This window comes from Nocardioides lijunqiniae (assembly GCF_015024225.1).
Lineage (GTDB): Bacteria > Actinomycetota > Actinomycetes > Propionibacteriales > Nocardioidaceae > Nocardioides > Nocardioides lijunqiniae.
In genome coordinates this window covers 393,356-449,700 of sequence record NZ_JACJGM010000001.1, presented here as the reverse complement: position 1 = coordinate 449,700, position 56,345 = coordinate 393,356, and the positions used below count along the sequence as shown (strand labels likewise).

Below are 56,345 nucleotides of genomic sequence, written 5' to 3'. Positions count from 1 at the left end.
AGCGCCTTGACCGGGCCGCCGACCTCGTTCATGTAGGAGCGCGGGCGGGCCAGCACGATGCGCGGACCCTCGGTGCCCGGAGGACCGAGCCGCCCCTCGACGACGTCGGAGCGTCCGGTCTTGTGGGCGCGGAACGAGCCGCCGAGGCGGTGGGCCAGCTCGTCGAGGACGAGGTAGCCGATGTTGTGGCGGTGTCCGGCGTACTTCTCACCGGGGTTGCCCAGCCCGACCACGAGCCAGAGATCGGCGGTGGTCACGGCTGGGCCCTCCTCGGCGGGTGTCCCGGCGGTGGCCGAGACGGGTGAGATGAGTCGGCCCAGGTACCACCTGAGCCGACGGATCACTCGCTGTCGGCCGGGGCGTCCTCGGCCGGGGCGTCGCCCTCGGCGGCCTCGGTCGCGGCGGCGTCCTCGTCGGACTCCTCGCGCTCGATGCCGGCCTCGGCCTCGGCCTCCTCCAGCTCGGCCTCGAGGGCCTCGGCGGAGATCTGCTCGGTGACGTTGACGATCAGGGTGTCGGCGTCGATGAGCAGCGTCGAGCCCGACGGCAGCTTCAGGTCGGAGGCGAGGATCTGGGTGCCGGCGGTGGCGCCGTCGATGTCGACGTCGATCTGCTCGGGGATGTGCGTGGCCTCGGCCTCGAGCTGGACGGTGGCGTTCTCGGTGACGACCAGGGTCTCGCGGACGGCCTCGCCGACCAGGTTGACCGGGACGTCGACCGTGACCTTCTCGCCGCGGCGGACGGCCACGAAGTCGATGTGCTCGAGGGTGCGGCGGATCGGGTCGACCTGCACCTCACGCGTCAGCGCCAGCTGGGTGTCGCCGTCGATGTCGAGCTCGAGCAGCGCGTTGGCGCCGCCGTGCTTGAGCGCCATCATCGTGGCGTGGCCCGGCAGGGTGATGTGGATGGGGTCGTTGCCGTGGCCGTAGACGACGGCCGGGACCTTGTTCTCGCGGCGGATGCGGCGGGCCGCGCCCTTGCCGAACTCGGTGCGGGACTCGGCCTGGATCTTCTCTGCGGACATGGTGATCTCCTCTGCGTGGGCGTGTGGGGCCGGGGCGGAGAGCACGAGAGCCGCGCGACAGCGCGGCTCGAGAAGGGCCGGCCCTGTCGATCACGGAGCTGGAGGCTCCCTCGCCGAGGCAACTTGCCGATCTTAGACAACGCGCCGGGCAGGGCGCCAATCGTCAGGCGTGACCGTCGAACATCGAGGTGACGGAGCCGTCCTCGAAGACCTCACGGATGGCGCGGGCGACCAGCGGCGCGATGGACAGGCACGTCAGCTTGTCGAACTCGCGGTCGTCGGTGAGCGGGAGGGTGTTGGTGACGACGACCTCGGTGGCCGGCGAGTTCTTGAGCCGGTCGACCGCGGGGTCGGAGAGGATCGCGTGGGTCGCGGCGATGATGACGCCCTTGGCCCCGTCGGCCATGAGCGCGTCGGCGGCCTTCACGATGGTGCCGCCGGTGTCGATCATGTCGTCGACCAGCACGCACATGCGGCCCTTGACGTCGCCCACGACGCGGTTGGCCACGGTCTCGTTGGGGCGGTCGGTGCGGCGGCTCTTGTGGATGAACGCCAGCGGCGCGCCGCCCAGGCGGGCCGACCAGCGCTCGGCGACCTTGATCCGGCCGGCGTCGGGCGAGACCACGGCCATCTGCTGGTTGCCGTACTTCTCCAGCACGTAGTCGGCCAGGATCGGCAGCGCCATCAGGTGGTCGACGGGGCCGTCGAAGAAGCCCTGGATCTGGTCGGCGTGCAGGTCGACGGTGATCAGCCGGTCGGCGCCGGCAGTCTTGAAGAGGTCGGCCATGAGCCGCGCGGAGATCGGCTCGCGGCCGCGGTGCTTCTTGTCCTGGCGGGCGTAGCCGTAGAACGGCATGACCACGGTGATCCGCTTGGCGCTCGCCCGCTTCAGGGCGTCGACCATGATCAGGTGCTCCATGATCCACTCGTTGATCGGAGCCGTGTGGCTCTGGATCACGAAGGCGTCGCAGCCGCGGACCGACTCCTCGAAGCGCACGTAGATCTCGGAGTTCGCGAACTCGTAGGCCGACTGCGGGACCAGGTCGGTCTCGAGGATGGAGGCCACCTCTTCGGCGAGCACGGGATGCGCCCGGCCACTGAAGATCATGAGGTTCTTCTCGGTGGCCCGCTTCATTCCGGTCACGTCGTCGTGCTCCAAGCTCGCGGAGGGGTGTCGCAGCGATTCTGCCCGCAGCGGGCGCTCAGCCCAACTCGGGGTCGTCCTCGTGAGACGTGACGTCGGACTCGCGCGACGCCGCCTCGGCGGCCGCGGCCTGGGCGGTGCCGGGCCGCCTGGACTGGGCCCAGCCGGGGAGGTTGCGCTGGGGCCCGGCACTGACCGCGAGGGCGCCCGGCGGGACGTCACGGCGTACGACGGTCCCGGCGCCCGTGGCGGCCCCGTCGCCGACCTCGACCGGCGCCACGAACGTGTTGTTGGACGCCGTCCGGGCGTGCTTGCCGATCGTCGTGCGGTGCTTGGCCACGCCGTCGTAGTTGGCGAAGATCGTGCCCGCGCCGATGTTGGTGCCCTCGCCGATCTCGGCGTCGCCGACGTAGGACAGGTGCGGCACCTTGGCGCCGTCGCCGATGTCGGCGTTCTTGGTCTCGACGAAGCCGCCGATCTTGCCGCCCTTGCCGAGCCTGGTGCCGGGGCGCAGGTAGGAGAACGGGCCGACCGTCGCCTCCGGGCCGATCACCGCGAGCTCGCCGTGGGTGCGCACGACCCGGGCTCCCTCACCGATCTCGCAGTCCTTGAGGGTGCAGTCGGGTCCGATCACCGCGTCCTCGGCGACGACCGTGGCGCCCAGGAGCTGGGTTCCGGGCAGGATCGTGACGTCCTGCGCGAGCACCACGTCGGCGTCGATCCAGGTCGTCGCCGGGTCCATGACCGTGACGCCCTCGCGCATCCACCCGCTCACGATCCGGCGGTTGAGCTCGTGCCCCAGCAGGGCCAGCTCCTCGCGGTCGTTGGCCCCCTCGGTCTGCCACGGGTCGTCGATGGCGTGCGCCCCGACGGTGAGGCCGGCGTCGCGGGCCAGCTGGACCATGTCGGTGAGGTAGTACTCGCCCTTGGCGTTGTCGTTGCCGATGCGGGGCAGCGCCTCCACGAGGAAGGCGGCGTCGAAGGCGAGGATGCCGGAGTTGATCTCGGCGATCTCGCGCTGGTCGGCGGAGGCGTCCTTCTCCTCCACGATCGCCTCGACGTCGCCGTCGCGGTCACGCACGACCCGGCCGTAGCCGAACGGGTCGGCCACCACGGCGGTCAGCACGCTGACCGCGCGCTCCGCGGCCTCGTGCTCGGCGGCGAACGCCTGCAGGCTCTCGCCCCGGAGCAGCGGGGTGTCGCCGGTGGCGACGATGACCGTGCCGGAGCCGAGGTCGGAGACCGCCTCCACGGCCATCCGTACGGCGTGGCCGGTGCCCTGCTGCTCCTCCTGCACGGCCAGCACGACGTCGGGCAGCAGCTCCTGGATGTGGGCGCCCACGCGCTCGCGCTGGTGGCCCACCACGGCCACCACACGCCGCGGCTCGACGGCGCTCACGGCGTTGAGGACGTGACCGATCATGCTCCGCCCGCCCACCGGGTGCAGGACCTTCATGGTCTTGGACCTCATCCGGGTGCCGCCGCCTGCGGCGAGCACGATCACGGTCACGTTGCTGGGCAAGGCTGATCCTCCGGGGTTCGACGTCCGGCTCACTCTAGTGCCGCGCCGGGCGGGGCGATCGCGACCGGCGCCACCCGCTCCTGCGCGCGCCCGCGTCCGGCGCGGACCACCCGCGCCGGACGTGGACGCCTGCGTCAGCGGATCTTCGTCAGCGCCCCGGAACCGAAGACCGGGCCGGTGAGGTAGATGCCGCGCCCTACGTCGACCCCTCCGGGCAGCACCAGGCGGCCCTTAGCCAGCTCCTTGGCGCGGACGTGGTGGCCGTGCCTCGTCAGGCGGAACAGCGCGCCGATCTCCGCGCCCGGCACGGGCTCCTCCGCCTCGACCGCGAGCCAGCTCAGCTTGGACAGCGAGACCGCGTAGACCGAGCGCCGGTCGGCGCCGAGGTCGACGATGGAGGTCAGGCCGTCGGCGTAGCGCGTGCACCGGCCCCGCCACGGCTTCTCGGGATCGCAGACCGCACCGACCGAGCCCGGCTTGATCCGCCAGACCTGCGAGGTGCCCGGGGTGGCCGGGAAGCCGCGCAGCTCTCCGACGTACCAGTAGCCGTCGGGTCCGACCGTGACCGAGGTCGACACCGCCTCGCTCGGCACCTGCTCCTCGGGCAGCGGGATCCCGTCCGGGACGTCCACCACACGCGGCTTGAAGCGGGCCACCGTCCGCACCGTGCCGTCGGGCCACCACCGCAGGAGGTCGTTGCCGGCGGCGTCGGCGATCAGCACGCTGCCGTCCCTGAGCGCGGCCAGCCCGAACGGGTTGCTGTCGGTCGGGAGCTGCTCGAGGTCGTCGGGGTCGGGGTCGCCGACCTGGTAGGCGGCGACGTCCAGCACCGGCTTCGGCGCGTCGTACCCGTGACGCCACTCGTAGAGGGTCGAGGAGCCCTCGACCGGCGGGCTGCCCGGCTCCCCGGCCGCACCGGTGAGCAGGAAGACCCGGCCTCGCCGGCCTGCGGCGATCGCCGGGGCGAAGCCGCCGGGGACGCTGCCGAGCTCGACGACCTTCGGCGGCCGGTGCCGGCGCTCGACGACGAGGCTGAAGCTGCCGTCGCTCTCGGTGACCAGCGTGCGTCCGCGCCCGAGCGTGTCCACGCCCCTCGGTCCGTCGAGCCCGTCGACGACCGTGCGCAGCCGGTCGTGCTGGTGGGAGTGGCCCTGACCCGCGAGGGCGGGGGCGAGTGTGGCGATCAGCAGCGCGGTCGTGGCGGCCGCCGTGGTTCTGACGATCCTTCTCATGCGTGTCTCCTGCTCCGGTTGACCCCGTGTGACCCCCTCGGAGCCACGTAATACCGGTGCCGCCGCAGGCGCATCGCCCAATTTGACGAAGGCAGGTGCGCGGAGGCTCAGCGCGGGCGCGCGGTGGCCCAGGCGACGCCGAGCTCGAGCATGGAGCCGACGCCGAAGTGCGACATCGCCTCGGAGAGCCGACGCCGGCCGGTGCGCTCGGAGATGCCGAGCGCGCGCGAGGCCGCCTCGAGGGTGGCTCCGCTGTTCATGAGCGTGAGGAGGGGGTCCCACCCGGCGGACTCGGCGCGCGCGGGCACGGCGCGCTCCCACATCCGCTCGAACATCCAGCTGGCCATGCCGGCGACCGCGCGGTTGCGCACCGACATCACCGATGTGGGCCAGCTCTCGCCCCAGACCAGCGGCAGCGCCACGGTGCTCTCGTCGGTGATCCAGAACCAGCTGGGGGGCTGGGCCATCAGGCGGATCTCCACGCCGGCCTCCAGCTCCTGCGCCAGTCGCTCCTGCGCCGCCGGGTGGATCGCGTCGGCCAGGGAGCCCAGCACGCGTGCCCGGCGCCCCTCCCCCTGGCTGGCCTCGTGCCAGACCCGCTGCATGGCCGGGTCGGCGACGTAGAGCTGGGAGGCGTCGGGCAGCACGACGTCGGTGCGCAGCGACGGCTCCTTGGCCTGCTTGACGTGCCACAGCTCGACCACGGCCTCGGGGCCGTGGAAGACCTCGACGTCGGCGAGCTGCTGGCCGGCGCCGCCGGTGTCCCAGTCACGGGTGAGCGCCGGGAGCTGGCCCACGACCTCGGCCAGGTCGGCCAGACGCCGCAGGACCTCGGCGCTCAGGTCACTCGACCGGCGGCGTACGACGTCGGCCACGACCTGGTCGGGGGCGGTGTAGCGCACCTGGTCGCCCTGGACGGCGAGGTAGCCGTCCGAGGCGAGAACCTCCAGGTCACGGCGTACGGCGGTCTCCTCACGCATCGCGAGCGCCGCAAGCTCGGAGACGGTGTGCGCCCTGGCGCGGAAGCCGATGCCCAACAGCTCGAAGACGCGACTGTCCGGCGAACCGCCGAGTCGGTCGGGAGACATGGGGTGATCGTGGCATGCCGTCAGCCAACCCCGCCTGAGGGGTCCTGGCGCGTCCCTTTGCGGCCATGGCACCGATCGGACAGGCCGGTCCCTGCCATGGCCGGATTCGGCCACCCATTTCAGCCCGGAGGGGCCCAAGATCCGTGACGAGGCCAATCCGGCCCGATCTCTGGAGGACCAGCATGCACGCACCCCGGGCCACCGCGCCCCGCTCGCGACGAGTCGTCGCCGGGCTCGCCGCCACCGCCGTCGTGAGCGCGGGGCTCGCCTGCATGGGCACGGCCAACGCCGCCGAGCCGGACTTCCCGCAGACCCTGGCCTTCACCCCCGTCGACGTCGAGGCGAGCGCCGGCGGCGTCTACGCGACCGGCTACGTCGGCGTGGACACGAACGAGGACTACGTCTGGGACGAGGTCACCGGCTACGTCCAGGCCGTCGGCACCGGCGAGCGGATCAGCCTCGGCGAGGGCACCCAGCCGAGCGCGATGGACGTGTCGAGCGACGGCGACTACCTCGTCATCATCGGCACCCAGAAGCAGCAGGGCGAGGGCGACGAGACCTACGACGCACCCGTCGCGTGGTTCGTCGGCACGGAGAACATGAACGTCACCGGGCCCAGCCTGGTCGAGGGCAAGAACCCCTACGCCGTGGCCTTCGGGAGCGCCGGCTACTACGTCGCCTACACCGGCTGGAACGGCGGCGCGGGCGTCTACAGCCCCGGGCGGGACGTCGCCCTCCCCGAGGGCGTGCAGCCCTCCCACCTCGCCACGTTGCCGGGAGCGGGAGGCACCGACGAGGTCGTCGTGGGCGCCACCGACTTCTCCGACGAGGGAGAGGCCCTCGGCACCCTCCGCACCATCTCCAGCGACGGCACGGTCGGCGACCGCCGCATCCTCGGTCCGGACGACGACCTCCGCGGCGGCATCGTCAGCATGGACGTCGACGAGGTGAACCGCCTCACCTACGCGGTGTCCGTCCGCGACATGGAGGACGGCCCCCAGGAGTACGGCCTCAACGTCATCGGTCCCGACACCGACGAGTACGTGCCGCTGCCCGACCCGGTCTCCGGCGTGTCCGTCTCCCCCGACGGCGAGACCGTCTTCCTCTCGGGCGGCGGCTCCATCGGGGCCTACGACGCCGACGCGCTCGACTCCTACGTCGGCGACAGCTCCCCGCCGTACGCCTACCTCGGCGGCGACGGCATCGGCCAGATGGACGTCGCGCCCACCGGCCGCCTCTACGTCACCGCGGAGCACGAGGTCAGCGAGGACCCCGAGGTCAGCCAGGTGGTCAGCAAGGTGCACGCCATCGAGGCGCCCAGCGCCCCGACCAACCTCCGGGCAGTGGCGTCCGAAGCGACCAGCTCCAGCCTCGTCGCCCGCTGGACCGCCGCCACCGACACCGGCGGCGTCCCCGCCGACAACGTGCACTACCGGGTCACCCTCCAGGACAACGCCGGCGGCCAGCCGGTCGTCAAGGAGGTCTACGACACGGAGTACCAGTTCGACGACCTCACCGAGGGTCACAACTACACGCTCACCGTGGCCACGACCAACGGCCTCTTCACCTCCACGCCCGTCGAGGCCGGCTACACCGTGGCCCCCTCGGTCGCTCACCCCTCGGCGATCAACATCCGCGGCCGGGTGGCCGTGGGCTCCACCCTCTCGCTGGCCAACACCGGCTCGTGGGCGCCCGGCACCGCACTCACCTACGCCTGGTACGCCGACGACCGGGTGGTCTCGACCGCTCCCACGCTGCGCCTGACCAAGGCGCACCTCGGCCGGAGCGTCTTTGCCATGGTCCGCGGCACCAAGGAGGGTCTGGCGCCCGCCGTCGTCTACACCGACCCCACCCCGAGCGTGGCGCTGGGCACGCTCGCCGCCCGCGTCCCGACCGTCACGGGCAAGGCCAAGGTCGGCAAGGTGCTCACCGCCAAGGCCGCCGGCTGGACCGCCGGCACCCGGCTGACCTACCAGTGGCTCGCCAACGGCAAGGCCATCAAGGGAGCCAAGGCGGCCCGCCTCAAGCTCAAGGGCGCCCAGGCCGGCAAGAAGATCACGGTCAAGGTGACCGGCACCCAGGCCGGCTACCGCACCGCCTCGAAGACCAGCAAGGCCACCGCGAAGGTCAAGCGCTGACGCTGACCTCGCCTCTCGACTGCGGCTCCACGTCCTCATGGGGGGGACGTGGAGCCGCTGTCGTTGCGGCACGTGACGCTCCCCGGGTAGGAGTCGAACCTACGTCGCTAGTCCTGATTCAAAGTCAGGCGGGCCCTGCCGGCAGACCAACCGGGGATAGGGGCACCACGATAGAGCGCCCGGACCGTCAGAGACGGACGCGGTAGTCGGCGAGCGCCTGCCGCACCCGCTCCTCGTCCCGGTCGGCGACCGGCAGCAGCAGCTCGCCGACGACGTCGGTGAGCTCGGCGATGCGGCGGTTGAGCTGCCGGTTCTCCTGCACCTCCGCCTCCAGGGCCGCGAGGCGGGCGAACACGCCGAGGCCGGGACGCCGGCGCAGCCGGGCGGCGCGGTCGCGCCCGACCGCCAGCCGGGAGCGGATCGGGTCGAGGGGGCTGGTCATGGGGTGGTCCTCTCAGCAGTGGTGCGATGGGCACGAGCATGGGCATCACGCAGGGGCCAGGCGACGCGCATGCGGCAGACGGCGGGGTCCGGGAGGTCGAAGAGGTCCTCGCCGGGGCCGAGCTCCTCGTGCTCGATGACCCCGCCCGCCGCCTCGACCTCACGCCGTACGACGTCGGGCGCGAGGCGCCGCACGAGTCCGCCCGGCTGCGGCTCCGGCAGGTCTCCCCCTGCGTCGGCGGCGAACTCCAGGAGCAGCAGCCCGCCGTGCCCTCGCAGCGCCATGCGCGAGAGCCGCCAGAGGTTGGCGCGAGCCGCCTCGTCGAGGCAGCCGAGGAGGTGCCGGGCGTAGAGGTGGGACTCGGCGCGCGCCAGCTCGGCGCCGGTCACGAGGACGCTGCGCAGCTCGTTGAGGACGAGCAGCCGCGCCTCGACCGGCAGCTCCCGGCGCCTCGCACGGCGCGCCAGGCGGCTTCGCGCGGCGCGAGAGAAGTCGTAGGCCAGCACCGACCGGCCGCGGGTGGCGAGCCACAGGGCGTCGCGACCGGTGCCGGCGCCGAGGTCGGTCACCGGCTCTCCGGCGGGCAGCTGCCGGTGCGCCCACCGCGCGAACGACGACCGGCGCCGCGGCACGCGCCGCGCCTCCTCGCCCTGGTGGAAGGCGGTCCACCGGCCCATGTCCGTGCGGAAGCCGCGCAGCCAACCGTCCAGGCGCCGCACGCCGGCGACCGGGTCGGCGTACTTGAACGCCGGGTCGGGCACCCGCCAGCCGGGGCCGTAGACGAACGCGAGCATCTCCTCGGGGCGCGCCGGGGCCGGCAGCTCGACGCCGTGCAGCTCGACCGTCGACAGCGGCAGGATCGCCGACTCCGGCAGGCGTCCGCTGCGGTTGCCGAGCTGGTAGAACGTCCCGTCGACGCGGAACGCCACGAAGACGTCGATGTGGCACACCCGCCCGTCGCTCAGCGGCAGCAGCAGCTTGAGGTCGCCTCCCGACATCCGCAGGAGGCTCCAGCCCAGGTCGCGCAGGATGCGCTCGACGCGGTAGGACTCCAGGATCAGGTCGGCCGGCGAGGTGTGGACGCTGAGGTAGCACACGTCGGTGTCGGAGTCGTGCGCGATCATCGCGCCGTCCCGCACGGCACCGAGCAGCGCGCCGTAGTTGAGGTACGCCGTTACGCCGCAGGCCTCGCGGAGGTCGGTCAGCGCGCGCCGGGTGCCGGCCAGGATCTCGTCGCGCACGCCGGAGTCGGTCGCGGAGAACGCACGCCCCAGGTGGCCCACCTTGTCCACGGCCAGCGGCAGTCCCTGGGCGTCGACGACCGCGATGCGCCCGTCACCCTGGCCGTCACCCTGGCCCAGCCGCACCTCCTCGTCGAGGAGCACGTGCTCCCCGCTGACGTCGGCGACCCGCACCCGGGTCCAGCCGGCGAGGTACGGCCGCAGCACCTCCGGCCACGGCACGAGCACACCACCGCGGTGGGACCGGCCGTCTCGGGCCGCGGTGAAGGCCCAGACGTAGCGCCCGTCCAGGCTGACGACCAGCGGCCCCTCGACCGGCGTGCGCACGAGCACGCCGGCGTCGTCGACCCGGGCCCCGGTCGCGCCCCGCACGGGCGCCGTCGTCACGACGCCGGCCTGGACGCCGCGATCACCGCGCGCAGCTGCGTGCTGGACGTGTGCACCGTGTAGGGGAAGTAGACGACCTCGACCCCGAGCGGGGCGAGCAGCCGCTCGAGGGCGTCGCCGCGCTCCGTGCCGCGCCAGTCGTCGCCCTTGAAGACGCGGTGGAAGCCGACCTGGGCCCACGCGTCGCGCTTGTCCGGCGTGGTCTCGGCGTACGTCGCGTCCACGATGCCGATGGCGTCCACGATCGCGAGCCGCTCCTCCAGCGGCACGAAGGGGACCGTGCCCTTGGCCTGGTGGCACATCTCGTCCGACACCACGCCGGCGACCAGCACGTCGCACTGCTCGCGCGCCTGACGCAGCACGTTGAGGTGGCCGACGTGGAAGAGGTCGTAGACGCCCGGCACGTACCCGATCGACGGACCTGTGCTCACTGCCGCTCTCCCTTATTCGTCATACTCAAGTGACTTACTCTACTTCACGGTGCAGTCGATCCGCACCCGACCCGCAGTGGACCCGCGGTGCAATAGCCTCGGGGGCGTGGACCTGCCCGTGATGCCGCCCGTCCAGCCGATGCTCGCCAAGGCCGTCGCCGGCGTGCCCGACCCCGCCAAGCACGGCGGCCTGGTCTTCGAGCCGAAGTGGGACGGCTTCCGCTGCCTGGTCTTCCGCGACGGCGACGAGGTCGAGCTGACGAGCCGCAACACCAAGCCGCTCACGCGCTACTTCCCCGAGGTGGTCGAGGCGATCAAGAAGCAGCTGCCAGAGCGCTGCGTCGTCGACGGCGAGCTCTTCGTCGCGAGCGTCTCCCCCGACGGCGACCGGCTGGAGTTCGAGGTGCTCCAGGAGCGCATCCACCCCGCGCAGTCCCGCGTCACGATGCTGAGCGAGACCACGCCCGCGGGCTTCGTGATCTTCGACCTGTTGGCGCTCGGCGACGAGTCGTACGTCGACCGGCCGCTGCGGGAGCGGCGCGCGGCGCTGGAGGAGTCGTTCTCCGGACTCGAAGGGCCCTGCTACCTCACCCGCACGACCGACGACCCGGCGGTGGCCCAGGAGTGGTTCACCACGTTCGAGGGCGCCGGGCTGGACGGCGTGATCGCCAAGCCGCTGGACGCGCCCTACACCCCCAACGGCCGCACGATGATGAAGGTCAAGCACGAGCGCACCGCCGACGTCGTCGTCTGCGGCTACCGCGAGCACAAGACCAGCACCCCGGAGCAGCCCCTCCTGGGCAGCCTGCTGCTCGGGCTGTACGCCGACGGGCAGCTGCAGCACGTCGGTGTGAGCGCGTCCTTCACCCAGAAGCGCCGCGCCGAGCTCATCGAGGAGCTCCAGCCCCTCGTCTGCGACATCGCCGACCACCCGTGGTCGGCCTGGGCCGGACCCGAGAGCCCCCAGGCGATCGCCAACCCCGACCGCGTGCCCGGCACCCAGAGCCGCTGGAGCGCCGGCAAGGATCTGAGCTTCACGCCGCTGCGCCCCGAGCGCGTGCTGGAGGTCAAGTACGACGCCATGGAGGGCCGCCGCTTCCGCCACACCGCCCACTTCAAGCGCTGGCGGCCCGACCGCGACCCGGAGTCGTGCGGCTACGACCAACTGGAGCAGCCCGTCCGCTACGACCTCGCTAGTGTTCTCAGTGCTCGACCGAGCTCGACCACCGACAACGCCAGGGGAGACACAGATGGCTGACTACGACGTCGTGCTGCTGATCGAGCAGGAGCTCACGCCGGTGGACGCCGCCCAGGTGCGCTCACTCCACGAGGGGCTCGACGACCCCGTGACCTACCACGTGCTCCTGCCGCTCGAGGACGCCGCGGCCCGCATCGAGGCCTCGATGGGCTCGCTCTCGGCCGGCGAGATGCTGGCCTCCCCCGCCATGTCGATGAGCGACGTCGACCTCGACGCCGTACGCAAGGACTGCGAGGAGCGCTCCGACCGCGAGCTGCGCCACACCCTCGAGTCGCTCACCGCCGCCGGCGCGACCATCGGCAGCAGCACCGTCGTCACCGACCCGCCGATCGACGCCCTGGCCGCCAAGGTCTCCGAGGTCGACGGACGCGAGGCGATCATCCTCACCCGCCCGCACGTCGTCGCGGAGTTCTTCCACCTCGACTGGACCAGCCAGGCCCGCCGCAAGATCGGCGTGCCCGTCCTGCACCTGCTGGAGCACGAGAGCTTCGACGAGCAGGCGGGCGGCACCGGCGAGGGCGTCACCGGCGTCTGAGCGGCGTCCGACCGACGTCTGACCGGGCCCGAGCAGCGCCTCGACCCGTCGCCCCCACCCGTCACGGGCGTCACGTCGACCCCACGATCGGGCCGAATGTGGCAATCGTGTGTACTTCCTGTTGATTTCGGTTGTAAGACGGCTACCTAGATTATGTGGATCGAAACAACGAATTCGTGTGGCTGGGGGGAGCACGAAGTCGCGGTCTCGAGGAAGCAAGGATCCCGCTCCGGCCGTGAGGCCGCGGCCGGCGCCGGGTGCGCCACCGGATCAGCCAGGAGCCCCGTCCAACCACTCCGCGAGGAGTGACCGGGCGGGGCTTCCGTGCGTCCGACCGGCTCAGGCCTCGACGCGGTTGCCGTCCTCGTCCCAGTGGGACTCCACCTTCTTGCTGGGCTGCACGCGCGGCGGCTCTCCGGGCATCTTCGGGTGGTCGGGCGGGTAGTTGAGCTCGCCGCCCGGCAGCTCCTCCCACAGCGCCAGCAGCGGCTCCAGCGAGTAGGCCTCGTCGTCGATGCCGGCCCACGGGTCACCGTCGGCGAGCCGCTCGGGGACGGTGAAGAGGTTGAAGACGCGGGGGTCGCTCACCTGCGCCAGCTCGTCCCAGTGCAGCGGCGTGGAGACCGGCGCGCCGGGGATCGGCCGCAGCGAGTAGGCCGAGGCGATCGTGCGGTCGCGGGTGTTCTGGTTGAAGTCGACGAAGATCCGCTCGCCGCGCTCCTCCTTCCACCAGGCCGTGGTCACCTGGTCGTCGCGCCGCTCCAGCGCACGCCCGAAGCCGATCGCCGCGTGGCGGACCTCCGCGAACTCCCACTCCGGGCGGATCCGCACGTAGACGTGGATCCCGCGGTTGCCCGAGGTCTTCACGAAACCCTTCAGCCCGAGCTCCTCCAGCAGCTCCCGGGCCACCCCGGCGACGCGCACGGCGTCGCCGAAGCCGGTGCCGGGCTGGGGGTCGAGGTCGATGCGCAGCTCGTCGGGCCGGTCGACGTCGCTGCGCCGCACCGGCCAGGGGTGGAAGGTCAGCGTGCCCATGTGGGCGCACCAGACGGGCACCGCGATCTCGGTGGGCACGATCTCCTCGGCGGTGCGCCCCGACGGGAAGGTGATCTCGACGCTCTCCAGGTAGTCGGGCGCCCCCTTAGGCACCCGCTTCTGGTAGAACGCGTCGGCCTTCTCCCCCGGTCGCCCCGTCGCCAGCGTGATCTCCGGGCGCACACCGGCGGGCCAGCGCTCCAGCGCGGTCGGCCGGTCGCGCAGCGCGCGCATGAGGCCGTCGTCGACGCTGGCGAAGTACTGCGCCACCATCAGCTTGGTGACCTCGGGCGTGGTGTCGGTGGCCTCGTAGATCACCCGGTCGGGGCTGGACACGCGCACCGCGCGTCCTCCGGCGTCGACCTCGGCGGCTGGCGGCTTGGGCATGGAGCCAAACTAGCCCGACAGCACCCGGGTGAGCTGGAAGGTCGGCCGCCGGTCCTCGTCGTCGCGCCCGGGCCGCACGAACTCGAAGCTGGCGGTGGTCACCACCACCCACGAGGCGAGCGGCTCGTCCTGGCCGAGCACCGCCTCGCCCACCCCGTCGTACGCCGCCAGCAGGGCCGTGGCGCACTCCTCGTGCGTGGGCGGGAAGTGGAAGGCGTTGCGGCCCTCCTCGGCGGGCGATCCGAGGAACGCGATCGGCCGGCCGAGGCCGGTGCCGCAGACACCGCACACGCGGCTCAGCGCGCACTGCGTGACCCGGCGCTTGTCCAGCTGCGTCGGAGAGGAGCAGGCGAACGGCACCGGCACCCCCAGCCGGGGGTCGCGGGGCAGCTCGGCGAAGGTGGTGGGCGCGGCGTCCATCAGTCGTGCTCCCGCTCGCGGCGGCTGCGGGCGTAGGCGCCCAGCTCGCGACGTCGCGGCTGGCGCTCCTCGTCGGAGCGGCGCTTGCGGTCGCGCGGCGGCTCGTTCGCGGTGTCGCGGCGCTCCGGCGGGGCCGGGTCGTCCGAGGACGTCATGTGGTTGGGCAGCGACAGCTTCATGATCGTGCGCAGCGCCTGGCCGTACTGCCGGTGCAGCGGTCCGATCGTGTAGGGGATGTCGTACTTGTCGCACAGCGCCCGCACCTTCACCGCGATCTCCGGATAGCGGTTGCTCGGGAGGTCGGGGAAGAGGTGGTGCTCGATCTGGTAGCCGAGGCTGCCGCTGAGCACGTGGAGCGTGCGCCCGCCCTCGAAGTTGGCGGAGCCCAGCATCTGGCGCAGGTACCACTCCGCGCGGGTCTCGTCCTCGAGCTCCTCCTCGGTGAAGTGCATCGCCCCGTCGGGGAAGTGGCCGCAGAAGATGATCATGTAGGACCACAGGTTGCGCGCCAGGTTGGCGCTGGCGTTGGTGACCAGCGTGGTCCTCCACTGCCGGCCGGAGAGCGCGGGGTAGACGACGTAGTCCTTGAGGATCTGGTTGCGGCCCTTGCGCAGGATCTGGCGCAGCTGCCGCTTCATCTCCTTCGGGTCCTTCTCGCCCTTGCGGATCCGCTCGAGGTCCAGGTCGTGGAGCGCGACGCCCCACTGGAAGAGCGAGGCCAGCAGCGCGTTGTAGACGGGCTGCCCCAGGTAGTAGGGGTGCCACTTCTGCTCGCGCGCCATCCGCAGGATGCCGTAGCCCACGTCGTTGTCGTGGCCGAGCACGTTGGTGAACTGGTGGTGCACGTAGTTGTGCGAGTGCTTCCACTGCTCGGCCGGCTGCGCGGTGTCCCACTCCCAGTTGCTGGAGTGGATCTCCGGGTCGTTCATCCAGTCCCACTGGCCGTGCATGACGTTGTGGCCGATCTCCATGTTCTCGAGGATCTTGGCCAGGCCGAGCAGGCTCCCGCCGAGCACGGCGGCCGGCACGCGGGTGCGGCGCGACTGGGTGCCGGCCATCAGCGTGACCCGGCCGGCGGCGGCGAGGCCGCGCTGGAGCTTGATCATCCGGATGATGTACGCCGCGTCGTCGGAGTTGCGGGACTCCTCGATGTCGGCGCGGATCGCGTCGAGCTCGCGGCCGAGCTGCTCGACCTCCTCCTCGGTGAGGTGGGTGTACTCCTTGACGTCGGCGATGGCCATCGTGATCTCCTTAGATGTCGAGGGTGCAGTCACCGACGGCGGCGGTGACACAGGTCTGGACGGGCTCGTTGGGCTGGCCGAACTCGTCGCCGCTGCGCAGGTCGCGGAGGGTGCCGGAGACGAGGGTGACGGTGCAGGTGTGGCAGATGCCCATGCGGCAGCCGTAGGGCATGCCGACACCGGCCTGCTCCCCCGCCTCCAGGATGGTCGTGGCCCCGTCGGCCTCGACCGTCTTGCTGGAGTTGCGGAACGTGACGGTGCCGCCCTCACCGCCCTCGCCACCGAGCTCGAGGGAGAAGCGCTCGACGTGCAGGCGCTCCTCGAGGTCGACCGACTCCCAGTGCTCGGTCACGGCGTCGAGCATCGGGCCCGGGCCGCAGGCCCAGGTCTCGCGTCCGTGCCAGTCGTCGCAGACCGCGTCGAGCTCCTGGAGGTCCAGCATCCCGTCGAGGTCGGTGTGGAGCTGGTGGAAGGTGAACGACTCGTGCTTCTCGGCCAGCGCGGCCAGCTCGTCGCGGAAGATCATCCGCTCCGGCGTGGTCGAGGAGTAGTGCAGGACGACGTCGGGCATGGTGCCGCGGCGGTCCAGCGTGCGCAGCATCGCCATGACCGGGGTGATCCCGCTGCCGCCGACCAGGAAGAGCAGCCGCTCCGGCGGCGGGTCGGGCATCACGAAGTCGCCCTCGGGCTTGGCCAGGCGCACGATCGTGCCGGGCTCGAGGCCGTTGACGAGGTGCGCGGACAGCAGCCCCTCGGGCATGGCCCGGACGGTGATCGAGATGGTGCGCCCGTCGCGCCGCGGTGGCGAGCTGACGGAGTACGACCGCCACTGGAAGCGGCCCTCGACCTGGACGCCGATGCCGACGTACTGGCCGGGGCGGTGCTCGTAGTGCCATCCCCAGCCGGGCCGGATCACCAGCGTCGCGGCGTCCTCGGTCTCGGGGACCACCTTCTCGATGCGCCCGCGCAGCTCCCGTGAGCTCCACAGCGGGTTCAGCAACGAGAGGTAGTCGTCGGGGTGCAGCGGCGTGGTCAGCTTGGACCCGGCTCGCCGGACCCGCTCCCAGGGAATGGTCGTCACGTGCTTCAGTGAACATGTGTTGACTGAAACCGTCAACCAGCCGGAGGGGTGACTTGGGTCGCCCCTTACCGTTGACCCCATGGGTTACCAGGTGGAGAAGACCGACGAGCAGTGGCGCGAGGAGCTCTCGCCCGAGGAGTACGCCGTCCTGCGGCAGGCCGGCACGGAGCGCGCGTTCGTCGGTGAGTACACCGACACCGAGACGACCGGCATCTACCGCTGCAAGGCGTGCCAGGCCAAGCTCTTCGAGTCGGACACGAAGTTCCACTCCGGCTGCGGCTGGCCGAGCTTCTACCAGCCGATCAGCGACACGATCGAGTACATCGAGGACAACTCCGCCGGCATGAAGCGGGTGGAGGTCCGCTGCAGCAACTGCGGCTCCCACCTCGGCCACGTCTTCCCCGACGGCTACGGCACCCCCACGGGCGACCGCTACTGCATCAACTCGATCAGCCTCACCCTCGAGCCGGTCGACAGCGCCTCCGACTGACCCTGCGTCGCCACCGACCCACGGTGGTCGAGCCGCGAGGAGCGCCAGCGACGAGCGCCCGTCGAGACCCCGTGAGCCGGCTGCGGACCGACCCCACGGTGGTTGAGGTGCGAGCGCAGCGAGCCTCGAAACCACCCTCCGGTGGTCGAGCAGCGAGGAGCGTCAGCGACGAGCGCCCGTCGAGACCCGGTGAGCCGATCGCCGACCGACCCCACGGTGGTTGAGGTGCGAGCGCAGCGAGCCTCGAAACCACCTGCTGCGTGCGGGGCTGGTGTTGGCCCGCGCGCTAGCAGCCCGGGTCTCGGCGTCAAGGATCGCCTTCGGCGCCCGCTTCGCGGCGGCCTCCGGCCGTCCTTGACTCCGAGCCTCTCCCGGGCTGCTTTGGCGGCGCACGGGCGGCGACGGCTTCGCCGCGCCGCCCGCAAACAGCGCGGGCCCTGCCTGTCGGTCACCCACGTCGGCAGTTCAAGCTCCGGGCGGAGGTCTTCACGCTTGGCCGGCCCGATGTGGTGACCAACTGCCGACGCTGAGTGTCGGTAGACGCACCACCAGTCACACCAGCCCCACCAGGGGTGCCGCGCATTGCGCGGGCGGCGCGGGCGAAGCCCGTGTCGCCCCGTGCGCCGTCAAGCCGGTCGAGAGAGGCTCCGGGTCAAGGACGCCCGAAGGGCGCCGCGAAGCGGGCGCCGCAGGCGATCCTTGACGCGGAGACGCGACCGGCTACGCGCGCGGCACCCCAGTCCGGCCCCGAGAAGCGGCCAGAGGTGCAAGGGTCTCGACGGCCGCTCGTCGCTGGCGCTCCTCACTGCTCGACCACCGGAGACGTGGTTTCGAGGCTCGCTTCGCTCGCACCTCAACCACCGTGGTGGCGGGGTGGCTTCGAGAGGGGACTTCGTCCCTCCTCAACCACCGACGGCCGCTACGGCAGTCGCTCGACCAGCTCCGCGACGGGGACGAGGGAGCCGGTGTAGAACGGCACCTCCTCGCGGACGTGACGGCGGGCGTCGGAGGCGCGCAGGTGCCGCATCAGGTCGACGATGCGGTAGAGCTCGTCGGCCTCGAAGGCGAGCATCCACTCGTAGTCGCCGAGGGCGAAGCTGGCCACGGTGTTGGCGCGCACGTCGACGTAGTCGCGGGCCATCTTGCCGTGCTCGGCGAGCATCCGGCGACGCTCGGAGTCCTCGAGGAGGTACCACTCGTAGGACCGCACGAACGGGTAGACGCAGATGTGCCGCTTGGGGTCCTCGTCGTTGAGGAACGCCGGCACGTGGCTCTTGTTGAACTCCGCGGGGCGGTGCAGCGCCATCTGCGACCAGACCGGCTCCAGGCGGCGACCGAGCGCCGTGCGGCGGAAGCGGTGGTAGGCGAGCTGGAGCTCCTCGCTGGTGGTCGCGTGCACCCACAGCATCAGGTCGGCGTCGGCGCGCAGGCCGCTGACGTCGTAGACACCGCGCACGACGACGTCGACCTCGGCGAGCTCGGCGAAGAGCCTCTCGGCCTCCGCCCCGATGGCGGGGCGGTCGGTGTCGTCGCCTAGCACCGTGTCGAGCTTGAAGACCGACCACATCGTGTAGCGGATCGAGTCGTTGATCTCCCGGACGCGGGCTGCTTTGGAGGTCGTCTCGCTCATGGGTCCATTGTGACGCTGCCACCCAGGACGTCGGCAGCCGCCCGGTGCGCGGAGGCGACGACGGGCGCGATGCCGACGCCGTCGTAGGCGGCGCCGCACACGGCCAGGCCCGGCACCCGGGCCACCGCGGCGCGGACCCGGGCCACCCGGTCGAGGTGGCCGACGGCGTACTGGGGCAGTCCCCCGCCCCAGCGCTGCACGTGGGTGTCCACGGGGCGGGCGGACAGACCGATCGCGTCGGCGAGGTCGGCGAGCGAGGCGGACACCAGCTTCTCGTCGGAGGCCTGCAGGGCGACCTCCTCGCCATGGCGGCCCAGCGACGTGCGCACGTGCACGACCCCGGCCGCGGCGCCGGCCTCGCGGGCCCACTCCCACTTGGCGAAGGAGAAGGTCGAGGCCTTGATGCGACGCCCGTCGACGGGCGGCACCAGGAAGCCGGACGAGCCGGTGTCCTCGAACGCCGCCGCGTCCTCGACCCGGAAGGCGAGCGTGACGACGGCCATCGACGCGTACTCCACGGCCCGCAGCTCCTCGGCCGCGGCCGGTGCGACCTCGGCGAGCAGCCGGGCCGTCGCCGCCGCGGGCGTGGCGAGCACGACGGCGTCGGCGCGCAGCCGCTCCGTGGAGGTCGTGGGGCCGACGGTGAGGACGAAGCCGTCGCCGGCGCGCGCCAGGGACCGCACGGTGGCGTCGGTGCGGACGTCGAGGCCGGCCGCCAGGGCGTCGGTCAGGCCGCCCATGCCGCCGGCGAGCCCGGCGAAGACCGGCAGGTCGTACGTCGTCGGGACCGACGAACCCTGCTCGAGCAGCGAGCCCCGCTCGGCGAAGGTCACCAGCTGCGGCACCGAGGCCCGGGCGGAGAGCCGGCGCGCGTGACCGGCGTAGACACCGCCGAGCAGCGGCTCGACCAGGCGGTCGGTCACCTCGTCGCCGAAGCGCCGGGCGACGAGGTCGCCGACGGAGATGTCACCGTCGATGCGCTCGGGCGGGATCGTCGGCTCCTCCCGCACGCGGGCCAGCCCGGCCTCCGACAGCACGCCCGACGCCGCGAGCTGGTCGAGGTCGAGGGGGACGCCCATCAGCGAGCGCGGGAGCGGCCGCAGGGCGCCGCGGGTCCAGATGCGCGACGAGACGAGCGCGGGGTGGATCGGGTCGAGGCCCAGCGAGCGGGCGAGGCCGACCGCCTCGGGGCGCCGGTTGAGCATCGCCTCGGCGCCGACGTCGACGGTCACGCCGGCGACCTCGTGGCGGAGCACCTTGCCGCCGACGCGGGGGGACGACTCCAGCACGAGCACGTCGTGCCCGGCGGCAACCAGGTCGTGGGCTGCGGTCAGTCCCGCGATCCCGGCTCCGACGACGACGACGCTCGCACCCACGTCCTCATCGTCTCAGACCCTCGTGCCGCCGCGACCGGGTGCACGGCCGCGACGGCACGAGGTGCTCGAGGGGACGCTCAGGCCGGCTTGGCCATGCGTCCGAAGCCGCTGCGGTGGAAGACCAGCGGCAGCGAGGTGTCGGCGTGCTCGACGGCGTGCAGCTCGAGGAGCACGATCGTGTGGTCCCCGGCCTCGACCTCGCGGTGGATGGTGCAGTCGAAGCGGGCCAGGCCCTCGTCGAGGGTCACCGCGCCCTCCTCGGTGGCCGTGACGTCGATGCCGTCGAAGCGCTCGCCGACCGGACCGGCCAGCTGGCGGCAGACGTCGCCGTGGTGGGCGGCCAGGATCGTGACGCCGAGGTGGGCGGCGCGACGCAGCTGCGGCCAGGTCTTGGAGGTGTTGGCGACCGAGAACGACACCAGGGGCGGGTCCAGGCTCACCGACGTGAACGAGCTGGCGGCCAGGCCGACGGGCTCGCCGTCGACCTCGGCGGCGACCGCGACCACGCCGCTGGGGAAGATCCCGAAGGCCTCGCGCAGGCGCGTGGGGTCGAGGTCCTGGTTGGTCGAGAGAGGGGCGACGTTCACGCCGGGACTCCCGTCGTCGAGAGCTCAGACGAGGCGGCGAGCAGGGCGCGCGCGACCGGGCGGGCCGAGGCCAGCCAGTCGGCGTACGCCGCCGGGTCGTCGTGGGCGCTGTCGAGGACGTAGAGCCCGCGCAGCGACACCGGGGCGCCGATCTCGGCCAGGAGCGGTCGCAGGGTGAGCTCGGGCGCGAGGGCGTGGGCGGGGCCGGCCCCCAGCATCAGGGGTACGGCGGTCCCGTGCAGGCCGGTGCCGCGCGCCGGCGTGAACCGGTCGAGGAAGAGCTTCAGGAGCCCGGAGTAGGTGGCCTTGTAGGTCGGCGACGCGACGACTACCAGGTCGGCGCGACTCACCTGGGAGACCAGGTCGTCCACGGTCGGGTCGGCCCAGTCGAGCAGCCCGGCGCCGAGCGTGGCCAGGTCGACGACCAGGTCGGGGGGCCGCCCGCCGAGCTCGGTGGCGACGTAGGTCGCCGCGTCGAGGGTGCGCGAGGCCGGCTTGGGGTTGCCGACGACGACCGCGACGCGCGCGTGGCCGGGCGCGCTCACGAGGCGGCCTTCGCACGGGGTGCCGCGCCGAAGGGCACGGAGGCGGTGCCGGCCACGGGGGCCGGGTGCTCCCAGCGGCCGCGCCGCGCGAGCTCGGGCAGGACGCCCTCGCCGAACGCGTAGGACTCCTCCAGGTGCGGGTAGCCGGACAGCACGAACTCCGAGATGCCCACCTCGGCGTACTTCTCGACGAGGTCGGCGACCTCGGCGTGGCTGCCGACCATGGCCGTGCCCGCGCCGCCGCGGACCAGCCCGACGCCCGCCCAGAGGTTGGGGTAGATCTCGAGGCCGTCCTTGGAGCCCTGGTTGAGCGCGAGCATGCGGCGCTGCCCCTCGGACTCGCTCTTCTTGAGCCCGGCCTGGACCTTGGCGATCTGCTCCTCGTCGATGCCGGCAAGCAGCCGGTCGGCCTCGGCCCACGCCGCCTCGGAGGTGTCGCGGGTGATGGTGTGCAGCCGGATGCCGAAGCGCAGCTCGCGGCCCTGCTCGGCGGCCAGGCCGCGGACCCAGGCCACCTTCTCCGCGACGGCCTCGGGCGGCTCGCCCCAGGTGAGGTAGACGTCCGCGTGCTTGGCCGCGACGTCGCCGGCGGCGGGCGAGGAGCCGCCGAAGTAGATCTCGGGCAGCGGGTCGGGGATCTGCGACAGCGTGGCGTCCTCCACCGAGAGGTGCTTGCCCTCGTAGGTCACGGTCTCGCCGGCCCACAGGCGGCGGACGATCGTGAGGAACTCGTCGCAGCGCTCGTAGCGGCCGTCCTTGTCGAGGAAGTCACCGAACATCCGCTGCTCGTGGCTCTCCCCGCCGGTGACGACGTTGAGGAGCAGCCGCCCGCCGGAGAGGTTCTGGAAGGAGCCGGCCATCTGGGCGGCCAGGAAGGGCGCGGTGAGCCCGGGACGGAAGGCGACCAGGAACTTCAGGCGCTCCGAGAGGCTGCTGAGCATCGCGGTGGAGATCCAGGCGTCCTCGCACCAGGCGCCGGTCGGCGTGAGCGCCGCCTCGAAGCCGAGCTGCTCGGCGCTGCGGGCGATCTGACCGAGGTACGGCACGGAGGCGGGACGCCCCGAGGCACCGGCGGCGACACCGTGGCCACCGCCGACGACCTGGCGGCCGTCCCCGCCGTTGGTGGGCAGGAACCAGTGGAACGTCAGCTTGGACATGGGATCTCCCCCTTCCGCGTTTTCACGCTTATGTGTATTAGGTTGCTGGACTTTTGCCCCGGATGCAAGGCGGGACGGTGCAGCGCGGGCGAGGTTCGGACGACGGGGTGACAGGCGATGCCTGTCACGGTGCCCTAAACTATAGTTACTCAGTTGAGTTAACCAACCCGGGAGACAGCATCGTGCGCATCGAGCAGCTCGAGTACTTCGCCGCCGTGACCCAGCACGGCTCGCTGCGGCGGGCCAGCGAGCGCCTGCACCTCTCCCAGCCGGCCCTGAGCGAGGCCATCAGCAAGCTGGAGCGCGAGCTCGGCGTGACCCTGCTGGACCGGCGTCGCTCGGGGGCGCGGATCAGCCAGGAGGGACGCCAGCTGCTGCAGCACGTGGAGGGCGTGCTCGAGGCCGTCGACCAGCTGAGGGTGGCCGCCGGTGACCGGACGACGACGGCGCGCGCGGTGCGCGTGGGCACGGTCAACGCCGCCACCGCCACCCTCCTGGTGCCGGCGGTGCACGACTTCCAGGTCACGCACCCCGGCTCGACGGTGGAGGTGCTCAACCTCCAGCAGGCCGAGATCGACCGGGCCCTGCTGGAGGGGTCGCTCGACCTGGGTCTGGTCAACACCCTCAGCGGCGACGACCCGCCGGTCGACCTGCTCGGCACCGACCTGCTCCACGGCCGGCCCGTCGTCGTGCTCCCGGGCGGGCACCCGCTCTGCGCCCGCGAGGCGGTGACGGTCGAGGAGCTGCGGGCCGAGCGGTTCGTGGCGATGCGCGCCGGCTACCTGATGCACCGTTTCGCCCACCGGCTCTTCGGCCAGGACCTGCCGTCCGTGAGCCACACGACCGACGGGGCGGAGATGGGCAAGCTGCTGGTCGCGGAGGGGCTGGGGCTGAGCCTGCTGCCGGACTTCAGCGTCGCCGGCGACCCGCTGGAGCGGGCCGGGCTGATCGCCCACCGCCCGATCGCGGAGGACACCGCCGTCGTGACGCTGGTCCTGCGCCGCCGCAAGGTCGCGCACGCGCCCGAGCCGGTCCGCGACCTCCACGCGGCGCTCGTGGCCCGCGCCCGGCAGTACCAGCAGGCACGCGCCTCCTGAGACCTCCTCGACCGGGGGAACCGGCCGGGGCGCCGGGCCGTCGAAGCACCATGACCCGCGCCTCACGTCCCTCGCCCCTCCGCCGGCTCCTCGCCACCTCCGCGCTCGCCGCCGTCCTGGTCGGCTCCGTCGCCGCCTGCTCGTCCGGCTCGGACTCCGCCGGCGGCTCGGACGCCGGCGAGGCAAGCCAGGACAGCGGCGGCGGCGACTCAGCCGCCGAGGAGCGGCTCGAGGGCGGAGCGGACGCGCTCTCGAGCGCCGACCGCGACGCGAGCGCGCCGAACGCGCTCGCGGCCGACCCGGCGCAGGAGTCGGCCGACACGACACCCGCCACCGAGCGCAAGCTCATCTCCCAGGGCAGCGTGCAGCTGCGCTCCCCGGACGTCGGCAAGGCGCTCTTCGACGTCCAGAAGGTCGTCGACTCCCTGGCCGGCGAGATCGCGCAGAACGACACGGTCACCGACAAGCAGGGCGAGGTGAAGCGGGCCCGCCTGGTCCTGCGGGTGCCCTCGGCGAGCTTCGCGAAGGCCGTCGCGGGCCTGGAGGGGGCCGCCGACCTGATCGCCTCGAGCACCAACGTCGAGGACGTGACCACCCAGGTCATCGATACCGACGTCAAGGTGCGGGTCCAGCGCCGCAGCATCCGCCGCATCGAGGTGCTCCTGGACCAGGCGACCAGCATCCGCGACATCGTCGACATCGAGGGCCAGCTCGCGCAGCGTCAGGCGCGCCTGGGCTCGCTCGAGCGTCAGCAGGCCTACCTCGCCGACCAGACCTCCCAGGCCACCCTGACGGTGTCGATCGAGCGCACCCCGGCGAAGAAGGCCCCGGCCGAGAAGAAGAAGGACCGCGACGGCTTCCTGGCCGGCCTCGACAGCGGCTGGACGGGGTTCAAGAACGTCACGGTCGCGCTCGCCACGGCGCTGGGGGCGGCCCTGCCCTTCCTCGCCGTCCTCGCCCTGCTCGCCTTCCCCGCGCGCCTCGTCGTACGCCGTGCGGCGCGGCGCCGCGCCCCGGCTGCCGCCGACGCCTGACCTGCAGCATCATGGGCGGATGCCCTCCGAGACCAGCCGCCTGGCCGTCCTGATCGACGCCGACAACACCTCCCCCCGGCACGCGGGGGCCGTCCTGCGCGAGGTCGCGCGCTACGGGCTGCCGACGGTCAAGCGCGCCTACGGCGACTGGACCACGCAGAACCTCGTCGGCTGGAAGAACACCCTGCCCCAGCACGCGATCCAGCCCGTGCAGCAGTTCGCCAACACGTCGGGCAAGAACTCCACCGACTCCGCGATGATCATCGACGCCATGGACCTGCTCTACGCCGGTCACCTCGACGGCTTCGCGATCGTCTCGAGCGACAGCGACTTCACCCGGCTCGCCACGCGGCTGCGCGAGTCCGGCCTGACCGTCTACGGGCTCGGCGAGCGCAAGACGCCCGCCTCCCTGGTCGCCGCCTGCGACCGCTTCATCTACCTCGAGCTGCTCACCTCCGACGCCAAGGACGAGGAGCCCTCCGACGAGCCCGACGCCGACGTCGAGTCGCCCCCGCGTCGCCCCGACCTGCGCAGGATCCTGGTCGCCGCCATCGACAACACCTCCCACGAGGACGGCTGGGCCGCCCTCGGCGCGGTCGGCAGCTACATCAGCGCCAACAACCCCTCGTTCGACGCCCGCGACTACGGCTCCCCCCGCCTCGGCGCGCTGCTCAGCGCTCAGGACTACCTGGACGTCGACCTCTCCGCCACCGGCCAGGCCCGCGTCCGGCTGCGCGCCACGAAGCCCGCGACGAAGAAGGCCTCGACGCGCAAGGCCGCGACCAAGAAGGCCTGACCCCCGGTCCGGGGGGCGCCGGGGCCGCGGTCCGGGGACTCGCGGGTGTGGGTCGTGTGCCGGAGACCCCGGCCCAGCGCTGCCTGCGGCACACGACCCGGCCGCGACCACGCCGATGTGGGTCGTGTGCCGGAGACCGCGGCCCAGCGCTGCCTGCGGCACACGACCCGAGCGCTCGACCACGCCGATGTGGGTCGTGTGCCGGAGACCCCGGCCCAGCGCTGCCTGCGGCACACGACCCGGCCGCGACCACCGACCCACCCGACACCGGACGCATCCCTCAGCGGAGGACGGCGGGGCGGCCCCAGTCGGGGTGGGCGGCGAGGAGGGCGGCGTGGGCGGCCTCGACGTCCGCGGGCACGTCGACGTGGGCGTGGTAGCCGGATCCTCGAGGTCCGTAGCCCTGGGCGTCGTCGCGCAGACGAGGCACCTCGCCGACCACGAGCGCCACCCAGCGCTCGAGGGGCCAGCCGCGGCTGTCCGGTCCGGGGCGGTTGAGGGGACGCACGGCCGGCCAGTGGTGGCGGGTGACGGCGTCCATGCGCCGCTGCATGGTCGGGTCCTGGACGAGCGCCACGACCTCGGGCTCCAGTCCGCGGCGGGCCAGCAGGTCGCGGGCCAGGGTGACGTTGTCGCCGCAGTTGGTGGACTCGCGCTCCAGGAGGAGGTCGACCAGGCCGTGCTCGTCGGCGAGGTAGCCGGCCATGAGGTCCGCCTCCGTGGCGGCGGGGTCGACGTCCCGCCCCCGCTGGCGCAGCACGTCGCGAAGCGCGTCGGTGGTGTGGCCGACGCCGCCGACGAGCACGAGCGTCCCGGCCAGGCCATCGCGCACGGCGGCGGCCGCGGCGTCCCACGTGTCGGGCAGCGAGCCGCCGAACAGCAGCGTCACGTCGGCGCGCTCCGGCTCGTCCTCGAGCCGGAGCCAGGACGCGACGAGGTCGAGGTGGACCCGGTCCTGCTCGGTGACGACCACGATCGGCTCGCGGCTACAGCGGGAAGGACTGCACGAACTCCGTCAGCTTCTTGAGCTGGTCGGGGTCGGTGGAGGGGATGACGCCGTGGCCGAGGTTGAAGATGTGGCCGCGCGCGGCCCGCCCGGCCTCGATCACGTCCGCGGCCCGCGCGGTCATCATCTCGGTGGGGGCGAAGACGAGGGTCGGGTCGAGGTTGCCCTGGACGCTGCGCTCCCCCACGAGCGGTACGGCGGAGGCCAGCGGCGTGCGCCAGTCGACGCCGACCACGTCGGCGCCGGCCTCGCCCATCAGCGTCAGCAGGCTGGCGGTGTTGACGCCGAAGTGGATGCGCGGCACGCCCAGCTCGCCGGCCCGCGCCAGGACCCGCGCGGAGTGCGGCATCACGAGCGCCTCGTAGTCGACCGGCGTGAGCGCCCCGGCCCACGAGTCGAACAGCTGCACCGCGGACGCCCCGGCCTGGACCTGGACCTCCAGGTAGGCCGCGGAGATCTGCCCGATCTTGCGCATCAGCGCGTCCCACACGTCGGGGGCGCCGAACATCATCGCCTTGGTCTTGGCGTGCTCCTTCGACGGACCGCCCTCCACGAGGTACGACGCCACGGTGAACGGCGCGCCCGCGAAGCCGATCAGCGGGGTGGCGCCGAGCTCGCCCACCAGCGCCCGCACCGACTCGGTGATGAACGGGACGTGCTCGGGGGTGAGGTCGGGGATCGCCGCGACGTCCTCGAGCGTGCGGACCGGCTTCGCGACGACCGGGCCGACGCCCGGCTTGATGTCCAGGTCGACGCCGACGGCCTTGAGCGGCAGGACGATGTCGGAGAAGAAGATCGCGGCGTCGACGCCGTAGCGGCGCACCGGCTGCAGCGTGATCTCCACGGTCAGCTCGGGGCGCATGCACGACTCGAGCATCCCGACGCCCTCGCGCAGCTTCAGGTACTCCGGCAGCGAGCGGCCGGCCTGACGCATGAACCAGACCGGCGTGTGGGGCACGGGCTCGCCACGCGCGGCCTTGAGGAAGGCGCTGTCGGCGAGTCCGGGGTGGGGCGTGGGCGGGACCATGACCCCAGCCTCCCAGGTGGGCCCCGGCGTGTTCGCACAAGGGTTCGACTCACCCCGCCTTACTGTGGGCCCATGGTGGTCCGTCAGGAGTCTCGTCCGGGCTCCGGAGCAGACGCGAGCCCTCCGGAGTTCCAGGAGGCCGTCGCGACGATGCGCGACGCCACGCTGCGCCCGGAGATCTTCTGCGAGGAGATGCCGGCGCCGCAGCGCATCGCCCCCTACGCGGCCGCGCTCTCCGCCGACGTCACCGTCGACGGCACCGACGTGGGCACCGGGCGGATCATCCTGCTCCACGACCCGGCCGGCAACGACGCCTGGGACGGCACCTTCCGCTGCGTGGCCTACGCCCGCGCGGAGATCGAGCTGGACATGATCACCGACCCCCTCCTGGCCGACGTCGGCTGGACCTGGCTCACCGAGGCGCTGGCCTCCCACGGCGCCGGCTACACCGCCGTCTCCGGCACCGTCACCCGGGTGGCCACCGAGAGCTTCGGCGGCATGTCGGACGAGGAGGGCGCCGCACAGCTCGAGATCCGGGCCTCCTGGACCCCCCTCGCCGCCACGCCCGGCGGTGGCCTGGACGTCGGCCCGCACGTCGAGGCCTGGGGCGAGCTGCTCTGCACCGCGGTGGGCCTCCCGCCCGTCCCCGACGGCGTGACGGTCATGCCCGGCCGCCGCGGCCAGCGGGGCTCGGGCCGCTGATGACCGAGGCACCCCAGACGCCGCAGGACGAGACGCCGGAGGACGACGCGCCCGCGCCGCTCGCCGAGCTGCTGACCCTGCGCGACGGCCTGCCCGACGTCGTGGAGACCGAGGAGGCGCTGCTCGCGGTCTGCGAGGCGATCGCCGGCGGCACCGGCCCGGTGGCGATCGACGCCGAGCGGGCCTCCGGCTACCGCTACTCCAACCGCGCCTACCTCATCCAGCTGCGCCGCGAGGGCGCCGGCACCGCGCTCGTCGACCCGATCGCCTTCGAGTCGCTGGCCCCGCTCCAGGAGGCCCTGAAGGGCACCGAGTGGATCCTGCACGCCGCCACCCAGGACCTGCCCTGCCTCAACGAGGTCGGCCTCTACCCCACCGCGCTCTTCGACACCGAGCTCGCGGGCCGGCTCCTCGGCTACCCCCGCGTCGGCCTGGCCACGCTGGTCGAGACCCTGCTCGGCCGTCGCATGAAGAAGGAGCACTCCGCGGTCGACTGGTCGACCCGGCCGTTGCCGCGCGACTGGCTCGAGTACGCCGCCCTCGACGTCGAGGTGCTCGTGGAGCTGCGCGACCTGATCGCCGCCGAGCTCGTCGAGACCGGCAAGGACGACTGGGCGCGCCAGGAGTTCGACTACCTGCGCACCTTCGAGCTGCCCACGCGCGTCGACGCCTGGCGGCGCACCTCCGGCCTGCACCGGGTGCGAGGACGCCGCGCCCTCGGCGCCGTGCGCGCCCTGTGGGAGCTGCGTGACTCGATCGCCGAGCAGCGCGACGTCACCCCCAGCCGGATCGTGCCCGACTCCGCCATCGTGGCCGCGGCCCAGGCGATGCCCCAGGACCGCGCCGCGCTGCTGGCCACCAAGGGCTTCCACGGCCGGGGCGCCGACCGCTACGCCAGCCGGTTCGCCACCGCGCTGCGCGAGGTGGCCGAGATGGACGAGGACGACCTGCCCAGCCGCGCCCCGCGCGGCGACGGCCCCCCGCTGCCGCGCGCCTGGGCCGAGAAGGACCCGGTCGCGGCCCGGCGCCTCCAGCTGGCCCGCGAGGCCATGACCGAGCTCGCCGAGCAGCGCCACCTGCCGGTGGAGAACGTCCTCACCCCCGACTTCCTGCGCCGCACCCTGTGGAGCCCGCCGGCGACGCGTCGCGGCGACGAGCTCGTCGACGCGGTCGTCACCCAGCTGTCGGGCTACGGCGCCCGTGGGTGGCAGATCGCGCTCGCCGCACCCGTCATCGTGACCGCGATCCTGCAGGCCGACCGGGAGGCCGCCGAGGCCACCGAGGCCGCGGAGGCACCGCAACCCGACGAGACGGCCCGGACCGACGCCGAGGCGGACGGCGAGTAGCTACTCCTCGCTGGGGCTCGGGCTATCCGAGGGCAGCTCGGGGTCGAGCACCTCGCGCGACTGCTCGTCGATCTGGGTCGTGAGCGCCTCGATGTCGGGCAGGGTGGTCGTGAGCATCAGCCGCAGCGTCGAGCGGACGGCGCGCTCCAGCTGGGGCCAGTCCTCCAGCAGCGGCGGGACCACCATGGACCGCACGGTCTCGGTGAAGACCCCGGCGTGCTCCGGCATCTGGCCGGGCTGCAGGAAGTCGTCGGAGACGGCGACCGGCAGGTTGGCCGGCGCGAGGTAGCCCTCGGCGGCCACGCGGGCGGTCGACTCGCGGGAGACGACGTAGACGAGGAAGTCGGCCGCCTTGGCGATGCTCGCGGCCTCCGAGGAGACGCACAGGCCGGTGATGTCGCCGATCGTGGCGTCGTCGTCGAGCGTGGGCATCGGCATCACGTCGAACTCCAGCCCCGGCACCTGACGCAGCTCGGGCGTCAGCTCGCGGAAGCCCGGGATCATGCCGAGCTTGCCGCGCTTGAACCACTCCAGCGCGCTGGCCCGGCTGAGCTGCTCGTCGGTGAGCGTCACGGAGGCGTCGCGCAGCAGCTCCAGGGTGCGGGTCAGCGCCTCGCGGGAGTCGTCCTCCGAGAGCGCGAGCGACGTGGGGTCGTCGTCGTCGTCGAAGAGGTCGCCGCCGCCGGAGTAGATGAACGGCGCCAGGCCGCGCAGGGTCGGGTCGACGTGGACGCCGCGGGTGCCGCGGCGCGGTCGCGTGGCGAAGTTGGCCGCGGCCGTGAACTGCTCGAAGTTCCAGCCCTCGTGGAGGTCGTCGTCGGGGGCGGGCAGGTCGAGGGCCCGCATCCGCTCGAAGTCGATCAGCTTGGTGTTGTAGTACATGACCATGGGCGAGATGCCGTAGGGCATGCACTGCAGCTCGTTGTCGGCGGAGAACGACAGGAGCGCGTCGCGGGCGTAGTCGTCGCTGTAGTCGACGCCCCGCTCGTCGAGCAGCTCCAGCAGCGGCTGGTTGAGCTCCTTCTCGCGCAGCGTGGCGACGTCACCGCGGGAGACGAGGTAGAGGTCGGGCACCTTGGTCGGGTCGCCGGAGCGCAGGCCGCTGGCGAACGCCTCGTGCGTCGGCCAGGTCATCAGCTCGATCCGGCTGCCCTCGGTCTCGGCGTTGTAGGTGTCGACGAGGTCCTGGTAGGCCGCGACCTCCTCCTTGGCGCCCCAGACGCCGAAGGTGAGCTCGGTGGTCTTGGGCGGCTTCGGCGGCTTCGAGGACGTGGGCGCCGGGCTGGGCTCGGGATCGCCCGAGCCGTCGCAGCCGGCGAGCCCCAGGCTCATCGCCAGCACGCTCGCGAGCGCGACGGCGGCCAGTCGGGGGCGTCGTGCGCCGCGAAGTCCGTGCGTCATCTGGGTCCTTGTCCGCGCGCCACGAGCCGGTCCGTCCTGGATGAGGCCGCCGGGTCACGCCGGCGCCACCCTACCGGCGAGCACCCCACGACGGTGCCCGGATATGTCACGCCCCGGGGTGGAAGCGCGCGGCCGCCGACACGACCGCGTCGAAGACCTGCCGGTCCAGGGCCGCGCCCTCGCGGCGTACGGCGGAGGGGTCGAGGACCAGCAGCCGGTCGAGACGCACCTCGCTGGGGCGGCCCTCCCGGTCCCAGCCGCCGCTCCCGACGTCCATCCAGTGCCGGCCGTGCCGCGCCTCGTCCTGGGCGTCGCGGTCGTGGTCCTTGCTGGTGAGCATCAGACCCAGCAGCTGCCCGCCACGCCGTCCGATCAGCAGCGCCGGCCGGTCCTTGCCCCGGCTCGCGTCCTCCTCGTAGGGCACCCAGGCCCACACGACCTCGCCCGGGTCGGGCAGCCCGTCGGCGCGGGGTGCGTAGCCGATCCCCTCGGCACCGGTGCCGCCGTCGGCGCCGGCCCGGTCTTCCGCGGGGACGGTGGTGCTCACCGGCCCGCGCGGTCGCAGGATCGGGCGCAGGGCGGCCAGCAGGCGGCGGGTGGCACTCATGCGCCGAGCCTAGGCGCGGGCCCGCAAGCCGGTCTTCGCGCGCCTCCACGTCGGCCCGAGAGGACCTGAGGTAGGCGAGTGCGCCGGACCAAGAGCACCTCACGGCGCGTGGCCGCTCGTAGCGGCTTATTTTGGGACCCGGGGCTTCACGACCCGGCGCACTCTGACTCTATTTTAGCGGGTCAGGCCAGCCCACGCACGAGCTCGGTGTGACCCGCCGCCTCCAGCTGCTCGGCGAGCAGCAGCATCCTGCGGACCTGCTGGTCAGAGGGCTCGGAGAGGATGGCGCGGCCGGTCGCGACCACCCGGGCGAAGGCCGCCGCGCGGAACAGCACGTCGGCGAAGTCGCCGCCGGCGATGCCGCGCAGCACCTCGTCGACCATGGTGCGCAGCTCGTCGACGCCCGGCGGGTCGGCGACGCCGGCCACCACCCGGGCGACCTGGGCGCGGGCTCGTCCGGCCTCGAACTCGCGGGCGACCCCGGCGGAGTCGGCGTAGACCCAGGAGCGCAGGAGGTAGAGGCGCCACAGGCACCCGGCGAGCGAGTCGGCCGGGGAGCCCGACCACACCTCGGCGATCGACTCGATGCCCTCGGTGTCAGCGAGGCGCAGCAGCCGCTCGGCCACGGCGTCGTCGCCGCTCTCGCGCGCACCGCGCACGAGCAGCTCGGCGGCGCGGTCGCCGGCCTCGGTGAGCAGGGCCGGGTCGGCTCCGCCGACGATCTCGTCGAAGTAGGAGACGTCGCGCTGCATCGGACGGTGATGGGGCCGACTCGTCATGGCGTCCAGGCTACGTCGCGGTCGAGGCGAGTGCCTTGCGCAGGCGCTTGTCGCTGACCGGGTAGGGCGTGCCGAGCTGCTGGGCCCACAGCGAGACCCGGTACTCCTCCAGCATCCAGCGCACCTCGCGCAGCCGCTCGCCTGCCGGACGGCCCTCGGGCAGCGCGGCCACCTGGTGCAGGTAGGCCTCCTGGAGCTCGGTGACCCGGTCCATCAGCTGCCGGTCCTGCGCGACCGCGCCCCCACCGCGGGACAGCCGCTCGCGCCGCGACTGCAGGGCGGCGAGGTAGCGCGGGTAGGCGCGCAGCTGGGCGACGCCGGCGTCGCGGACGAAGCCGCGACCCACCAGCCGCTCGAGCTGGCCCTTCATGTCCGCCAGCGCCGGCAGCATGGCCATGTCGGCGCGACCGCTGAGCAGCTTCTCGGTCGTCCGCCACGCCTCCAGGACCCGCAGCACGTCGGCGACGACCTCGCGCAGCGCCGGCTCCTGGGCCGGACGCGCCGCGGCGACCAGCGCGTCGTACGCCGCCTGGTCGCGCACCGGCGGCCGCTCGTCGACCACCGCCTGGAGCACCGCGAGCCGGCAGTCCTCGAGCAGCTCGGCGACCGAGGGGTACGGCGAGCCGGCCAGGCCGAGCTTGTCGGCGTTCGACAGCGCGTCGAGGACCGGGCGGTCGACGCGCGGCAGCGTGAGCGACAGCAGCCGGGTGACGCCGAGCCGGTGGCGCGCGTCGCGCTCGTCCTCGGAGCCGACGACCGCCAGCCCGACGGTCTCCCCCTCGTCGACGAGGCCGGGGTAGCCCTGGACGTCGTGGCCGGCGCGCACCTGCCGGAACGACTCCTCGATCGTGCCGAACACCCAGGAGGTCGCCCCGGTGCGGGCCAGGCCGCTGTCGTTGGCCACCTCGGCCATCGCCCGCGCGAACTGCGGGCGCAGGGGCTCCTTGAGCGCCTCCAGGTCCTTGCCCCGGGCCTGCTCGCGGCCGTCGTCGCCGACGACGCGGTAGGTCGGTCGCAGGTGCTCGGGCACCTTGGCCCAGTCCCAGGCGTCGCGCGGGACGACCACGCCCCGGGTCGAGCGCAGGTGGCGCTCCAGCGCGTCCAGCAGCGGCTCCTCCCCCGCCGGCACGGCCGCGAGGAACTCCCGCGCCGTGTTGGGAGCCGGCACGACGCTCACCCTCAGGTGCTTGGGCAGGCTGCGGATCAGCGCCGTCACGAGCTCCTCGCGCAGCCCGGGGACGTTCCACGAGAAGTCGTCCGCCGCGACCCGGTTGAGCGTCGCGACGGGCACGTCGATGGTCAGGCCGTCCTGGGCGCTGCCGGGCTCGAAGTGGTAGCTGATCGGGAAGGTCAGCCCCTCGCTGGACCACTGCTGCGGGTAGTCCTCCTCGCGGACGTCGCCGGCCGTGGTGTGGCGCAGCATCTCGGGGTCGAACGTGAGGTACTCGGGATCCTCGCGGCGCTTGAGCTTCCACCACTGGTCGAAGTGGGCGCCGCTGACGACGTCGCGCCCCACGCGGGCGTCGTAGAAGTCGAACAGGGTGTGCTCGTCGACCACGATGTCGCGGCGGCGCAGCCGGTGCTCGAGCTCCTCGACCTCCTCCAGCAGGGCGCGGTTGCGCTCGAAGAACTTCTGGTGGGTCGACCACTCGCCGTAGACGAGCGCGTGACGGATGAACAGCTCGCGGCTGTAATCGGGGTCGACCTTGCCGAAGTTGACGAGCCGGTCGGCGATGAGCGGCACGCCGTAGAGGGACACCTTCTCGTGGGCCATGACCGCCGCGCGCTTCTTGGACCAGTGGGGCTCGGAGTAGCTGCGCTTGACCAAGTCGCCGCCCAGCCGCTCCGCCCACTCCGGCTGGATCGCGGCGTTCTGGCGGGCCCAGAGCCGGGAGGTCTCGACCAGCTCACCGGCCATCAGGAACGGCGGGTTGCGCTTGGCCAGGGCACTACCGGGGAAGATCGCGAACTTGGCGCCGCGGGCGCCGACGTACTCGCGCATCGGCCGCCGGGCGCCCTTGCGCACCGGGTTGTCGCGGTCGCGCTCCTCCAGGATCCCGATGTGGCTGAGCAGCCCGGAGAGCAGCGCCTGGTGGATCGCGTCTGAGTCCATCCCCTCGCTGCGCGGGTCCTTGGCCGGGCCGGTCTCGATGCCCATCTCCTTGGCCACCCGACGCAGCTGGGACTCGAAGTCCTGCCACTCGCGGACCCGGAGGTAGTTGAGGAACTCGCGCTTGCACAGGCGGCGGAAGGCGCTGCTGCCCAGCTGGGCCTGCTGCTCCTTGAGGTAGCGCCAGAGGTTGAGGAAGGTCAGGAAGTCGGAGGTCTCGTCCTTGAAGCGCGCGTGCTGCTCGTCGGCCTGCTGGCGCATCTCGGCCGGGCGCTCGCGCGGGTCCTGCAGGGACAGGGCGGCCGCGATGACGGCGACGTCGCGCACGCAGCCGAGCCGCTCGGCCTCGATGATCATCCGCGCCAGGCGGGGGTCGATCGGCAGGCGCGCCAGGCGGCGTCCGAGCTTGGTGAGCTTGCCCGACGACAGCGCGCCGAGCTCCTCGAGCAGCTGCACGCCGGCGGAGACGTTGCGCTTGTCGGGCGGCTCGACGAACGGGAACCGACCGACCTCGCCGAGGCCGAGCGAGGCCATCTGGAGGATGACCGAGGCGAGGTTGGTGCGCAGGATCTCGGGCTCGGTGAACTCGGGGCGGGACTCGAAGTCCTCCTCGGAGTAGAGCCGGATCGCGATGCCCGCGGCGACGCGCCCGCAGCGGCCGGAGCGCTGGTTGGCCGAGGCCTGGCTGATGGCCTCGATGGGCAGGCGCTGGACCTTCGTGCGCACGGAGTAGCGCGAGATGCGCGCGACGCCGGAGTCGACGACGTAGCGGATGCCGGGCACGGTCAGCGAGGTCTCGGCGACGTTGGTCGAGAGCACCACCCGGCGGCCGGAGTGCGACGAGAACACCCGGTGCTGCTCGGCGGCGGAGAGCCGGGAGTAGAGCGGCACGATCTCGACGGTGCCGAGACGCTCGAGCTTGGCGTCGCCCAGCGCGTCGGCGGTGTCGCGGATCTCGCGCTCGCCGGGGAGGAAGACCAGGATGTCGCCGGGACCCTCCGCGCAGAGCTCGCGCACGGCCTCGACGATCGCCTCGGTCTGGTCGCGGACGACGGTCTCGCCCTCCTCGTCCTCCTCGGGGCGCTCGACGAGGGGCCGGTAGCGGATCTCGACGGGGTAGGTCCGGCCCGACACCTCGACCACGGGCGCGTCGAAGTGCTTCGCGAACCGCTCGACGTCGATCGTGGCGCTGGTGATGATCAGCTTGAGGTCGGGTCGCCGCGGCAGCAGCCGCTTGAGGTAGCCGAGCAGGAAGTCGATGTTGAGGCTGCGCTCGTGGGCCTCGTCGATGATGATCGTGTCGTAGCGGCGCAGCTCGCGGTCGCGCTGCAGCTCGGCCAGCAGGATGCCGTCGGTCATCAGCTTGACCCGGCTGCTGCGCGAGGTGCGGTCGGTGAAGCGCACCTGGTAGCCCACCAGGTCGCCGAGGTCGGTGCCGAGCTCCTCGGCGATGCGCTCGGCCACCGAGCGCGCGGCGATCCGCCGCGGCTGGGTGTGACCGATCAGCTTGCCGTCGGGGTCGTCGCCGCCCCTGCCCCGGCCGCGGCCGAGCTCGAGGCAGATCTTGGGCAGCTGGGTCGTCTTGCCCGAGCCGGTCTCCCCCGCCACGATCACGACCTGGTGGTCGCGGATCGCCGCGGCGATGTCCTCGCGCCGCTGGCTGACGGGCAGCTCCGCGGGGTAGACGATCTGGAGCTGGGTCTCGGTCATGACCGTCCCATTCTGCCTGGTGGCCCCCACCGGGATCACCGTGGTTTCGAGACGGTCGCTGCGCGACCTCCTCAACCACCGGGCCCGGAGGTCGAGGAAGGCGCCCCGGCGCCTGTCTCAGAACCGCCCCGCTTGCTAGAACAGGTTCTAGTTGCGAGGATCGCGCGGTGACCGAACAGCTGCAGTACGACGTGGTCGTGGTCGGCTCGGGCGGGGGCGCGCTCACCGGCGCGGCCCTTGCGGCGAAGGCGGGGCTGTCGGTCGTCGTGGTCGAGAAGACGCCGCTGATCGGCGGCACGTCGGCGTACTCCGGCGGCGCGTGCTGGCTGCCCGGCAGCCAGGTGCAGCAGCGCGCCGGCATCGCGGACTCGACGGAGTCGGCGCGCACCTACCTCGAGGCGATCCTGGAGGACGCCGACCCGGACAAGGTCGAGGCGTTCCTCGCCCACGCGCCCGAGCTGGTCGCCGAGCTCGAGGCCGACGAGGACCTGGACTTCGAGTGGCTGCCGTTCCCGGAGTACTACGACGCCCCGGGTCGCGTGGCCCTCGGGCGCTCGATCCAGCCGACCAACGTCAAGCGCGGCGACCTGCCCGCCGAGGTCGCCGAGCTCGTGCGCCCGCCGGTCGAGCGCGACCGTGCGGGCGAGGGTGGGCGCAACACCCTCAGCGGCGGTCAGTCCCTGATCGCCCGGCTGGCGACGGTGCTCGTGCGCGAGGGCGGCGAGCTGCGCACCAACCTCCCCGTCACCGGCCTGCTCACCGACGACGACGGCCGGGTCGTCGGCGTCGCGGCGATGACCCCCGAGGGCCCGATCACGATCGGCGCGACCCGCGGCGTGCTGGTGGCGGCCGGTGGCTTCGAGGGCAACGCCGCGCTGCGCGAGGAGCGCGGCGTACCCGGCGACACGGCGTGGACGATGGCTCCGGCCGGCACCAACACCGGCGAGCCGATCGAGGCCGCGATCGCCCTGGGCGCCGCGACCGACTTCAGCGCGGTGGGGTGGTTCTGCCCGGGCTTGGAGCACCCCGACGGCAGCGGCTCCTTCACGCTCGGGTTCCGCAGCGGACTGATGGTCGACGCCGCCGGACAGCGCTACGCCAACGAGTGCCTCCCCTACGACCGCTTCGGCCGCGAGATGGCTGCCGCCGGCGACGCGGCCCCCGCGCGGGTGCCATCGTGGTTCGTCTTCGACTCCCGCGAGGGAGGGCGGCTCCCCGCGATCGCGATGCCCGAGGGGGAGCCGGCCGAGCACCTCGCCGCCGGCACCTGGGTCACGGCGGAGACGCTGGAGGGACTCGCACAGGCGACCGGCCTCCCGGCCGACGCGCTGGGTGCCAGCGTCGCGCGCTTCAACGGCTTCTGCGAGACCGGGGTCGACGAGGACTTCGGCCGCGGCGGCGACGAGTACGACACCTTCTTCGCCGGCGGCGAGGGCCCCAACAAGGCCTTGACCCCCTGCGACCGGCCGCCCTACTACGCCGCCCGCTTCGTCCTCTCCGACCTCGGCACCAAGGGCGGCCTGGTCACCGACGCCGCCGGCCGGGTGCTGCGCCAGGACGGCTCACCGATCGCCGGCCTCTACGCCTCGAGCAACTCCGCCGCCTCGTTGTTCGGCCAGGTCTACCCCGGCCCGGGCGCGCCGCTCGGCTCGGCGATGGTCTTCGCCTCGCTGGCCGTGCGCGACCTGCTCGCCGCGGAGCCTGACCGCTGAAACTGGACCCTGACCGACAGATCTTCGTCGGTCAAGGTCCAGTTTCGCCGGTCGACCGGCGAAACTCACCGCGTCGGCTGCCACCGCGGGTCGGTGACGAACGCGAACGCCCGCTCCGGTGGCAGGTCGCCTCCGCCTGCCGGTTCGAAGGACACCGTGAGCGTGTACGACGGTCCGGCGTAGAGCGCGCGCCAGCCGCCGCCCCACGTGGCACGGGCGTAGCCGACGAACACCTCACGATCGCCGACCCGGTGCATCTCGCAGCGGCGGTACTGCACCTCCATGCAGGCGTAGGCCTCGCCCTGGAGCTGGCCGGACTGGGCCGCGTCCCAGGTGAGCCTCCCGCGGGCGACGCCGTCGCTCCAGTCCGCCTCGACCCAGGGCTGCGCGTCGGTGCCGGAGTACGTCGTCGCCAGCTCGTCGGTGCCGACCGCCAGCAACCGCTGACCGACCCGGGCGAAGGTGCGCTGGTCGAGCGTGGGCGGGATGCCGGCGGCGTAGTCGGGCAGGTCGAGGCGGGGGTCGGCGGCCGCGCGGGCGAGCAGGTCGTCGCCGAGGTCGATGCCGGAGACCGGCACGGTGGAGTTGTTGCCGAAGAGCGCGTCGACGGCGACGACCACGACGATCCCGTCGTCGTGCTCGACGGCGACCTCGGTCACCCCGTCGTGCTCGGCGACCTCGGCCGTCAGCCCGCGCCCCGCGGGGATGTCGCGGCAGGTCCACCCGGCTCCGCAGTCCCAGACGTCGACGCCGCCCCACCCGGCGCTGACGGTGACCTGGACCATGCCCATGCCGCTCTCGCCGTCGTTGGTCCAGGCGAGCTTGGTGCCCTGCGACATCCCGCCGGACTGCCGGTTGGAGACGCCCTTCTCGAGGTGCTCGCCCTCCGGGTCGAGGTACTCGGCCAGGACGTCGCGGTAGCGGTTGAGGTCGGGATCGGTGCGGATCTCCTTCATCGCGTCGGCGGCGTCGAGCGCGCCGGGGGCCGCCGCACCGCCCGGCGGTCCCGGAGTCGGCCGGATCTCGCGTACCTCCGGCGTGGGCGACGTCGTGGCCACGGGCGGGCGGGGGTCGCCCTCGGCCGACGACCTCCCGTCGACCACGGCGGTGCCGACGCCGATGGCGGCCACCGCGGCGACGACGCCCGCCGAGACCGCCAGCCGCTGGCGCCGGCGGCGGCGCCGGCCGCGAGCCAGGTCGGCGGAGGCCGGCACCGAGGGCGGGTCGACGGACGCGGCCAGCCGGCGCAGCGCCTCCTCCAGGTCCTCGCGGTCACTCTCGTGCGGACGGTGGTCGTGCTGGCTCATCGCTGCTCTCCCGTGGTGGAGGACTGCCCGACCGGACCGAGCACGCCGCGCAGCCGCGCGAGCGCCTCGGACGTCTGGCTCTTCACCGTGCCGGGGCTGATCCCCAGGTCGGCCGCGGTCTCGTCGACGGACAGGCCCCAGTAGTGCCGGAGCACCACCACGCGCCGCTGTCCGGGAGCCAGCCCCCGCAGGGCCGCCCAGAGAGCATCGGAGTCCTCGACGCTGAGTCCGGCGGCCACGGCCACGCGGCCCTCGGCCGGCTCCGCGGACGGTCGCTCCCGGCGCTGCCAGGGTCGCCGCACCTCGTCGAGGTGCGCGTTGACGACGATGCGGCGTGCGTAGGCGTCGACGGAGTCCATGCGGACCGCCCGCGACCACGCGCCGTACAGCTTGGCGAGCGCCTGCTGCGTGATGTCCTCGGCGCGGTGCGGGTCGCCGCACAGCAGGTACGCCGTGCGGTACAGGTGGGCGCGGCGCTCGACGACGTATGCGCTGAACTCGTCGTCGCGCGTGTCCATGCCACCTCCCGGTCTGCAGTCTCTTCTACCCCTCCAGACGGAGGAGCCCGCGGATCGGTTGGGTGCGGCGGCCGCGACGGCTCAGGTGGTGCTGCCCGAGCCCGTCGTCCCGCCGTCGGGCTGGACGTCGTCGGGCGGGGTCGTGCCCGGCGGCACCACGCCGCCCGGTGGCAGGCCGCCGCCGGGCCCACCCTGCTGGCCGCCCTGCTGGCCACCCTGGGGACCACCGTCGCGCTGCTGCATCTGGCCCGGTCCGCCGCCGGGGAAGCCACCGCGACCGCCGCCGTCGTCGGCGCCGTCGCTCAGCGCGCCGAGGGCGGCGCCGCCGGCACCGCCGAGGATCAGGCTGGCGATCGCGACGGCCGCGACGCCGCGCAGGCCCAGGACACGGTGGCGCCAGCCGGGCCGCTGCTCGGGCTGGGGGCTCGGCTGGGATGCGGCCTGCGGCTGGGCCTGCGCCTCGGACTGGGCTACGGGCTGGGAGGTCGGGTTCTCGTCGGTCATGGCACCGAGCATCGTCACGCAGGCTGTGCGCACGCTGTGCCCGGCCGGTGAGGACGGCGTGAGCCGGCACGTGGCGTCCGCACACGTGGCTCACAGGAAACCCACAGCGCCGAGGGGCACAGTGGTGCCCATGGCAGCCCCCGACCAGAGCCGCGACCTGCTCCGCCCCGACGGCACGCCGCTGCGCGTGCTGGTGGTCGACGACGAGGTCAACATCGCCGAGCTGATCTGCATGGCGCTGCGCTACGAGGGCTGGCAGGTGGAGGCCGCCCACACCGGCACCCGCGCGGTGGCCGCCGCCAAGGAGCTGCGCCCCGACGCCGTCGTGCTCGACATGATGCTGCCGGACTTCGACGGCCTCGAGGTCCTGCGCCGCATGCGCACCGCCGACCCGAGCGTGCCGGTCCTGTTCCTCACCGCCCGCGACGCCGTCGAGGACCGGATCGCCGGCCTGACCGCCGGCGGCGACGACTACGTCACCAAGCCGTTCTCCCTGGAGGAGGTCGTGGCCCGGCTGCGTGCACTCATGCGTCGCGCCGGCGCGCAGCAGGCCCGGTCGTCGGCGGTGATCGTCGTCGGCGACCTCGAGCTCGACGAGGACAGCCACGAGGTACGGCGCGCGGGCGCGGAGGTCAGCCTGACGGCGACGGAGTTCGAGCTGCTGCGCTTCCTGATGCGCAACCCGCGGCGGGTCCTGAGCAAGGCACAGATCCTCGACCGGGTGTGGAACTACGACTTCGGCGGCCAGGCCAACGTCGTCGAGCTCTACATCTCCTACCTGCGCAAGAAGATCGACGCCGGCCGCCAGCCGATGATCCACACGATGCGCGGCGCGGGGTACGTCCTGAAGCCGGCGACATGAGGCTGCCCCGCTCGCTGGCCTCGCGGCTGGTCGTCACCACCGTCGCGCTGGTCGCCGTGGCGGCGCTGCTGGTCAGTGGCGCGACCGCACTCGCGATGCGCGGCTACCTCCACGACCAGCTGGACGACAAGGTCCTGTCCTCGGTGCGACGCGCGGGCGACGGACCGCGGCCCGGTGCGATGCCGCCGCCGGGCGGTCAGGCGGAGTTCGGCAACCAGGAGCCCGGCACGCTGATCGCCCGCCTCGACCGGGGCGAGGGCGAGGGCGACATCCTGGGGGCGCAGCGCTCGCAGCGCGAGTCCCTTCCCGAGGCCACCCTCGACCTCCTCGACGACGTGCCCGCCGACGGCGAGGTGCACGTCGTCGACGTGCCCGGTCACGGCCGCTACCGGGTCGCCGCCGACGGCCCGCTGGTCACCGGCCTGCCGACCGAGCCGGTCGACGACGCGGTCGCCTCGGTCGTGCGCTGGGAGCTGCTGCTCACCCTCCTGGCCCTGGTGAGCACCGGCGCGCTCGCCTCGAGCGTCGTACGCCGCCAGCTCCGTCCGCTCACCGAGGTCGCCGAGACCGCGCACGCCGTGGCCACGCTGCCGCTGTCGTCGGGCGAGGTGGGCGTGACCGAGCGGGTCCCCGAGCACCTGACCGACGAGCGGACCGAGGTCGGGCAGGTCGGCGCCGCGCTCAACACCCTGCTCTCGCACGTGGAGTCGTCGCTGGACGCGCGGCACCGCAGCGAGCAGCAGGTGCGCCAGTTCGTCGCCGACGCCTCCCACGAGCTGCGCACGCCGCTGACGACGATCGTGGGCTACGCCGAGCTGGCGCGGCGCCGCCCCGGCGACGCCGAGGCCGCGGCGACCGCGCTGGCCAAGGTCGAGGAGGAGTCGGCGCGCATGACCCGGCTGGTGGAGGACCTGCTGCTGCTCGCGCGCCTCGACGCCGGGCGGCCCCTGGCCCGCGAGCCCGTCGACCTGACCCGGCTGCTCCTGGAGGCCGTCGAGGACGCCCGCGTGGTCGCCCCCGGCCACCGGTGGTCGCTCGAGCTCGCGGAGGAGGCCGTCGAGGTGATCGGCGACGAGCAGGCGCTGCACCAGGTCGTCACCAACCTGCTGGCCAACGCCCGCAAGCACACCCCGCCGGGCACCCACGTCACCGTGCAGCTGACCGAGCGGGGCTTCGAGGTGGCCGACGACGGACCCGGCCTCGCGCCGGACCTGGTCGCGCACGCCTTCGAGCGGTTCGCCCGCGGCGACGCGGCCCGTCAGCGCGAGGGGGGCGTGGGGCTCGGGCTGGCGCTGGTCCAGGCGATCGTGGCGGCGCACGGCGGCGTCGTACGGCTGGCCAGCGAGCCCGGCGAGACCCGCTTCCGGGTGGACCTGCGCTAGGCTCCTCGTGAGGATTGTCTGACAATCCTGACCCGCTGAACCACGGACCGAGTCCCGGCCGGAACCACGAGGAGTGCCCGATGACGCTTACCGACCTGCCCGCGACCAACGGAGCGGAGTTCGCGCGCGCCGAGGAGCGCACCGCGCACAACTACCACCCCCTGCCGGTCGTCGTCGCGCACGCCGAGGGCGCCTGGATGACCGACGTCGACGGCGGTCGCTTCCTGGACCTGCTGGCCGGCTACTCCGCGCTCAACTTCGGGCACAGCCACCCCGCGCTCGTCGCCGCCGCGCACGCCCAGCTCGACAAGCTCACGCTGACCAGCCGCGCGTTCGTGCACGACCAGTTCGCCGACTTCTGCGCCGCGCTCGGCGACCTGTGCGGCAAGGAGCTCGTGCTGCCGATGAACACCGGCGCCGAGGCCGTCGAGACCGCGATCAAGGTCGCCCGCAAGTGGGGCTACGAGGTCAAGGGCGTGCCCGCCGACCGGGCCACGATCATCGTCGCGTCCGGCAACTTCCACGGCCGCACCACCACCATCGTCGGCTTCTCCGACGACCCCGACGCCCGCGACGGCTTCGGCCCGTTCGCCCCCGGCTTCGTGACCGTGCCCTACGGCGACCTCGCCGCGCTCGAGGCGGCCATCGACGAGACCACCGTCGCCGTCCTGATCGAGCCGATCCAGGGCGAGGGCGGCGTGGTCATCCCGCCCGAGGGCTACCTGCGCGGCATCCGCGAGGCCTGCACCCGCAGCAACGTGCTCTTCGCCGCCGACGAGATCCAGGCGGGTCTGGGTCGCACGGGCCGCACCTTCGCGTGCGACCACGAGGGCGTCGTCCCCGACATCTACATCCTCGGCAAGGCCCTCGGCGGCGGCATCGTGCCGGTCTCGGCGATCGTGGCCGACCGCGACGTGCTCGGCGTGCTCAAGCCCGGTCAGCACGGCTCGACGTTCGGCGGCAACCCGCTGGCCTGCGCCGTGGGCCACACGGTCGTCGACATGCTGGCCACCGGCGACTTCCAGCGTCGCGCCGAGGAGCTGTCGGTCCTGCTGCGCGAGCGCCTCGAGTCGATGATCGGCCACGGCGTGGTCGGCGTGCGCGTGCGCGGCCTGTGGGCCGGCGTCGACATCGACCCGGCGGTCGGCACCGGCCGCGAGGTCTGCGAGGCGCTCATGGCCCGCGGCGTCCTGGCCAAGGACACCCACGGCTCCACCATCCGCCTCGCGCCCCCGCTCGTCATCTCCGCCGAGGACCTCTCCTGGGGCCTCGACCAGCTCGCCGCCGTGGTCTCCGCCTGACCGCGCCGCCGGGGTAGTCCGGCGGGCATCCACAGGTGACTGACAGGTCGGGCTGGGGGGTGGCTCAGGCGCCGGCGCGAGGGTCGTTCCATGACGATCACGGCGCCGACGCGGGCACCCGCTGCCACCACCTCCCCTGACTCACCCTCCGGCTCCCCTCCCGGCTCTCGGCTGCGGCGGCTGCGACGGATCGGCCCCGAGCGCGGCGCGTACGTCGTGCTGCTGGCGGCGACCGCGGTGCTGTACCTGTGGGGGCTGGGTGCGTCCGGCTACGCGAACGCCTTCTACTCCGCGGCCGCGCAGGCCGGCTCGGAGTCGTGGACCGCGATGTTCTTCGGCGCCTCCGACGCGGCCGGGTCCATCACCGTGGACAAGCCGCCGCTCGCGCTGTGGCCGATGGCGCTGTCGGTGCGGGTGTTCGGGCTGTCGTCGTGGAGCATCCTGGTCCCCCAGGCGCTGGCCGGGGTCGCCACCGTCGCCCTGCTGACCGCGACCGTGCGCCGTACGACGGGGTCGGCGTGGGCCGGGATCCTCGCCGGGGCGACGCTGGCGCTGACGCCGGTCGCGGCGCTGATGTTCCGCTTCAACAACCCCGACGCCCTGCTGGTGCTGCTGATGGTCGGCGCGGCCCACGCGACGCTGCGCGCGGTCGAGGGCGTGCACCCGGCGCGCTGGCTCGCGCTCGGCGGCGCCCTCGTCGGACTGGCGTTCCTCACCAAGATGCTGCAGGCGTTCCTGGTGCTGCCGGCGCTGGCGCTGGCCTACGGCCTGTTCGCGACCGTCCCGCTCTGGCGACGCCTCGGGCACCTGCTGGTGGCGCTGGCGGCACTGGTCGCCAGCACCGCCTGGTACGTCGCGATCGTCGAACTGTGGCCCGCCGGCTCCCGCCCCTACATCGGCGGCTCGCAGGACGACTCGATCCTCGAGCTGACGCTCGGCTACAACGGTCTGGGTCGGCTCACCGGCGAGGAGACCGGGTCCGTCGGCGGTGGCGGCGGGTGGGGCTCCACCGGCGTCCTGCGGCTCTTCGGCTCCGAGAACGGCGGGCAGGTCGCCTGGCTGGTGCCGGCCGCGCTGGTCCTCGGCGTCGCAGCCCTGTGGCTGGCCCGCCGCGGCAGCCGCGCGACCCGCGCCTCACTGACGCTGTGGCTGACCTGGCTGGTCGTCACGATGCTGACGTTCAGCCTCATGGCCGGGATCTACCACGCCTACTACACCGTGGCGCTGGCCCCGGCCATCGGCGCGCTCGTCGGCACCGGCGCCTGGGCGCTCTGGGACCGGCGCGACTCGCTGGTGGTCAGCGCGACCCTCGGAGTGGCGACCGCGCTCACCAGCGCGTGGGCGTTCTTCCTCCTCGACCGCACCCCGGACTGGCTGCCCTGGCTGCGCTACGTCGTCGCCACGGTCGGCCTCGCGGCGGCGCTGATGGTCGTCGGCGTGCGGCACCTGCCGCGCCGCGTCGCGGCGGTGGTGGCGGCCGCCGCCCTGGTCTCCGCGCTCGCCGGCCCGGCGGCGTACTCATTGGCGACGGTGGGCACCGCCCACACCGGCTCCATCCCCACGGCTGGACCCAGCACGGGCGGCCCGGGCGGGATGGGCGGGATGGGCGGGATGGGCGGCGCCGGCGGACTGCTCGCCGGGAGCACGTCGACGGACGCGCTGACCGCGATGCTCCTGGACGACGCCGACTCCTACACCTGGGTCGCCGCGACGGTGGGCGCCAACTCCGCGGCCGGCTACCAGCTGGCCACCGAGCGATCGGTGATGCCGCTCGGCGGCTTCAACGGCAGCGACCCGAGCCCGACTCTCGCGCAGTTCCAGCAGCACGTCGCCGACGGGGAGGTCCACTACTTCGTCGGCGGCGGCGGGATGGGCATGGGCGGCCAGGACGGCGGGTCGCAGGCCGCCGCGGAGATCAGCGCCTGGGTCGCGGCGACGTACCCGGCGCAGACGGTCGACGGGGTGACGGTCTACGACCTCACCCGGGCGGGATGACCCCGACGATGGCCGGCAGCGAGGCGGCCATGAGGGCGATCAGCTCGTCGCGGGCGACGCCGTCGGGTGCGGCGCGCCAGGACAGCACGAGCTCCTCGATCATGGCCGACCAGCCGCGCACGAGCAGCCGGTTGGTCGCGCTGTCGGTGATGATCTGGCCCTGGGCGTCCTCGCGGAAGATCCGGTCGGTGAGCGCCGCGCGGGCCTCCTCGTAGATCTCGCGGAGCGTGTCGTTGCCGGCGGCGCCCTTGACCAGCGAGAGGTAGCCCTCGTAGTTGGCGTCCACGTAGTCGACGTAGGCGGTGACCGAGACCAGCAGCCGCTCCAGCGGCTCGCCCTCCCCGGGGGGCGCGGTCTGGGCGATCAGGTCGTCGGCCGCGCGGCGTACGACGGCCTCGTGGAAGGCGTGCTTGCTGCCGAAGTAGTGGTAGAGCAGCCCACGGGAGATGCCGGCCTCCTCGGCGAGCATGTCGATCGACAGCTCCTCGAGCGAGCGCGTCGCGAGGAGCCGCACCCCCAGGTCGAGCAGCTGGGAGCGGCGCTCGTCGGGCGAGAGGCGGGTCCGTGCGGGTGCCGTCACACGCCCATTCTATTGACACTCGTTCAATAAGGGCAATACCGTCGCGGCATGACCACTCCCCGCCTCGTCGACCACGCGATCGTCGGGTCCGGCTTCGCCGGGCTCTGCGCCGCGATCAAGCTCCAGGAGGCCGGCGAGACCGACTTCGTGGTGCTCGAGAAGGGCAGCGACGTCGGCGGCACCTGGCGCGACAACACCTATCCCGGCGCCACCTGCGACGTGCCGAGCCAGCTCTACTCCTACTCCTTCGCCGGCTACGACTGGTCCAACAGCTACTCCCCGCAGCCCGAGATCCAGAGCTACATCCGCCAGGTCGCGGCCGACTCGGGCACGCTCGACCGGTTCCTCTTCGACACGCCCCTGACCGACGCCGCCTGGGACGAGGCGGAGCGGCGCTGGACGGTCACGACCCCGCGTGGCGTGTGGTCGGCGCGGTTCCTGGTCGTCGGGGCCGGCGCGCTCGAGGAGCCGAAGCTGCCGGACCTCGCGGGCCTGGAGGGCTTCCAGGGCGAGGTCTTCCACTCCGCCCGGTGGGACCACGGCGTCGACCTGACCGGCAAGCGGGTCGCGGTGGTGGGCACCGGCGCCTCGGCCATCCAGATCATCCCGGAGCTGCAGCGCGTGGTCGGCCGCCTCGACGTCTACCAGCGCACCGCGCCGTGGGTGATCCCCCGCAACGACCGGCCCTACTCCCGGCTCGAGCGCGCCGCGCTGCGCCGGGTCCCCGGGCTGCGTCGGCTCTACCGGACCGGCCTCTACTGGTCCCACGAGGCCTACGTCCCGGCCTTCACGCTGCAACCGAGGATCGCGGCGCCGGCCCGGCTGCTGGCCCTGAGGAACATCGACAAGGGCATCGCCGACCCCGCCCTGCGCGAGAGGGTGCGGCCGACGTTCGCCTTCGGCTGCAAGCGGGTGCTGCGCTCCAACACCTACTACCCGGCGCTCGCCGCCGACAACGCCGACTTGGTGACCGACCCGATCGCCAAGGTCACCGGCACCGCGGTCGTCACCGCCGACGGCACCGAGCGCGAGATCGACGTCCTGGTCGTGGCGACCGGCTTCCACACCACCGACCTGCCGATCGCCCACCACCTGCGCGGGCGGACCGGTCACACGCTCGCCGAGACGTGGGAGCGCACCGGCATGGCGGCGTACAAGGGCACGACCGTGCCGGACTTCCCCAACCTGTTCCTGCTGGTCGGCCCCAACACCGGACAGGGGCACACCAGCATGATCTTCATGATCGAGTCGCAGGTCGCCTACGTGCTCGACGCGATCCGGACCGTACGCCGCCGCGGCCTCGCCGCGGTCGAGCCGCGGGCCGACGTCGCGGCGAGCTGGAACCGCTCCCTGCAACGACGCATGAGACGCACCGTCTGGACGACCGGAGGCTGCCAGAGCTGGTACCTCGACGAGCACGGACGCAACACCACCCTGTGGCCGCGGTCCACCGCGGACTTCCGACGCCGCCTGGCGTCCTTCGACATGGAGGCCTACTCATGAGGACCCTGGACAGCAAGGTCGTCGTCGTCACCGGCGCCGGCTCCGGCATCGGGCGCGCGCTCGCCCTCGACCTCGCGGGACGCGGCTCGCTGCTCGCGCTCTCCGACGTGGACGAGGCCGGGCTCGCCGAGACCGTCGCGCAGGTGAGGGCGCTCGGCGTCGCCGAGGTGCGCAGCGACCGGCTGGACGTCTCGGACCGCGAGGCCTTCGCGGCCTACGCCGCCGCCGTGGCCGAGCACTTCGGCCGGGTCAACGTCGTCATCAACAACGCCGGCGTCGCCCTGGCGGGCAACCTCGCCGACCTGGACTACGACGACATGGAGTGGATCGTCGGCATCAACTTCTGGGGCGTGGTCCACGGCACCAAGGAGTTCCTCCCCCACCTGATCGCCTCCGGCGACGGGCACGTCGTCAACCTGTCCTCGCTCTTCGGCCTGGTCTCGATGCCGGGCCAGAGCGCCTACAACGCCACGAAGTACGCCGTCCGCGGCCTCACCGAGGCGCTGCGCGAGGAGATGCTCGCCGCCGGTCACCCGGTCGGCGTCACGGCGGTGCACCCGGGCGGCATCAAGACCGCGATCGCCCGCAACGCGCGCTCCGCCCTGGCCGAGGACCAGGAGTCCAACGCCAAGCTCTTCGACGAGAAGCTCGCCAAGATGACGCCCGAGAAGGCCGCCTCGGTCATCGTCAAGGGGATCCTGGGCAACAAGGCGCGGGTGCTGGTCGGCTGGGACGCCCACGCCCTGCACCACGGGGCCAAGCTGCTGGGCTCGCGCTACCAGGACGTCGTGGCCCGGGCCTCGAAGCGCGTGCTGTGACCGTCCGGCCGGGCGACGCCGTGCGGGTCGTGATGACCAAGTGGGGCGACCGCCCGCACTGGGAGTTCGACGCAGTGGTGCTCGGCAGCGACGAGCACGGCGACTGGCTCGGCTTCCCGGGCGGCACGCCGATGGCGCGCCCCGGTTTGTCCGTGGTCTCGCCGGTCGACCAGGTGGGACTGGTGCCGGCGCCCGGCCCCGACGACCAGCGTGGCTGGCTGGCGACGTTCCACGCCGACCGCGGCCCGGTCCACACCTATGTGGACATGACGACGCCGCCGTCCTGGGACGACCACGTCGTGCGAGCGGTCGACCTGGACCTCGACGTGATCCGCGGGAACGACGGGCGCGTGTGGGTCGACGACGAGGACGAGTTCGAGCAGCACCGGGTGGAGCTGGGCTACCCCGAGGACGTCGTCGAGCTCGCCGTCGCCACCGCCGCACGGATCCACGCCGCGGTCGACCGCCGGCTGGCGCCGTTCGACGGCAGCGCCGAGGCGTGGCTGGAGCGCCTGGCGCGCCGCTGACCTGCGGCGTGTGCTTCGCTTGTCGCGTGCGCATCGACTTCCACGGGTCACCCGAGCCGACGCTGGGCGTCGAGTGGGAGCTCGCGCTGGTCGACCGCAGGACCCGCGACCTGCGCAACGACGCCTCCCACCTCTTCGCCCGGGCGCGGCACCGGATGGCGGACCCCGAGCGGCTGCACCAGGAGCTGCTGCGCAACACCGTCGAGGTCGTCACGCCCGTCTGCCACACCGTGGACGAGGCCATGGGCAGCCTGCGCGACACCCTGGGCGCGGTGGTCCCGGCCGCCGACGAGCTGGGGCTCGACCTGTTCGGCGGCGGCACCCACCCCTTCGCGTCCTGGACCGCGCAGCAGCTGACCGAGGGACACCGCTACGAGGAGCTGATCAACCGCACCCAGTGGTGGGGGCGGCAGATGCTCATCTGGGGCGTCCACGTGCACGTCGGCCTCCCGGAGCGCGACCGGGTGATGCCGGTGCTCTCGGCGCTGCTCACCTACTACCCGCACCTCCAGGCCCTCTCGGCGTCCTCGCCGATCTGGGCCGGGGTTGACACGGGCTACGCCTCCAACCGGGCGCTGATGTTCCAGCAGCTGCCGACCGCCGGCCTGCCGTTCCAGTTCGAGACCTGGACCGAGTACGAGCGCTTCGTGCAGGACCAGCTCACCACCGGGGTGATCGACGTGCTCTCGGAGGTGCGCTGGGACGTCCGGCCCGCGCCGCACCTCGGCACGCTGGAGACCCGGGTCTGCGACGGCGTCTCGACCTTCGAGGAGCTGGCCGCCCTGACGGCGCTGGTGCACTGCCTGGTCGTCGACCTCGACACCCGCCTGGCCGGGGGCGAGACCCTGCCGACCATGCCGCCGTGGCACGTGCAGGAGAACAAGTGGCGCTCGGCGCGCTACGGCCTCGACGCCATCGTGATCCTCGACGCGCAGTCGCAGGAGCGGCTGGTGACCGACGACCTCGTCGACCTCGTCGAGCGGCTCTCGCCGGTCGCCGACCGGCTCGGCTGTGAGGCCGAGCTCCGCTCGGTGCTCGACATCGTGCGGCGCGGGGCGTCGTACCAGCGTCAGCGCGCCGTCGCCGAGCGCACCGGCGGCGACCTGGTCGCCGTCGTCGACTCGGTGGTGCGCGAGCTGCGCGACGGGCTCTGAGCGTGCCCGACGTCGCGCTGGCGGCGCCCAACGAGGCGGCCGCCGCCGCGGGCGAGCGGGTCGCGCTGGCCGGCGGCAACGCCGTCGACGCCGCCCTGGCGGCCGCGCTGGTCACCATGGTCAACGAGGTCGGCATCGTCTCCCTCAGCTCGGGCGGCTTCGTCACGGTGCAGCCGCCGGACGACACGCCGTACACCGTCGACGGGTGGATGGACATGCCCGGGCGCGGCGGGCGCGAGCTCGGCGGCGGGACCTGGGACGTCTCCACCGACTACGGCGGCGGGGTCGACGTCACGATCGGCCCGGGCTCGGTGGCGACGCACGGGTCGGTCGCGGCGTTCGGCGAGGTGCACGCCCGCGACGGACGGCTGCCCTGGCGCGAGCTGGTGGCGCCCGCCGTCGACGTCGCCCGCGGCGGCTTCGCGCTGAGCCGGGCCTCGCGCTACTACCTCGACTACGTGCACCTGGACATCTTCGGCTGGGACGACGCCAGCCGGCGCGCGCTGCTCGACGAGCAGGGGCACGTGACGACCGGGCTCGTGCTGCTGCCCGAGCTGGTGGACTCGCTCGAGGAGATCGCGAGGGTCGGGCCGTCGGCCCTGCACACCGGCGACCTCGCGCGGCGCATCGCCGACGACGTGCTGGAGCGCGGCGGCATCCTGGGCCACGAGGACCTCGCGGCGTACGCGCCGGTCGTGCGTCCCTCGCTCTCGACCCGCATCGGGCCGTGGACCCTGGCCACCACCCCGCCGCCGTCGGTGGGAGGGGTCTGCGTCGCGGCGATGCTGCGGCTGCTCGAGGACCGTCCGCGCGGACCCTGGACACCGGAGGACGTCGCGCACCTGGTGCGCGCGCAGCGCGCGGTGCTCGGGCACCGCCTCGACGTGCTCGACCACACCGACGACGTCGCCGGCGCCGCCGCTGCGTTCCTCGCGCAGGTCGACCGCGACCACCTCGCGGTCCTGGAGTCCGGCTCCACGGCGCACGTCTCGGCAGCCGACAGCGACGGCCTGGCCTGCTCGGTGACCGTCTCCTCGGGCTACGGCGCCGGCTTCATCGCCGCCGGGACCGGCATCTGGCTCAACAACTGCCTCGGCGAGCAGGAGCTCAACCCGCGCGGCCTGCACGGGCTGGCGCCCGGCACGCGACTCCTCTCCAACATGGCGCCCACCGTCGGCCGCCACGACGACGGCTCGGCGCTGGCGATCGGCTCCCCCGGCGCCGACCGCATCACGACCGCGATCACCCAGGTGCTGGCGGCGTACGTGAGCGGCGGCCTGTCGCTGCGCGACGCCGTCGACCACCCGCGCGTGCACCTGCACCGGGCCGGACGGCCCACGGAGGAGCTCAAGGTGGAGGGCGAGCTCACGATGTACTTCGGGGGCGTCGGCGCCGCCGTCGTCGGGGCCGACGGGCGGCTCAGCGCCGCGGCCGACCCGCGCCGCGAGGGCGCCGTCCGGCTGGTCACCGGGCGCTAGCCGCCTCGGGCGCCACGGGTCAGTAGCCGCCCGGCGGCTCGGTCATCTCCAGCCGCACGCCCAGCAGCCGCACCGGCCGGTCCTGGTCGACGCGGCCGAGGAGCTCGACCGCGGCCGCGGCCAGCGCGTCGGGGTCGTTGGTGGGCGTGGGCAGCGTCAGGCTCCGGGTGACCGTGAAGAACGGCTTGAACCGGACCTTGATGCCCACGCGCGCCGCCGGACGGCCCTCGGCGTCGATGTCGGCCACCACCCGGCGGGTCAGCCGGCGCGCGGCGTCCTCGACGTCGGCCCACTCCTCGAGGTCGACCTGGAACGTCTCCTCCCGGCCGTGGGCGCGAGGCACGTAGGGCTGGGGGTCCACCGGACTGCTGTCGACGCCACGGCCGAGGCGGTGGTACCACGGCCCCATGGTCGGCCCCAGCTCCGCCGCCAGCACCCGCACGTCGGACTCGGCGAGCTGCCGCACGGTGTCGATGCCGAGCCCCGCGAGCCGCTTCGCCGTCTTGGCACCGATCCCCCACAGCGCCCGGGTGGGACGCTCGCCCATCTCCTCGAACCAGGATTCGTCGGTGATCGTGTAGACCCCTCGAGGCTTGCCGAAGTCCGTCGCGATCTTGGCCTGCAGCTTGTTGTTGCCGATCCCGACCGAGCAGTGGAGGTCGCTCGCCTCCAGCACCGCCGCTCGCAGCTGCTCGGCGAACGCGACCGGGTCGCGAGGGCGGTCACGCTCTCGGGGGAACCCACCCCCCTCCCCCTCACCCGGACGCTCGCCCGAACGCTGGGCCACGAACGCCTCGTCCCAGCCGAGCACCTCGACGTCGACCGGCACGCCGTCCCACCGCTGGGCGCGCAGCGCCTCCATCACGACCGCGGACGCCGCGTCGTAGGCCGGCGCGTCGACCGGCAGGAACACCGCGTCGGGCGCCTTGCGCACCGCCAGCCGCAGCGGCATGCCGGAGCCGACGCCGAGCTCGCGAGCCTCGTAGGACGCGGTCGAGACCACCGCTCGCTCCGTGGGGTCGCCCCGTCCACCCACGACCACCGGCAGGCCGGCCAGCTCCGGACGGCGCAGCACCTCGACCGCCGCGACGAACTGGTCGAGGTCGACGTGCAGGACCCACCGGGTGGGAGCCGTCGGCGGTGCGTCGCTCATCGCGGCGGTGGCAGCGCGTCGGTGGACTCCGTCTCGTCCAGGCCCGTGAGCAGCAGCAGGTCGACGACGATCGAGCGCAGCTGGGCCAGGATCACCTCGGCGGCCAGGACGTCGGAGCGCTCGACGTGCCCGGTGCCCTCGCCCACCTCCAGCACCGCGGGCCGCGCGGCGACGGCCATGCGGTCGGCCGCCAGCTCGGCGGCCACCAGCTCGGTCGCGTCCGCGAGCTCTCGCGCCAGCTCGGCGTAGGAGGCCGGCACCGGCCGGTCCCGGTAGGCCGCGACCGCGGTCTGGCGCACCAGCACCCGGGTGGAGCGCAGGGTGCGGTCCAAGGGGTCGACCAGGTCGCTCATCCGGCGCAGGTTGTCGCGGTGGCGCACCCGGAACGGCGAGGACGCCACGACCGACATCCCCTCGTCGGCCGCCGACTGGAGCTCCCGGATGAGCGGGTCGGTCGAGCGGGCGTCGGCGAGCAGCGCCAGCCCTCGCTCGGCCTCGCCGTCGACCATCACCTCCGCCGCGGCGCGCAGCAGGTCGGCGACCTTGCCCATCACCATCGCCGCCTGCTCCCGCGGGCGTCGCAGCGGAGCTGCCGGCGCGACCGTCGCGGCCACCAGCGCCACCGCGCCCCCGACCAGCGCGTCGGTCCACCGGGTGAGGGCGGCGCCGGGGTCGGGGATCAGCGTGCTGACCACGATCGACTGCACCGCCGCCTGGGTCACGAACAGCTGCCCTCCGTCGAGCAGGAACGCGGTGGTCATGGCCAGCCCCACGATCAGGACCAGCTGCCAGGCGCCGGAGCCGAGCTGGATCACCAGGAGGTCGGCGATGAAGACCCCGATGGCCACGCCCAGGGTCACCTCGGCAACGCGGCGCAGCCGCTGGCCGTAGGACGTCCCGAGGCTGACCACCGCCGCGATGGGCGCGAAGAACGGGGTGGCGTGGCCCAGCAGGTCGGCGGCGACGAACCAGGCCGCCCCTGCCGCCAGCGCGCACTGGACGATGTGCCAGCGCTTGACCCGCAGCCGCACCAGGCGCTCGCTCAGCGACGTGCGGCTGCGTGCCCGCATGCGGTCGAGCGCTCCGGCCTCCATGACGGCATGCTCTCAGACGCTCACCCGCCATGCGCGTGCTCCAGTGCGCGCCGCAGGTCGGCGAGGTCGCGGTACCAGACGCGCACCTCCGTGCGGCAGCGGACGCGGGCGACGCGACGGTCGTACTCGCCGCACTCGGCGTAGGCCTCCGAGTCGGTGGGCGGGAACAGCGCCGTGCCGTCGTCGTAGTGGATGCCGAAGCCGTCGGCCGCGTCGCCCTCCACCTCCACGATGACGGGAGGGACGTCCCCGAGCGGCGGCTCGGGGACGCGGTGGTGGTCGTCGGCGCGGGCCAGGCCGGCGACGGCGAGGGTCAGCAGGAGCCCGGTGAGCAGGGCGGTCAGGGTCTTCATGGCCGCGACGCTAGGAGCCGCGGCCATGGTCTGCCCGCACCGCGGAGCGCCCTGGGGACGACGGCGTCCCGAGCAGTCGCCTGTGCGCGGAAGGTGGCGTCAGCGGGCCGGCGTGACCGTCAGCGTCCTCGAGCAGCCCGACACCCGACTGCGACGCAGGGGCCCCGCAGGGCCCCCGCCGTCGACGCGGACGAGCGGAGGGAGAACCCTCGGTGCTTGTGGCGGCGGTCACCGCCCGCAAGGATGCGCTCCTACGAAAGGCTCACCGTGGTCACTCCGATCGATCCCACCGGGACCGGCTTCCTGTTCGCCGAGAACAGGAACATGCCGATGCACGTGGGTGGGCTGCAGCTCTTCAAGAAGCCGGAGGGCGCGGGGCGCGGCTACGTCCGCGAGATGTTCGAGCAGATGAGCGACGTCGAGGAGGTCGCGCCGCTGTTCCTCAAGCGGCCCTACCGCTCGGTGCGCACCGCCGGGCAGTGGGTCTGGGAGCCCGACGAGCAGTTCGACATCGAGCACCACGTCCGGCACAGCGCCCTGCCCAAGCCCGGCCGCATCCGTGAGCTGCTCGACCTGTGCGGGCGCCTGCACAGCACCCGGCTCGCCCGCGAGCGCCCGCTGTGGGAGGCCCACGTCATCGAGGGCCTGCGCGACGGCCGGGTCGCGATGTACACCAAGACCCACCACGCCCTGGTCGACGGCGTCTCCGCGATGCGGCTCCTGGCGAGCGTGCTGTCGACCGACCCCGACGAGCGCGGCATGCCGGCGCCCTGGGCGGCGCAGCCGGGAGGGCGCAAGCCGCGTCGCGAGGCGGCGCCCGAGCTCTCCGACCTGCCCGTCCAGGCCCTGCGCACGGCGCTCGGCATCACCGCCGAGGCGGCCGGGATGCCCGGCGCGCTGGTCAAGACGCTCAGCAAGGGCCTGCGCAACGAGACCTCCGCCCTGTCGCTCTACGCCCCGCGCACGATCCTCAACCAGAAGATCACCGGCTCGCGCCGCTTCGCCGCCCAGGACTGGCCCGTCGAGCGCCTGCGCGCCATCGGCAAGGCGACCGGCACCACCGTCAACGACGTCGTGCTCGCGATGTGCAGCGGCGCCATGCGCGCCTACCTGCTCGAGCTCGACGCGCTGCCCGACCAGACGCTCGTCTCGATGGTCCCGGTCGGCCTCAACGCCAAGCAGTCGCAGGTCGCCTCGGCCGAGGGCGGCAACGCGCTCGGCGCGGTGATGGTGCAGCTCGCCACCGACCTGACCGACCCCGCTCGGCGCCTGGCCGCCATCCACCGGTCGATGAAGGACGGCAAGGAGGCGCTGTCGTCGATGACTCCGATGCAGATCCTGGCCATGAGCGCGATCGGGCAGGCGCCGGCGATCCTGACGCCGATCCTGCGGATGCAGGGCATCGTGCGTCCGCCGTACAACCTCATCATCAGCAACGTGCCCGGCCCCCGCACGACCCACTACTGGAACGGCGCGCAGCTGGTCGGGACCTACCCGCTCTCGATCCCCATCAACGGCATGGCGCTCAACATCACCTGCATGTCCTACGACGGCAACATGGCGTTCGGGCTCACCGGCTGCCGCCGCACCGTGCCCCACCTGCAGCGGCTGCTGACCCACCTCGACGACGAGCTAGGTCACCTGGAGAACGCCGTGGGGCTCTAGCTCCTCGGGGTCGCGGGCGCCGGTGCGCTCGGCGCCGACGCCCGCGACGACGACGAACCCGACGCCGGCCACGGCCAGCCAGCCCGGCGCCTGGCTCAGGGCCAGGAAGCCGATCACCAGCGCGAACGCCGGCTCCAGGCTCATCAGCGTGCCGAACGCCGACGTGGTCAGCCGCCGCAGCGCCAGCAGCTCGAGCGCGAACGGCACCACCGGCAGCAGGATCGCGAGACCGACCCCGATGAGCAGCAGCTCGGGCGTGAGCCGGCCGAACGTCGACGGCCCGGCGACGAGCGTGGCGACCAGCCCCGCCACCGGCATCGAGATCGCCAGGCCCTTGAGGCCGGTGACCTCGTCGCCGACACGCTGCGTCAGCAGGATGTACGCCGCCCAGCAGACCGCCGCGCCGAGCGCGTAGGCCACCCCGACCGGGTCG

52 protein-coding genes and 1 tRNA gene (2 of these 53 running past the window's edge) are annotated in these 56,345 nt (G+C 73.2%); 20 read left to right on the top strand and 33 right to left on the bottom strand.

Features of this window, described 5'->3' with window-relative positions; all coding sequences use genetic code 11:
* The 6 genes from pth to IRQ30_RS02120 form a co-directional block, all read right to left on the bottom strand.
* Positions 1–257, bottom strand: partial view of an aminoacyl-tRNA hydrolase gene (gene pth, locus IRQ30_RS02145; protein ID WP_193611386.1) — the start only. 337 nt of this gene lie to the left of the window's left edge; the window shows 257 of its 594 coding nt (coding positions 1–257); its start codon is at positions 255–257; the stop codon falls past the left edge of the window.
* Positions 258–340: 83 nt separating this feature from the next.
* Complete coding sequence (locus tag IRQ30_RS02140; protein WP_193611385.1) at positions 341–1,024, bottom strand: 50S ribosomal protein L25/general stress protein Ctc; 684 nt, start codon at positions 1,022–1,024, stop codon at positions 341–343.
* A gap of 163 nt (positions 1,025–1,187) precedes the next feature.
* Positions 1,188–2,168: a ribose-phosphate diphosphokinase gene (locus IRQ30_RS02135; protein ID WP_476703677.1), complete on the bottom strand. Its 981-nt coding sequence runs from the start codon at positions 2,166–2,168 to the stop codon at positions 1,188–1,190.
* Between the two features lie 58 nt (positions 2,169–2,226).
* Positions 2,227–3,690, bottom strand: coding sequence for a bifunctional UDP-N-acetylglucosamine diphosphorylase/glucosamine-1-phosphate N-acetyltransferase GlmU (glmU, locus tag IRQ30_RS02130; RefSeq protein ID WP_193611384.1), 1,464 nt, complete (start codon positions 3,688–3,690; stop codon positions 2,227–2,229).
* Between the two features lie 134 nt (positions 3,691–3,824).
* Positions 3,825–4,922 carry a ScyD/ScyE family protein gene (locus IRQ30_RS02125; RefSeq protein WP_193611383.1) on the bottom strand — a complete coding sequence of 366 codons (1,098 nt, stop codon included), beginning with the start codon at positions 4,920–4,922 and terminating at the stop codon, positions 3,825–3,827.
* A gap of 107 nt (positions 4,923–5,029) precedes the next feature.
* Complete coding sequence (locus IRQ30_RS02120; RefSeq protein ID WP_193611382.1) at positions 5,030–6,010, bottom strand: hypothetical protein; 981 nt, start codon at positions 6,008–6,010, stop codon at positions 5,030–5,032.
* 182 nt (positions 6,011–6,192) lie between these two features.
* Here IRQ30_RS02120 and IRQ30_RS02115 point away from each other — a divergent pair, with 182 nt between their 5' ends.
* Positions 6,193–8,148: a fibronectin type III domain-containing protein gene (locus IRQ30_RS02115; RefSeq protein ID WP_193611381.1), complete on the top strand. Its 1,956-nt coding sequence runs from the start codon at positions 6,193–6,195 to the stop codon at positions 8,146–8,148.
* Between the two features lie 78 nt (positions 8,149–8,226).
* On the opposite strand, the gene IRQ30_RS02110 is transcribed toward IRQ30_RS02115, so the two are convergent.
* The 4 genes from IRQ30_RS02110 to IRQ30_RS02095 form a co-directional block, all read right to left on the bottom strand.
* A tRNA-Gln gene (locus IRQ30_RS02110) sits at positions 8,227–8,305 on the bottom strand.
* A 30-nt stretch (positions 8,306–8,335) separates the two neighbouring features.
* Positions 8,336–8,590, bottom strand: a complete 255-nt coding sequence (locus IRQ30_RS02105; protein ID WP_227466765.1) for a DUF6752 domain-containing protein — start codon at positions 8,588–8,590, stop codon at positions 8,336–8,338.
* Entirely contained in the window at positions 8,587–10,218 is a 1,632-nt protein-coding gene (locus IRQ30_RS02100) for a class I SAM-dependent methyltransferase (RefSeq protein WP_193611380.1), read from the bottom strand. Before IRQ30_RS02100 ends, IRQ30_RS02105 begins: the two co-directional genes overlap by 4 nt.
* On the bottom strand, positions 10,215–10,649 hold the full coding sequence (locus IRQ30_RS02095; protein ID WP_193611379.1) for an adenylyltransferase/cytidyltransferase family protein: 435 nt from the start codon (positions 10,647–10,649) through the stop codon (positions 10,215–10,217). The genes IRQ30_RS02100 and IRQ30_RS02095 overlap by 4 nt, the downstream gene beginning before the upstream one ends.
* Before the next feature lie 106 nt (positions 10,650–10,755).
* Between IRQ30_RS02095 and IRQ30_RS02090 the strand changes: the two genes are divergently transcribed.
* On the top strand, positions 10,756–11,907 hold the full coding sequence (locus IRQ30_RS02090) for an ATP-dependent DNA ligase (RefSeq protein WP_193611378.1): 1,152 nt from the start codon (positions 10,756–10,758) through the stop codon (positions 11,905–11,907).
* Complete coding sequence (locus IRQ30_RS02085) at positions 11,900–12,442, top strand: hypothetical protein (protein ID WP_193611377.1); 543 nt, start codon at positions 11,900–11,902, stop codon at positions 12,440–12,442. The genes IRQ30_RS02090 and IRQ30_RS02085 overlap by 8 nt, the downstream gene beginning before the upstream one ends.
* A 339-nt stretch (positions 12,443–12,781) precedes the next feature.
* On the opposite strand, the gene IRQ30_RS02080 is transcribed toward IRQ30_RS02085, so the two are convergent.
* The 4 genes from IRQ30_RS02080 to IRQ30_RS02065 are packed head-to-tail and all read right to left on the bottom strand — an operon-like array spanning position 12,782 to position 16,606.
* Positions 12,782–13,864 carry a DNA polymerase domain-containing protein gene (locus IRQ30_RS02080; RefSeq protein ID WP_193611376.1) on the bottom strand — a complete coding sequence of 361 codons (1,083 nt, stop codon included), beginning with the start codon at positions 13,862–13,864 and terminating at the stop codon, positions 12,782–12,784.
* Between the two features lie 9 nt (positions 13,865–13,873).
* Entirely contained in the window at positions 13,874–14,284 is a 411-nt protein-coding gene (locus IRQ30_RS02075; protein ID WP_193611375.1) for a hypothetical protein, read from the bottom strand.
* A complete protein-coding gene (locus tag IRQ30_RS02070) occupies positions 14,284–15,525 on the bottom strand; it encodes a fatty acid desaturase family protein (protein ID WP_193611374.1) in 1,242 nt (413 codons plus the stop codon). Before IRQ30_RS02070 ends, IRQ30_RS02075 begins: the two co-directional genes overlap by 1 nt.
* Positions 15,526–15,535: 10 nt before the next feature.
* Complete coding sequence (locus tag IRQ30_RS02065) at positions 15,536–16,606, bottom strand: ferredoxin reductase (protein WP_338089527.1); 1,071 nt, start codon at positions 16,604–16,606, stop codon at positions 15,536–15,538.
* Between the two features lie 79 nt (positions 16,607–16,685).
* Between IRQ30_RS02065 and msrB the strand changes: the two genes are divergently transcribed.
* On the top strand, positions 16,686–17,096 hold the full coding sequence (gene msrB, locus IRQ30_RS02060) for a peptide-methionine (R)-S-oxide reductase MsrB (RefSeq protein ID WP_193611372.1): 411 nt from the start codon (positions 16,686–16,688) through the stop codon (positions 17,094–17,096).
* Positions 17,097–18,015: 919 nt separating this feature from the next.
* Here msrB and hemQ read toward each other — a convergent pair.
* The 5 genes from hemQ to IRQ30_RS02035 all read right to left on the bottom strand — a co-directional run bounded on the left by hemQ (position 18,016) and on the right by IRQ30_RS02035 (position 22,391).
* Complete coding sequence (hemQ, locus tag IRQ30_RS02055) at positions 18,016–18,726, bottom strand: hydrogen peroxide-dependent heme synthase (RefSeq protein WP_193611371.1); 711 nt, start codon at positions 18,724–18,726, stop codon at positions 18,016–18,018.
* A complete protein-coding gene (hemG, locus tag IRQ30_RS02050; RefSeq protein WP_193611370.1) occupies positions 18,723–20,102 on the bottom strand; it encodes a protoporphyrinogen oxidase in 1,380 nt (459 codons plus the stop codon). Before hemG ends, hemQ begins: the two co-directional genes overlap by 4 nt.
* 77 nt (positions 20,103–20,179) lie before the next feature.
* Positions 20,180–20,689 (bottom strand): flavin reductase, encoded by a 510-nt coding sequence (locus tag IRQ30_RS02045; RefSeq protein WP_193610691.1) that lies wholly within the window; start codon positions 20,687–20,689, stop codon positions 20,180–20,182.
* Positions 20,686–21,234: an NAD(P)H-dependent oxidoreductase gene (locus IRQ30_RS02040; RefSeq protein WP_193611369.1), complete on the bottom strand. Its 549-nt coding sequence runs from the start codon at positions 21,232–21,234 to the stop codon at positions 20,686–20,688. The genes IRQ30_RS02045 and IRQ30_RS02040 overlap by 4 nt, the downstream gene beginning before the upstream one ends.
* A complete protein-coding gene (locus tag IRQ30_RS02035) occupies positions 21,231–22,391 on the bottom strand; it encodes an LLM class flavin-dependent oxidoreductase (RefSeq protein WP_193611368.1) in 1,161 nt (386 codons plus the stop codon). The genes IRQ30_RS02040 and IRQ30_RS02035 overlap by 4 nt, the downstream gene beginning before the upstream one ends.
* Before the next feature lie 182 nt (positions 22,392–22,573).
* On the opposite strand from IRQ30_RS02035, the gene IRQ30_RS02030 reads away from it, so the two are divergent.
* The 3 genes from IRQ30_RS02030 to IRQ30_RS02020 are packed head-to-tail and all read left to right on the top strand — an operon-like array spanning position 22,574 to position 25,318.
* Positions 22,574–23,488, top strand: coding sequence for a LysR substrate-binding domain-containing protein (locus IRQ30_RS02030; RefSeq protein WP_193611367.1), 915 nt, complete (start codon positions 22,574–22,576; stop codon positions 23,486–23,488).
* Positions 23,489–23,538: 50 nt separating this feature from the next.
* Entirely contained in the window at positions 23,539–24,522 is a 984-nt protein-coding gene (locus tag IRQ30_RS02025; protein ID WP_193611366.1) for a DUF4349 domain-containing protein, read from the top strand.
* Between the two features lie 19 nt (positions 24,523–24,541).
* A complete protein-coding gene (locus IRQ30_RS02020) occupies positions 24,542–25,318 on the top strand; it encodes an NYN domain-containing protein (RefSeq protein ID WP_193611365.1) in 777 nt (258 codons plus the stop codon).
* Between the two features lie 280 nt (positions 25,319–25,598).
* On the opposite strand, the gene IRQ30_RS02015 is transcribed toward IRQ30_RS02020, so the two are convergent.
* Positions 25,599–26,291, bottom strand: a complete 693-nt coding sequence (locus IRQ30_RS02015; RefSeq protein ID WP_193611364.1) for an ElyC/SanA/YdcF family protein — start codon at positions 26,289–26,291, stop codon at positions 25,599–25,601.
* Positions 26,292–26,304: 13 nt separating this feature from the next.
* Positions 26,305–27,351 carry a uroporphyrinogen decarboxylase gene (hemE, locus tag IRQ30_RS02010; RefSeq protein ID WP_193611363.1) on the bottom strand — a complete coding sequence of 349 codons (1,047 nt, stop codon included), beginning with the start codon at positions 27,349–27,351 and terminating at the stop codon, positions 26,305–26,307.
* Positions 27,352–27,423: 72 nt separating this feature from the next.
* Here hemE and IRQ30_RS02005 point away from each other — a divergent pair, with 72 nt between their 5' ends.
* Positions 27,424–28,053: a DUF3000 domain-containing protein gene (locus tag IRQ30_RS02005; RefSeq protein ID WP_193610699.1), complete on the top strand. Its 630-nt coding sequence runs from the start codon at positions 27,424–27,426 to the stop codon at positions 28,051–28,053.
* Positions 28,053–29,399, top strand: coding sequence for an HRDC domain-containing protein (locus IRQ30_RS02000; protein WP_193611362.1), 1,347 nt, complete (start codon positions 28,053–28,055; stop codon positions 29,397–29,399). Before IRQ30_RS02005 ends, IRQ30_RS02000 begins: the two co-directional genes overlap by 1 nt.
* On the opposite strand, the gene IRQ30_RS01995 is transcribed toward IRQ30_RS02000, so the two are convergent.
* The 4 genes from IRQ30_RS01995 to hrpA all read right to left on the bottom strand — a co-directional run bounded on the left by IRQ30_RS01995 (position 29,400) and on the right by hrpA (position 36,081).
* Entirely contained in the window at positions 29,400–30,800 is a 1,401-nt protein-coding gene (locus IRQ30_RS01995) for an ABC transporter substrate-binding protein (RefSeq protein WP_193611361.1), read from the bottom strand.
* A gap of 106 nt (positions 30,801–30,906) precedes the next feature.
* Positions 30,907–31,407, bottom strand: a complete 501-nt coding sequence (locus tag IRQ30_RS01990) for a type II toxin-antitoxin system PemK/MazF family toxin (protein WP_193611360.1) — start codon at positions 31,405–31,407, stop codon at positions 30,907–30,909.
* A 182-nt stretch (positions 31,408–31,589) separates the two neighbouring features.
* Entirely contained in the window at positions 31,590–32,186 is a 597-nt protein-coding gene (locus IRQ30_RS01985; protein WP_227466764.1) for a hypothetical protein, read from the bottom strand.
* Positions 32,187–32,196: 10 nt separating this feature from the next.
* Entirely contained in the window at positions 32,197–36,081 is a 3,885-nt protein-coding gene (hrpA, locus tag IRQ30_RS01980) for an ATP-dependent RNA helicase HrpA (protein ID WP_193611359.1), read from the bottom strand.
* Positions 36,082–36,173: 92 nt separating this feature from the next.
* Between hrpA and IRQ30_RS01975 the strand changes: the two genes are divergently transcribed.
* The gene (locus tag IRQ30_RS01975) at positions 36,174–37,718 is read left to right on the top strand and encodes an FAD-dependent oxidoreductase (RefSeq protein WP_338089526.1); all 1,545 of its coding nucleotides are present in this window, start codon (positions 36,174–36,176) and stop codon (positions 37,716–37,718) included.
* A gap of 65 nt (positions 37,719–37,783) precedes the next feature.
* Here the strand turns inward: IRQ30_RS01975 and IRQ30_RS01970 are convergent, their stop codons facing one another.
* The 3 genes from IRQ30_RS01970 to IRQ30_RS01960 form a co-directional block, all read right to left on the bottom strand.
* Positions 37,784–39,025, bottom strand: a complete 1,242-nt coding sequence (locus IRQ30_RS01970; protein WP_193611358.1) for a hypothetical protein — start codon at positions 39,023–39,025, stop codon at positions 37,784–37,786.
* Entirely contained in the window at positions 39,022–39,543 is a 522-nt protein-coding gene (locus IRQ30_RS01965) for a SigE family RNA polymerase sigma factor (RefSeq protein ID WP_193611357.1), read from the bottom strand. Before IRQ30_RS01965 ends, IRQ30_RS01970 begins: the two co-directional genes overlap by 4 nt.
* A gap of 81 nt (positions 39,544–39,624) precedes the next feature.
* Positions 39,625–40,047 carry a hypothetical protein gene (locus IRQ30_RS01960; protein WP_193611356.1) on the bottom strand — a complete coding sequence of 141 codons (423 nt, stop codon included), beginning with the start codon at positions 40,045–40,047 and terminating at the stop codon, positions 39,625–39,627.
* Between the two features lie 130 nt (positions 40,048–40,177).
* Here IRQ30_RS01960 and IRQ30_RS01955 point away from each other — a divergent pair, with 130 nt between their 5' ends.
* The 4 genes from IRQ30_RS01955 (at position 40,178) to IRQ30_RS01940 (ending at position 45,587) form a co-directional block, all read left to right on the top strand.
* On the top strand, positions 40,178–40,909 hold the full coding sequence (locus IRQ30_RS01955) for a response regulator transcription factor (RefSeq protein ID WP_276592199.1): 732 nt from the start codon (positions 40,178–40,180) through the stop codon (positions 40,907–40,909).
* On the top strand, positions 40,906–42,291 hold the full coding sequence (locus tag IRQ30_RS01950) for a sensor histidine kinase (protein ID WP_193611355.1): 1,386 nt from the start codon (positions 40,906–40,908) through the stop codon (positions 42,289–42,291). The genes IRQ30_RS01955 and IRQ30_RS01950 overlap by 4 nt, the downstream gene beginning before the upstream one ends.
* Before the next feature lie 80 nt (positions 42,292–42,371).
* Positions 42,372–43,592 (top strand): ornithine--oxo-acid transaminase, encoded by a 1,221-nt coding sequence (gene rocD, locus IRQ30_RS01945; RefSeq protein WP_193611354.1) that lies wholly within the window; start codon positions 42,372–42,374, stop codon positions 43,590–43,592.
* Between the two features lie 90 nt (positions 43,593–43,682).
* Positions 43,683–45,587: a mannosyltransferase YkcB-related protein gene (locus IRQ30_RS01940; protein WP_193611353.1), complete on the top strand. Its 1,905-nt coding sequence runs from the start codon at positions 43,683–43,685 to the stop codon at positions 45,585–45,587.
* Here IRQ30_RS01940 and IRQ30_RS01935 read toward each other — a convergent pair.
* Positions 45,571–46,167 carry a TetR family transcriptional regulator gene (locus IRQ30_RS01935; protein ID WP_193611352.1) on the bottom strand — a complete coding sequence of 199 codons (597 nt, stop codon included), beginning with the start codon at positions 46,165–46,167 and terminating at the stop codon, positions 45,571–45,573. The genes IRQ30_RS01940 and IRQ30_RS01935 overlap by 17 nt on opposite strands.
* Positions 46,168–46,215: 48 nt before the next feature.
* Between IRQ30_RS01935 and IRQ30_RS01930 the strand changes: the two genes are divergently transcribed.
* From IRQ30_RS01930 to IRQ30_RS01910, 5 genes are read left to right on the top strand one after another with little or no spacing between them, the layout of a single operon-like run.
* Positions 46,216–47,670: a flavin-containing monooxygenase gene (locus tag IRQ30_RS01930; protein WP_193611351.1), complete on the top strand. Its 1,455-nt coding sequence runs from the start codon at positions 46,216–46,218 to the stop codon at positions 47,668–47,670.
* Positions 47,667–48,488: an SDR family NAD(P)-dependent oxidoreductase gene (locus IRQ30_RS01925; RefSeq protein ID WP_193611350.1), complete on the top strand. Its 822-nt coding sequence runs from the start codon at positions 47,667–47,669 to the stop codon at positions 48,486–48,488. Before IRQ30_RS01930 ends, IRQ30_RS01925 begins: the two co-directional genes overlap by 4 nt.
* A complete protein-coding gene (locus IRQ30_RS01920; RefSeq protein ID WP_193611349.1) occupies positions 48,485–49,015 on the top strand; it encodes a DUF402 domain-containing protein in 531 nt (176 codons plus the stop codon). Before IRQ30_RS01925 ends, IRQ30_RS01920 begins: the two co-directional genes overlap by 4 nt.
* Before the next feature lie 26 nt (positions 49,016–49,041).
* Positions 49,042–50,169: a glutamate--cysteine ligase gene (locus tag IRQ30_RS01915; RefSeq protein ID WP_193606511.1), complete on the top strand. Its 1,128-nt coding sequence runs from the start codon at positions 49,042–49,044 to the stop codon at positions 50,167–50,169.
* A 2-nt stretch (positions 50,170–50,171) separates the two neighbouring features.
* The gene (locus IRQ30_RS01910) at positions 50,172–51,647 is read left to right on the top strand and encodes a gamma-glutamyltransferase (RefSeq protein ID WP_338089525.1); all 1,476 of its coding nucleotides are present in this window, start codon (positions 50,172–50,174) and stop codon (positions 51,645–51,647) included.
* Positions 51,648–51,666: 19 nt separating this feature from the next.
* Here IRQ30_RS01910 and IRQ30_RS01905 read toward each other — a convergent pair whose 3' ends face one another.
* From IRQ30_RS01905 to IRQ30_RS01895, 3 genes are read right to left on the bottom strand one after another with little or no spacing between them, the layout of a single operon-like run.
* A complete protein-coding gene (locus IRQ30_RS01905; protein ID WP_193611348.1) occupies positions 51,667–52,800 on the bottom strand; it encodes a DNA polymerase IV in 1,134 nt (377 codons plus the stop codon).
* Positions 52,797–53,894, bottom strand: coding sequence for an FUSC family protein (locus IRQ30_RS01900; protein WP_193611347.1), 1,098 nt, complete (start codon positions 53,892–53,894; stop codon positions 52,797–52,799). Before IRQ30_RS01900 ends, IRQ30_RS01905 begins: the two co-directional genes overlap by 4 nt.
* 20 nt (positions 53,895–53,914) lie before the next feature.
* Positions 53,915–54,247, bottom strand: coding sequence for a hypothetical protein (locus IRQ30_RS01895; protein ID WP_193611346.1), 333 nt, complete (start codon positions 54,245–54,247; stop codon positions 53,915–53,917).
* A gap of 267 nt (positions 54,248–54,514) precedes the next feature.
* On the opposite strand from IRQ30_RS01895, the gene IRQ30_RS01890 reads away from it, so the two are divergent.
* Positions 54,515–55,912, top strand: coding sequence for a wax ester/triacylglycerol synthase family O-acyltransferase (locus tag IRQ30_RS01890; RefSeq protein ID WP_193611345.1), 1,398 nt, complete (start codon positions 54,515–54,517; stop codon positions 55,910–55,912).
* Here the strand turns inward: IRQ30_RS01890 and IRQ30_RS01885 are convergent.
* A protein-coding gene (locus tag IRQ30_RS01885; protein WP_227466763.1) for an EamA family transporter crosses the window boundary here: on the bottom strand, positions 55,880–56,345 show its 3' portion. 404 nt of this gene lie beyond the right edge of the window; only the last 466 of its 870 coding nucleotides appear in the window; the start codon falls outside the window, past its right edge; it ends in the stop codon at positions 55,880–55,882. The two genes, IRQ30_RS01890 and IRQ30_RS01885, sit on opposite strands and share 33 nt — an antisense overlap.

Coding starts and splice junctions, on each gene's coding strand:
- IRQ30_RS01955 (WP_276592199.1), top strand. CDS start 40,178: ATGGCAGCCCCCGACCAGAGCCGCGACCTGCTCCGCCCCGACGGCACG.
- IRQ30_RS02105 (WP_227466765.1), bottom strand. CDS start 8,590: ATGACCAGCCCCCTCGACCCGATCCGCTCCCGGCTGGCGGTCGGGCGC.
- IRQ30_RS02000 (WP_193611362.1), top strand. CDS start 28,053: ATGACCGAGGCACCCCAGACGCCGCAGGACGAGACGCCGGAGGACGAC.
- IRQ30_RS01940 (WP_193611353.1), top strand. CDS start 43,683: ATGACGATCACGGCGCCGACGCGGGCACCCGCTGCCACCACCTCCCCT.
- IRQ30_RS02075 (WP_193611375.1), bottom strand. CDS start 14,284: ATGGACGCCGCGCCCACCACCTTCGCCGAGCTGCCCCGCGACCCCCGG.
- IRQ30_RS02120 (WP_193611382.1), bottom strand. CDS start 6,010: ATGTCTCCCGACCGACTCGGCGGTTCGCCGGACAGTCGCGTCTTCGAG.
- IRQ30_RS01995 (WP_193611361.1), bottom strand. CDS start 30,800: ATGACGCACGGACTTCGCGGCGCACGACGCCCCCGACTGGCCGCCGTC.
- IRQ30_RS01895 (WP_193611346.1), bottom strand. CDS start 54,247: ATGAAGACCCTGACCGCCCTGCTCACCGGGCTCCTGCTGACCCTCGCC.
- hemE (WP_193611363.1), bottom strand. CDS start 27,351: ATGGTCCCGCCCACGCCCCACCCCGGACTCGCCGACAGCGCCTTCCTC.
- IRQ30_RS01905 (WP_193611348.1), bottom strand. CDS start 52,800: ATGAGCGACGCACCGCCGACGGCTCCCACCCGGTGGGTCCTGCACGTC.
- IRQ30_RS02005 (WP_193610699.1), top strand. CDS start 27,424: ATGGTGGTCCGTCAGGAGTCTCGTCCGGGCTCCGGAGCAGACGCGAGC.
- IRQ30_RS01930 (WP_193611351.1), top strand. CDS start 46,216: ATGACCACTCCCCGCCTCGTCGACCACGCGATCGTCGGGTCCGGCTTC.
- IRQ30_RS01985 (WP_227466764.1), bottom strand. CDS start 32,186: ATGACGAGTCGGCCCCATCACCGTCCGATGCAGCGCGACGTCTCCTAC.
- IRQ30_RS01950 (WP_193611355.1), top strand. CDS start 40,906: ATGAGGCTGCCCCGCTCGCTGGCCTCGCGGCTGGTCGTCACCACCGTC.
- IRQ30_RS02140 (WP_193611385.1), bottom strand. CDS start 1,024: ATGTCCGCAGAGAAGATCCAGGCCGAGTCCCGCACCGAGTTCGGCAAG.
- IRQ30_RS01960 (WP_193611356.1), bottom strand. CDS start 40,047: ATGACCGACGAGAACCCGACCTCCCAGCCCGTAGCCCAGTCCGAGGCG.
- IRQ30_RS02035 (WP_193611368.1), bottom strand. CDS start 22,391: ATGTCCAAGCTGACGTTCCACTGGTTCCTGCCCACCAACGGCGGGGAC.
- IRQ30_RS02085 (WP_193611377.1), top strand. CDS start 11,900: ATGGCTGACTACGACGTCGTGCTGCTGATCGAGCAGGAGCTCACGCCG.
- IRQ30_RS02070 (WP_193611374.1), bottom strand. CDS start 15,525: ATGGCCATCGCCGACGTCAAGGAGTACACCCACCTCACCGAGGAGGAG.
- IRQ30_RS01925 (WP_193611350.1), top strand. CDS start 47,667: ATGAGGACCCTGGACAGCAAGGTCGTCGTCGTCACCGGCGCCGGCTCC.
- IRQ30_RS02025 (WP_193611366.1), top strand. CDS start 23,539: ATGACCCGCGCCTCACGTCCCTCGCCCCTCCGCCGGCTCCTCGCCACC.
- IRQ30_RS01990 (WP_193611360.1), bottom strand. CDS start 31,407: ATGAGTGCCACCCGCCGCCTGCTGGCCGCCCTGCGCCCGATCCTGCGA.
- IRQ30_RS01965 (WP_193611357.1), bottom strand. CDS start 39,543: ATGGACACGCGCGACGACGAGTTCAGCGCATACGTCGTCGAGCGCCGC.
- IRQ30_RS02115 (WP_193611381.1), top strand. CDS start 6,193: ATGCACGCACCCCGGGCCACCGCGCCCCGCTCGCGACGAGTCGTCGCC.
- IRQ30_RS02080 (WP_193611376.1), bottom strand. CDS start 13,864: ATGCCCAAGCCGCCAGCCGCCGAGGTCGACGCCGGAGGACGCGCGGTG.
- IRQ30_RS01900 (WP_193611347.1), bottom strand. CDS start 53,894: ATGGAGGCCGGAGCGCTCGACCGCATGCGGGCACGCAGCCGCACGTCG.
- IRQ30_RS01970 (WP_193611358.1), bottom strand. CDS start 39,025: ATGAGCCAGCACGACCACCGTCCGCACGAGAGTGACCGCGAGGACCTG.
- hemQ (WP_193611371.1), bottom strand. CDS start 18,726: ATGAGCGAGACGACCTCCAAAGCAGCCCGCGTCCGGGAGATCAACGAC.
- msrB (WP_193611372.1), top strand. CDS start 16,686: ATGGGTTACCAGGTGGAGAAGACCGACGAGCAGTGGCGCGAGGAGCTC.
- IRQ30_RS02020 (WP_193611365.1), top strand. CDS start 24,542: ATGCCCTCCGAGACCAGCCGCCTGGCCGTCCTGATCGACGCCGACAAC.
- IRQ30_RS02125 (WP_193611383.1), bottom strand. CDS start 4,922: ATGAGAAGGATCGTCAGAACCACGGCGGCCGCCACGACCGCGCTGCTG.
- rocD (WP_193611354.1), top strand. CDS start 42,372: ATGACGCTTACCGACCTGCCCGCGACCAACGGAGCGGAGTTCGCGCGC.